Below are 57671 nucleotides of genomic sequence, written 5' to 3'. Positions count from 1 at the left end.
TACCTACATCTACCCTCCTGCTCCTTCGATGAAAATTATCGGTGATATTTTTGAATTTACATCCGAAAAGATGCCGAAATTCAATTCTATTTCTATCTCCGGATATCATATGCAGGAGGCAGGAGCTACCTGTGATATCGAACTGGCCTACACACTGGCCGATGGTTTGGAATACATACGCACCGGAATAGCAGCCGGAATGGATATAGATACTTTTGCGCCTCGCCTTTCATTTTTCTGGGCTATAGGAATGAATCACTTTATGGAAATTGCCAAAATGAGAGCCGCTCGTATGCTATGGGCCAAACTGGTAAAACAATTCAATCCTAAAAATGAAAAATCATTGACCCTTCGCACCCATTGTCAAACCAGTGGCTGGAGCCTTACCGAACAAGATCCGTTTAACAATGTAGCTCGAACATGTATTGAAGCTGCTGCCGCTGCTTTTGGAGGCACCCAATCTTTACATACCAATGCCCTGGATGAAGCCATTGCACTTCCCACGGATTTCTCGGCTCGTATTGCTCGAAATACACAAATTTACCTGCAGCAGGAAACTAAAATCACTAAAACGGTCGATCCCTGGGCAGGCAGTTACTATGTTGAAAACCTCACAAATGATATCGCCGAAAAAGCATGGAAACTAATTCAGGAAGTTGAACAACTTGGCGGGATGACCAAGGCTATCGAGGCGGGAATTCCAAAACTTCGAATTGAAGAGGCCGCAGCTCGAAAGCAGGCCAGAATTGACAGCGGACAGGACATCATTGTGGGCGTAAACAAATACAGACTCGATAAGGAAGATCCTTTACAAATCCTGGATGTGGACAATGAGAAGGTGCGTTTGTCGCAAATTGAGCGTTTAAATAGTATCAAATCGGGCAGAAATGCTGAAAAAGTAACGCAAACACTTTCAAAATTAACCCAATGTGCCAAAACAGGTGACGGAAATTTACTAGCTTTAGCTATTGAAGCGGCCAGAGAAAGAGCTACTTTGGGAGAAATAAGTGATGCCCTCGAATCGGTTTTCGGGCGGTACAAGGCACAAATCAAATCGTTTAGCGGAGTGTACAGTAAAGAAATAAAAAAAGATCCTTCTTTTGAAAAGGCGAGACAGATGGCCGACCAGTTTGCAGAATTGGAAGGGCGTCGTCCACGCATTATGATTGCCAAAATGGGCCAAGATGGTCATGATCGGGGAGCAAAAGTTGTAGCTACAGGCTACGCCGATGTGGGTTTTGATGTAGATATTGGTCCGTTATTCCAAACCCCCGCCGAAGCTGCCAAACAAGCTGTTGAAAACGACGTACATATTTTAGGAGTTTCTTCCCTCGCGGCTGGCCACAAAACACTGGTGCCTCAGGTTATTGAAGCCTTAAAAAAATACGGCCGTGATGATATTATGGTAATTGTTGGCGGTGTAATTCCCGCACAGGATTATCAGTTTCTGTTCGATGCAGGCGCCGTTGCTGTTTACGGCCCGGGTACGAAAATTAGTGAAGCGGCTATTGAAATTCTTCAAATTTTGATTGATTCGGTTTCAGAATGAAAAACTACATCATAGAAACCGAAAGACTCGGCTTGCGAAATTGGTTGCCTTCCGATGAAAAACCATTTATTGAAATGTGTAAGGACCAGGCCGTGATGCAACATTTTCCGAAGCCTTTATCTAACGTAGAAACGATTACATTAATACAACGTTTACAAAATCACTTCCACGAGCATGGCTATTGCTATTTTGCGGTAGACGAATTGGAAACAGCGGAGTTTATAGGTTTTGCCGGCATAATGAATCAAACTTGGGAGAGTGAATTTACACCCTGCGTTGATATTGGATGGCGTCTTAAAAAAACCGCCTGGGGAAAAGGATACGCAACCGAAGCAGCAAAAGCATGTTTGGAAGCAGCGTTTAATCAGTTTCAAATTAAAGAAGTCCTTGCCTTTACAACCGATACAAATACTGCGTCTGAAAATGTGATGAAAAAAATTGGCATGGAATACATAGGAACTGTGCAACATCCCATGATGGTTGGTGACCCCAGATTTAAACATTGCGTGGTCTACAAAAGTGAAGCAACCTAATTTGTTTGCTATGCGCGCATAATAATTGACTTCGATTGTCTATTTTTACATTTCAAACAAAACAACACAATGAATTATTCAGGAAAAATGTTGCGGGACGACGCTTTAAAAGGCAAAACCATAGTAGTGACAGGCGGCGGTAGCGGCTTGGGCAAATCGATGACCACTTATTTCTTAGAATTAGGTGCCAATGTCGTTATTACCTCCAGAAACATAGAAAAATTACAAGCTGTAAAGGTCGAATTAGAAGCCCAAACAGGAGGTAAAGTACTTCCGGTGCAGTGTGATGTTCGAAATTATGATGAAGTAGAAGCCATGGTAGCTGCTTCGGTAAAAGAATTTGGAAAAGTCGACGTCTTACTAAACAACGCTGCTGGAAATTTTATCTCCCCTACAGAGCGACTTTCAGCAAATGCCTTCGATACTATTATCGACATTGTACTAAAAGGAACAAAAAACTGTACGCTGGCCTTTGGAAAGCACTGGATTAATAAAAAAGAAACAAATAAAGTAGTTTTAAATATTGTAACCACCTACGCTTGGACGGGGTCTGCCTATGTGGTGCCGAGTGCCGCTGCCAAAGCAGGAGTTTTGGCTATGACACGTTCATTGGCTGTGGAATGGGCAAAATACGGGATGCGCTTTAACGCAATCGCGCCGGGACCTTTTCCTACAAAGGGAGCCTGGGACAGATTACTGCCCGGTGAGCTTAAAGAGAAATTCGATCTTGCTAAAAAAGTGCCTTTAAAGCGTGTGGGAGACCATCAGGAGCTTGCCAATCTTGCGGCCTATTTGGTGTCTGATTTTTCTGCCTACCTCAACGGAGAAGTTGTCACTATCGACGGGGGTGAATGGCTAAAGGGAGCCGGACAAATGAACCTTCTTGAAGAAGTCCCCGAACAAATGTGGGATATGCTGGAGGCCATGATCCGCTCTAAGAAAAGTAAATAGAAAACTTTGAGTGTGGTGGCGAATCCATAAAAATGGATAAGTTGCACAGCAACCATTTTTTGGGATTTGCCGTTATCCAATCAAAAAGGCAATATTTCCGCTCTAAGAAAAATAAATAGAAAACTTTGAGTGTGGTGGCGAATCCATAAAAATGGATAAGTTGCACAGCAACCATTTTTGGGGATTTGCCGTTAATCAATCAAAAAAGCAATGCTTCCGCTCTAAGAAAAGTAAATAGAAAACTTTGAGTGTGGTGGCGAATCCATAAAAATGGATAAGTTGCACTCCAACCATTTTTGGGGATTTGCCGTTAATCAATCAAAAAAGCAATGCTTCCGCTCTAAGAAAAATAAATAGAAAACTTTGAGTGTGGTGGCGAATGCACAAAAATGGATAAGTTGCACAGCAACCATTTTTTGGGATTTGCCGTTATCAAATCAAAAAGGGCAATACTTCCGTTCCAAGAAAAGTAAATAGAAAACTTTGAGTGTGGTGGCGAATCCACGAAAATGGATAGGTTGCACTGCAACCATTTTTGGGGATTTGCCGTTATCAAATCAAAAAGGCAATACTTCCGCTCGAAGAAAAGTAAATAGAAAACTTTGAGTATGGTGGCGAATCCACGAAAATGGATAGGTTGCACTGCAACCATTTTTGGGGATTTGCCGTTATCAAATCAAAAAGGCAATACTTCCGCTCTAAGAAAAATAAATAGAAAACTTTGAGTGTGGTGGCGAATCCATAAAAATGGATAAGTTGCACAGCAACCATTTTTTGGGATTTGCCGTTATCAAATCAAAAAGGCAATACTTCCGCTCTAAGAAAAGTAAATAGAAAACTTTGAGTGTGGTGGCGAATCCACGAAAATGGATAGGTTGCACAGCAACCATTTTTGGGGATTTGCCGTTAGTACTCCAAAATAAGGATAATACGCACCAAAAAAATCGTAAAACACAGGCTGTAAAACACTAAATAATTTGTTCACTTCCTGTTAACAAATTACATTTTCTATCCGCATAATAAGTTGTATTTTTATAGCTAAAATTTGTCAGAATTTAATGGGTAAAATAATTGCGATTGCAAATCAAAAAGGAGGTGTTGGCAAAACGACAACTTCAATAAATTTGGCCGCTTCCTTAGGCGTTTTAGAGAAGAAAGTTTTGTTGATAGACGCCGACCCACAAGCCAATGCCACTTCGGGGTTGGGTATTGACGTGGAAAACGTTGAAAAAGGGACCTACCAGCTGTTAGAACATACCGCTTCTGCTAAGGAGGTAATCATTTCAACAAATTCTCCCAATTTAGACCTAATTCCTGCCCATATAGATCTGGTTGCCATCGAAATAGAACTGGTGGACAAAAAGAATCGCGAGTCGATGCTTAAAAAAGCAATAATCGATTTAAAAAAGGACTACGATTTTATTTTAATTGACTGTGCTCCTTCGTTGGGTTTGTTAACTCTAAACGCTCTAACTGCAGCCGATAGCGTTATGATTCCAATTCAATGTGAATACTTTGCGCTGGAAGGTCTGGGAAAATTATTGAATACGGTGAAAAGTGTTCAAAAAATTCACAATCAGAATCTCGATATTGAAGGGCTGTTGCTAACCATGTACGATTCGCGCTTGCGATTATCCAATCAGGTGGTGGATGAAGTAAAAAAACACTTCGATGAGATGGTATTTAAAACAATCATTCAGCGAAACGTGCGTTTAAGTGAAGCCCCAAGTTACGGTGAGAGTATTATTAGTTACGATGCGGGTAGTAAAGGTGCCAATAATTACTTAAGTTTGGCACAGGAATTAATTGAGAAAAACCAATAATTTCGGGATGGCGAAAGCAACAAAAAAACAGGCTTTGGGACGCGGACTTTCGGCTTTACTGAAAGACCCTTCCAACGATATTATTACAGCAAGCGACAAGAATGCCGACAAGGTAGTGGGCAGCATCGTCGAACTGGAATTGAGTACCATCGAAGTAAATCCCTTTCAGCCCAGAACGAGTTTTAATGAAGAATCGCTTCGGGAACTAGCGTCTTCCATAAAAGAATTGGGTGTAATTCAGCCGATAACCGTTCGGAAATTAGACTTTAACAAATACCAGCTTGTTAGTGGAGAACGTCGTTTTAGAGCTTCAAAACTCATTGGCTTAGAGACCATTCCGTCCTACATTCGTATTGCCAACGATCAGGAATCGCTCGAAATGGCCTTGGTGGAGAACATTCAGCGTCAGGATTTAGATCCTATTGAAATTGCACTTTCCTATCAGCGTTTAATTGAAGAAATTGAAGTAACTCAGGAAGAATTAAGTGATCGCGTGGGTAAAAATCGTTCCACTATTGCTAATTATTTGCGCTTACTGAAGCTGGATCCCATTATTCAAACCGGGATGCGCGATGGTTTTATCTCAATGGGTCATGGAAGAGCCTTGATAAATATTGAAGATACCAACGAACAGTTAGATATCTACGAGAAAATTGTATCCGATAAACTATCGGTTCGTGACACCGAAGCATTAGTGCGTAATCACAAATCGTCTACCCAGGTAGAAGCACCTAAAAAGAAGGCATTACCCAATTATGCAAACGATGCCAAAAAAGATCTTTCGGATCTGTTTGGAAGCAAAGTGGACGTAAAAGTCTCGAATTCAGGGAAAGGACAAATGGTTATTTCATTTAAGGACAGAGAGGACTTAGCCCGTATTTTGAAGCTCATAAAAAGTGAAAAATAAGCTATTCTATATCTTTTTAATAGTACCGGCACTTACAATCTTTGCCCAAACTTCCGATTCCCTTTCGGTTAAAGAAGAAAAAATACTGGTGGTAAGAGACAGTCTCACTACAACCGAACCCTACAATCCTCTTGCCCCTTCAACCGCCGCCTTCTACTCGGCCGTTCTACCCGGTTTGGGACAAGCTTACAATAAAAAGTACTGGAAAATTCCTATTATCTATGCCGGTATTGCCACCGGAATTTATTTTTATTTGGACAACGACAAAGACTATGATCGCTTTCGGGATGCATACAAAAGAAGATTGGCGGGTTATACAGATGATGAGTTTCAGGGAATTTCTACTGACCGCTTGATCGATGCCCAAAAAACTGCACAAAAGAACAAGGATGTTAGTATTATCGTCGCCCTGGCCTTTTATTTGGTAAATGTAGTCGATGCCAATGTCGATGCCCACTTAAAGCAGTTTAATGTAAACGACGATCTATCATTACAGCCTAATTTCGATTTAAATCCGTTGAATGCACAGCCCCAATACGGACTGTCCTTAAAGTACAGTTTAAAATGAAAATAGCATTGTTAGGATACGGAAAGATGGGAAAAACCATAGAGCGACTCGCTACTGAAAAAGGGCATACTGTTGTTTACAGAAGTTCCAGCGATACAACAGAAGGAAATCTTTCTGAAGCAGAGGCTGCAATTGAGTTTTCCACCCCTGAAGTTGCTGTACAAAATATTACCAGCTGTCTTGAAAATGGTATTCCGGTGATTTCCGGAACTACAGGTTGGTTGGATGCTTACCCTAAAATGGTAAAATTATGTGAAGCCCGTAACGGAAGCTTTATCTACGCGTCCAATTTCAGCGTGGGTGTAAATCTATTTTTTAGTCTGAATGAATACGCTGCCCGGCTAATGCAACCCTGGAAGGACTATCAGGTTTCGATGGAAGAAATTCATCATACCGAAAAAAAGGACGCTCCAAGCGGAACAGCAATTACATTGGCTGAAGGAATTATAAAACATTCCAATAAAACAGGGTGGAAATTAGATAGTGCTTCAGACGAGAAAATTGTCATAACAGCGAAGCGGATATCCGATGTAAAAGGAACGCATATTGTTTCGTATGCTTCCGAAATTGATACGATTTCATTAAAACACGAGGCGCATTCACGCGACGGATTTGCAATAGGTGCGATTCTGGCTGCGGAATGGCTGCAGCATAAAAAAGGAGTGTATTCCATGAAGGACGTACTTCAGATACAATAAAACTAAATAATCATGTTCGGTGGAAATCGTTCAGAAAATATAACACTATGAGCTTTACGGGTTGGTTATTATTTATATTGATACTTCAGGTTGTACATTTTGCAGGAACCTGGAAGTTATATACCATCGCTGGTAGAAAGGCCTGGGAAGCGGCAGTACCTGTTTACAACGCGGTTATTTTGATGAAAATCATCAACAGACCCTGGTGGTGGACCATCCTGTTCTTTGTCCCAATTGTAAACCTCATTATGTTTCCTGTGGTTTGGGTAGAAACCTTGCGCAGTTTTGGACGAAACAGCACTACCGATACGGTGCTGGGGATTGTTACCCTAGGATTGTACATCTACTATATTAATTACACCCAAAACGTCACATATATTGAAAATCGGGATTTAAAACCGCGTACGTCAACGGGTGAATGGGTGAGTTCAATCTTATTTGCGGTTGTTGCTGCAACCATTGTACATACCTATTTCATGCAGCCCTTTACCATTCCAACCTCATCGTTGGAAAAAACATTGCTGGTGGGAGATTTCCTTTTTGTAAGTAAGTTTCATTATGGTGCAAGAACACCAATGACACCTATTTCCTTCCCTATGGTGCACGATACCATTCCAGTGGCCAAAGTGAAATCGTATGCACCAAAGCCGCAGATTCCTTATTTCAGATTTCCGGGATTTCAGGATATTGAGCGTAACGATATTGTGGTGTTTAGCTGGCCTGTCGACAACTTTGTGGATATTGGTCCGCCGCCAACAGGTTATGCCTACAAGCCTATCGATAAAAAATCGAATTACGTAAAACGGTGTGTGGGAATTCCGGGAGATTCGCTGGAAGTGAGAGACGGTTATGTCTATATAAACGGAAAGAAAAACGAATTGCCGGATCGAGCCAAGCTTCAGTTTGGGTATCAGTTTGCTACCACTAAACCTTTTAATCCGAAATTTGCCATCGAGCAATACAACATCACCGATTTATATCCGCTGAACAATAGTTATCAGGTTTTTCAGGCACACATGACCGATGCCGAATACGAAAAACTAAAGAATTACCCGAATCTGGATACCATTGTTAAAACAACAGCAAGAAAAGGCGAATGGAACGAAGGAACCTTCCCTCAGGATTCGAAATTTCCCTGGAACAGTGATTTCTTCGGACCTATTTACATACCAAAAGCAGGTGCCACAGTGGCTATCGATGCCGAGAGTATTCCCATGTACAAGCGAATTATCGAAGTCTATGAAGGAAGCGAGTTGGGCTTTGATAATAAAATAACCCAATCCGGGACTCAGGTACTTCTCAACGGTAATCCCTTGACCGAGTATACCTTTAAAATGGACTACTACTGGATGATGGGTGATAACCGAAGCAATTCACAGGATGCCAGAATGTGGGGATATGTCCCGTTTAACCATGTGGTTGGAAAACCGGTGTTTGTATGGATGAGCTGGGACACTAATGCCAAAGGTATCGCCAACAAAATTCGTTGGGAACGTCTCTTTACAACCGTTGGTGGCAATGGAGAACCTGTATCGTATTTCAAATACTTCCTGATTGCACTGGCAGGTTGGTTTGTTTTTAGTTTTTTCAGAAAGAAAAGAAAGGCGACGAAAAAGTGATTTTTGTTGGATGGTTAGATGGTTAGATGGTTAGATGGTTAGATGGTTAGATGGTTAGATGGTTAGATGGTTAGATGGTTAGATGGTTAGATGGTTAGATGGTTAGATGGTTAGATGGTTAGATGGTTAGATGGTTAGATGGTTAGAATATATTTAAGTTGAACATTTTGGACAACTACAAATTGAAAAAATCACCAATAAATTAAATGCACTTCGCATTTCACTAGTCGGTAAATAACACCTAACGCCTCGACGCATCAACAACTAAACGATTAAACAACTCAACAACACAACGCATCAACGACTCAACAACTCAACAACTTAACAACCTAAAAGTGCCAAACCCTGAAAAAATACTCCTACACCCCACCTACTTCCCATCTATTGAACAGATGGCGGCAATTGCACAGGCAGCGCATGTAGTTTTTGAAGTACAGGATAATTACCAGAAACAAACCTACCGCAACAGGGCGTATATCGCACATAGTAATGGTAGTTTATTGCTAAACGTTCCGGTGAAGCACAACAAAGAAGGAAGACGCCAGAAATCAGTGGAAGTACTTGCAGAAAACAATTTTCCATGGCAGTCGCATCACTGGAAATCATTACAGTCGGCATATCGAACTTCTCCTTTCTTCGAATTTTATGAAGACGATTTAGCACCGCTATTTACAAAACCTGCAAACAACTTATTGAAACACAATCTCGCGATTTTTGAACTGCTAAGGGAATTAATCGGTTTGGAAACAGAGAGCTCCAAATCTGAGACCTTTGAGGTGACACCGCAATGTAAAGATTTACGTTTCTTAGCCATTGCCAAACGTGAAGTACAATCAAAATTCACGCCCTACATACAGGTTTTGGAGGCTCAGCACGGCTTTTTACCAAATCTTTCGGTATTGGATTTATTATTTAATGAAGGCCCTAATACCCTCTCCTACTTAGAATCTCAGGTGGAATTAATTTATTAGACTTACTTTGTTTCGGAAACTGGATCCCAACTCACTTTTGCCCGAATAGGATAATGATCGGAAAAGGATTCATTAAGCGTTTCAAAAGACAAAATATCGAAACTTTCAGAAGTTAAAATATAGTCAATGCGCATGGGATAACCATCAAACTTAAAAGTGGTTCCAAGACCCGATCCTCTTTCCGTAAAAGCATCGTGCATCTTGTTGGCCATTTTCCGATAGACGTACGAAAAAGGTGTATTGTTAAAATCCCCGCTAATAATAACAGGATGAGGCGATTTTATTTTATGAGCCAGGATGGCATCCATCTGACTTTCCTGTTTTACAAATGCCCGGGACATACGTTTTCGAAGCTTGTCGGTACTTCCCTCCTGCAGATATTCAACATTCGGAAGGATTCCGAGCGATTGCAAGTGCAAATTGTAGATGCGCAGTGTATCCTCTCCTTTTACAATATCTGCGTAGATAGTATTGTTGTTGGAATCCTCAAAATCGAATGCCCCTGTACTTACGATAGGGTATTTCGAAAGAATGGCGTGTCCTAATTTATTGTTGCTATCCTTAAAATGTACGTATTGATGCGGATATGCTGAAAAATCGAAGTTGCTGCCACGGTAATATTCCTGAATGCATACAATGTCGGGATCGTTTTCCTTCAGTAATTTCGAAATGGTTTCTGAAACTCCTTTTGAGGGTTCTTTTTCATAAGCGTTAAACAATCGTACGTTATAACTTAATATGTTCAATGTATGGTTGTATTCAGACGCATCTCCTTCCGAAGAAATTTCGATAAACGGATTGAAGTGAATATACGCAATTGTCAAAACTAAAATCGACAATAAAGCCAATCGCTTCCAGCGAACCAGCCAATAGAGCGCAAATAAAATATTGACCAGCAACAAGGGAGAAACTGCCAGGCTCAGCAACGAAAGTGTAGGAAAACTTTTGGGTGGCAAATAAGGCAGTACAAAGGATATCAATAGTAAAAACACTACCAATGAGTTACCCCAAAACAACAATTTATTGAAAAACCCCAATTTTTTCGATTGCATTTTGTTAGTCTTCTTTACCTGCTTTAAATAGAAAATCTTTTTCAGCTTTAGTAAGACTATCATAACCGCTTTTCCCAATTTTATCGAGAATAGTGTCGACCTTTTTTTGGTTGTTAGTCTTTTCGGGCTTAGCATTAGAACGCCCGGAAGCCGCTGGTGTTGTTCGATGCACCTTTTTAAACGGTTTTTTTGTTCGTGGGGTAAACAAATTTTCAAACCATTCCATAACATTTTCAAACCATTTCCCAATATCGTTGCCTTTGGCAAGTTGAATGGCATAAACATAGCCAAAAACAGCACCTCCCAGATGCGCAATCAATCCACCGGCATTGCCCGAGGTTGGTAGCTGAATAAGATCCAGTAACACTACAAAAGCCCCGATATGCCATATCTTTACGGTAAAGAAAATGAGTCGGACCTCGGTATTGGGATTATAGGCCGCAATGAAAATGACAATGGCTCTTACAGCCGCTGAAGCCCCAATTAAATAACCGGTAGTAGTAGAAAACACCGGGAAGAAATTATATGCCAATACATAGTAAAGTCCTCCGCTGATAGCTCCTAACAGATAAATGGTTAAAAATCGTTTACTGTTGAAGAGATTTAGAACAAAACCTCCAAACCAATAGAGCCAAAGCATGTTCCAGAAAAGATGCCAAAACCCGAAATGCAGAAAGCTATACGTAATAAACGACCAGGGTTGTACTATTAATTCGCCGAAGGTATCCGGTAACACGAACCACTGTGCCAGTTGTTCTCTGGGAATTTCCAAAAGGAAGGCTGTTAAATTAACCAGCAGAAAAACCGCCAGATTAATAACTATCAATTTGATAACGATTCCTGCAGTTTTAAATTGATATGTAAGACTTTTTCCCTCCATTTAATTCCAACGGTGTTTATCAAAACTATTTTTCTTCCAATAATAGGCCATAATAAACCCGAATAGTGCACCTCCAATATGCGCCCAATTGGCGATGTTCTGTCCGAACAACGAAAACCCGGTAACGCCCGAGAACAAATCCAATAACAATAAAGCCGGAATAAAATACTTGGCTTTAATAGGAATTGGCAAAAAGATAAGCATGAGCTCGGCGTTGGGATACATCAATCCAAAGGCCACTAAAACACCATAAACTGCACCGGAAGCACCTACAGCGGGAGTATTGTAAGCATCATACAAACTTTGGATCGTCTCTTGGGGTACAGAATTTAGAATGGCAGTATTATATTGTCCCGAGGTAAGAATTTGGATTATTTGTCCTTCACTCATTCCCGCTTGTACCAAAGCTTCAAATCCGCTGTGAAAATGAAAATAATTTACAAGTGTGTGTATTAATGCCGCTCCAAGTCCTGCAGAAAAGTAAAAAAACAGAAATTTATTTCTCCCCCATTGCAACTCTAAAGGCGAACCAAAAGCCCATAAAGCATACATATTAAATAAAATATGCATGAACCCACCATGCATAAACATGTGAGTAATGGGTTGCCAATACTGAAAATTTGGACTTTCAAAATAATACAACGAGAAAAGGCGGTACGCAGATTCGCCAAGAAACTGCGTCCCTATGAAGAAAATTGCATTGATTACAATTAAGACTTTTATGGTTTCGGTAATCCTGCCCATTTACATAAATTTTTTATCAAAATCTGTTACATCAAATGTAACCAGAATTGGTTTGTTGTTTGGCGATACACTCGGTTCTTTACAGGCAAAAAGCTGATTTACCAAATGCTCCTGCTCTGCCCTGTTGAGTGCTGTCCCGGTTTTCACTGCCATGCTTTTGGCCATGGATTTTGCTAATAAGTCGTTCTGACTATAGCCTGCATCGGGCACTTCTTCTTTGATATCGTTAATTAATTGCTCCAAAACACTTTCGGCCTTGCTCTCAATAATACTCACGGGAATGCCGCTAATCTCCAACTGTTCCGCTTCCATTTTGGTAAATATAAAGCCTGTATGCTCCAGTTGCTCCCTAACTTTTTTTATTATTTCAATATCTTGCTTCGTAAATTGAAGTAACAACGGAAACAACAACTGCTGACTTACTGCTTCCTGTACCGTAATATTTTTCAGTAATTCTTCGTACAAAACACGTTGATGCGCCAAATGTTGATGAATCACCATCATCCCGCTTTTTATAGGACTAATAATGTATTTATTATGTAATTGAAAGGTAATCTGTCCTGTGGCTTCAGCTTCGGCTTCAAAAAGGCGGCCGGTAACTTCTTCACTTTCAAATTCGATATTATCCAGGTCTGAAGATGCAATTCCTACGTCCTGCTTCAGTCCCACATATAGCGATTCCCAGGCAGGCGACTTTTCACGTTTGTATGGAAAAGCAATATTTCCCTGTTTTGCTTCCTTCTGAAACGGATTGAAATTTCGATCTACCTCAATACTGGGTGCCACCGGCGATTTCTTGCTGTACTCGTAAGGCGTGTCGAAACCGCTATCCTTATTAAAATCGAGTACCGGTGCAATACTGAATTGCCCCAAACTATGTTTTACAGTCGCCCTAAGCATGGCGTAAATAGCATGCTCATCGTCGAATTTAATTTCGGTTTTGGTTGGGTGAATGTTAATATCGATGGATTTAGTATCTACTTCCAAAAACAGGAAGTAACCGGGTTGCATTCCATCTTTAAAGAGCCCTTCAAAAGCCGAACTTACAGCATGGTGCAAATACGGGCTTTTAATAAAACGGTCGTTCACAAAAAAGAACTGTTCTCCCCTGCCCTTCTTGGCAAATTGAGGTTTGAGTACAAAGCCTTTTACTTGTACGATTTCCGTAGATTCTTCAACGGGTACCAGCTTTTCGTTGGTTTTATTTCCGAAGATGTTTACAATGCGTTGACGCGAATTACTTAGGGGAAGATTAAATACATCACTGCCGTTGTTAAGCATAATAAAAGCAACTTGTGGATGTGCGAGTGCCACACGATGAAATTCATCAATAATATGACGCGTTTCTACAGGATTGCTCTTTAAAAAATTGCGTCTTGCAGGAATGTTGTAAAACAGATTTTTTACTGAAATGGTCGTGCCTTTAGGCACCACAGCCGCTTCTTGAGAAGTCACCTCACTACCTTCTATGGTGATTTTTGTGCCTACTTCTGAAGCTTCGGTTCTGGTTTTTAACTCTACATGGGCAATCGCAGCGATCGAAGCCAAAGCTTCACCACGAAATCCTTTTGTATGTAGGTTGAAAAGATCTTCAGCCGATTTAATTTTGGAAGTTGCATGACGTTCAAAGCACAGCCGTGCATCGGTCATGCTCATTCCGCTCCCGTTATCGGTTACCTGAACCAATGTTTTTCCGGCGTCTTTTATAAGCAATGTAACTTGGGTGGCTCCTGCATCGATAGCGTTTTCCAGCAGTTCCTTCACAACGGAAGCAGGGCGTTGAACGACCTCTCCGGCCGCTATTTGGTTGGCAACATGATCCGGTAAAAGCTGAATAATATCAGTCATTATAACTTCTGAAAAAATATAGACAAATCGAATTCAATAATGTAAAGGAATACAAACACTAAAATTGCAATGATAAGAAGCAGTCGTTTATTGGCTGTCCCATTTTTAGACTGCCGAAGCTCTTCGAATGCATTTTTAAACTTGCCTTTTAAGCCCGGATTAGCACCCACAGTCGAACGAAATTCATCGAATTTGTGCTTCATTTCGTAGGGGCTACCCTCGCCATCGTTCTTGTAGTAACGTGGGTTGTAGCTAAATTTCTTGTTTTTGCGTGTTTTTAAAATTCCCATAATTGCGTGTTTTCAAATGTACTTAAAATACGGCAGTTTTGGTAGTAGATTGCCTTCCATTCTTATAAACAATTATCGTTCCTAAATTGGATTGTTGGATTCTTGGAACGTTAGACAGTTAGAATCCATAAATTTAGGATTTGGAATTTAGAATTTGGAATTTGGAATTTGGAATTTTAAAACTTAGATTCCTTCCTCAGTTGTGCCATTTTTATGGCGGCGATTGCAGCCTCGGTGCCTTTGTTACCGTGTTTGCCTCCGCTTCGGTCAATAGCCTGTTGCAGATTATTATCGGTCAATACACAAAAGATTACAGGAATATTCCCTTGCACATTCAGGTCTTTAATCCCTTGAGCTACGGCTTCACACACATAATCGAAATGCTTGGTTTCGCCTTGTATTACGCTTCCTATGGCAATAATCGCGTCCAGCATATCATAACTGTACTGCATACGTTTGCACCCGTAGATAAGTTCGAAACTTCCGGGTACATTCCATCGCACAATATTATCGTTGATGGCGCCGCAATCTTTTAACGCATCGAAAGCACCTTGAAACATGCCTTCGGTGATGTTATGATTCCACTCTGAAACAACAATCCCAAACCGAAAATCTTTCGCGTTTGGGATTGTAGCTTTATCGTAGACCGATAAATTGTTATTTTCGGTTGCCATTATTTTTGCATTGCTTCGGCTTGCCCAACATAGAGTTGTGCTTTGGTTGCTTCGGGAGACGTGGCATATTCATCCTCAATTCTTTTGAAATGCTTCAAAGCTACATCTGTCTTATTCAAGTTCATAGCTACAATACCGGCTTTCAACAAAAAACGCGGAGCTGTAACATCATTATCACTCTGGGCCACTGCCTTTTCGTAATATCCTAATGCATCTTCATTCTGACCTAATTGTACAAAAGCATCACCAATTGCTCCTTTAGCCAAAGGTCCCAACATCACATCGTCACTTTTAAAATCGTCCAAATGATTGATGGCATTTTGGTATTCACCTAAATTTATATATGCCATTCCGGCGTAGTAATTGGCCAGATTTCCTGCCTTAGTACCACCGTAATTATCGATTACATCAAGAAAACCGTATTTTCCTTCACCGCCTTTTAATGACAAGTTGTACAAAGAATCCTTGGCAGGAGCGGTTAATGCCTGCTCAAAATACTGCTGCGCCTGGAACATTTCGTTCATGGCTTCGCTTTCTTTAGGCTCTTGAATAAACTGTTGGTATCCTAAATAGCCCAACACACAAACAGCGACAGCACCAATAAAAATTAGAATGTACTTCTGATTCTTCTCTACCCAAGCTTCGGTTCTGGAAGCTCCTTCATCCAAGGTGTTAAATACCTCGGCCGTTGTACTGTTCTCTTCTAATTGTGATTGCTTTTCAGCTTTCGTTTTAGGTTTACCACCTCGTTTCTTGTAGGTTGCCATAGTTTTGTTTATTGAAGCGCAAAAATAAAATATTTATTAGAATTTAAAAGGGAAAAGATTCCTTATTTTTCAATAATTTGCGGAGACTAAATCCGATTTTTTTCTGAAATGATTCAAATCGGGTAAATAATTTCAAGTGCTTCATTATCATGTTTTTACAATCTCTTACGCTTCTTAACTACAAAAATTTCGAATCTGAAGCTTTTACCTTCGACCCCAAAATAAACTGTTTTGTGGGCTTTAACGGCGTAGGAAAGACAAATGTACTGGACGCAATCTATCATTTATCATTCGGAAAAAGCTATTTCAACCCTATTACAAGTCAGAATATTAAGCACGGTGAAGAATTCTTTGTAATTGATGGTATTTACGACAAATCTGAAAGGGAAGAAAAAGTTGTGGTAAGTGCCAAACGCGGACAAAAAAAGATAATTAAGCGGAATGGCAAGCCCTACGAAAAATTCAGCGAACACATTGGATTTTTACCACTGGTTATTATCTCGCCGGCAGATCGCGACCTTATAATTGAAGGCAGTGAAACCCGAAGAAAATTCATAGACGGTGTCATTTCGCAAGGAGATGCTACCTATTTACAGACACTTATTAGTTACAACAAGGTCTTGTTACAGCGCAATTCACTTTTAAAATATTTTGCGCAAAACAATACTTTTACCAAGGATACTCTCGAAATTTACAACGAACAACTAAGTGCATATGGCACTATAATTTTTAACAAACGCACTGCCTTTTTGAAAGAGTTTTTGCCCATCTTTTTGCAGCGCTACCAATCGATTAGCGATGGAAACGAAGCTGTTAACTTGGTGTATAGCAGTCAGTTGCTGGAGAAAGAATTATCGATCTTACTAAAAGAAAATCTCGCAAAAGACAAAGCCACTCAGTATAGCAATTTTGGAATTCATAAAGACGATTTGCATTTTGAAATTGAAGGCCATCCCATCAAAAAGTTCGGGTCGCAGGGACAGCAAAAATCGTATCTCATTGCATTAAAATTGGCGCAATTCGATTTTATAAAAGCACAAAGTAATGTAACTCCTATTTTGCTGTTGGATGACATTTTTGACAAGTTGGACGAAAATAGGGTGATGCAGTTAATCGCTTTGGTAGACAATGAAAATTTCGGGCAGTTATTTATAAGTGATACGCATGCCGATCGTACCGAGGAAGTGGTTAAAAAAGTGCATCAAACGTATAAGATGTTTCAGCTTTAGTTGGTGAGCGGTGAGCAATAAGCAATAAGCAATAAGCAATAAGCAATAATTTAACCTATATATCTATTTTACAATACTATATGAAATCATTTTTTTACTTCCTAATACTATTTTTAGTGTGCGGTTCCTGTGCAAAACAAGATCCCAATGAGCAAATACAATACCTTGACGGCTACTGGGAGATAAAAAGTGTTACACAGCCGGATGGCACCAAGAAGGATTTCGGGATAAGTACGCTTATCGACTTTATGGAGGTGACGGGAGACAGTGGTGTTCGGAAAAAGGTAGCCCCGCGATTGGATGGGAGTTTTGCCGCAAATGCTTCGGCCGAGAAATTCAGTTTAAAAATTGAGGATGACAGCCTGCGATTGTATTACACAACTCCGTATGACAGTTGGAAAGAAACAGTTTTAATAGCAAAGGATAGTATGTTGCGCATTAAAAATTCAGAAGATAAAATATATACCTACGACCGATTTAAATCTTTTACCTTTAGCAAAGAGTAACACGAGCGATTATGGCAAAGCGAGACGGAGAAAATACAATAGGAGATGTGCTTAAAAACTTTGTGGCTTCCAATAAGCTTCAAAAAGGGTTGGATAAAATTTCAGCAAAAGAGGCATGGGCTAAGGTATTGGGCGAGCCCATTGGTAAGTATACCACCGAGGTGCTATTGGATAGAGACACGCTCTACGTACAATTAAGTTCTTCGGTATTACGTGAAGAATTAACCTACGGAAAGGAAAAAATAATACGCTTATTAAATGAAGAATTGGGCAAAGATCTTATCAAAAAGCTAATTCTGAGGTAATGAACTCGTCTTGACTTTTTCCATTTGGCTAAAAAATTGCTCTTTTAAGCCTGCTTTTTATCTTTTTTTCCTTCCGTAGCTCTGCTATGCAACTCAAAAAAACCTTCAATCAGACTCAAAATAGCCAATTTTCACTTCAATCAAAAAAGTCAAGATGAGTTCAATAAAAAAACCATCCGTTTTCACAGATGGTTTTCAATTAATACATATATCTTTTACTAAAACATTTCTCTTCCGGAAAAATGAAAAGCGCCTTCGATAGCTGCATTTTCATCGCTGTCACTTCCGTGTACAGCATTTTCGCCAATAGAGGCTGCATATAATTTACGAATGGTACCTTCAGCTGCATCTGCAGGATTAGTTGCACCGATCAAGGTACGGAAATCATTTACAGCATTGTCTTTTTCAAGAATTGCGGCAACAATAGGACCTCTTGTCATGTATTCTACCAATTCCCCGAAAAAAGGACGCTCCTTATGCACTGCGTAAAATGCTTTAGCATCGGCAGTTGTCATTTGGGTTAATTTCAAGGCAACGATTCTAAAACCTGCCGAATTTATTTTTTCAAGAATGGCTCCAATGTGTCCTTTTTCAACACTATCAGGCTTTAACATGGTAAACGTTCTATCTGTTCTCATAGTTTTTTAAAATTTTGTGCAAAAGTAGACATTTGAGAATCAAAAACAAGGAATTAACCTTAGTTTAATCTTGAAGCTCCTTGTTTCAAATATTTGGCCGGCTCTTTCAAAAATGTGAATTAGTTGTATCTTCGCTCCCTATGGATAAAGAAACTACTGCTGTCGTTAAGCAACTCTTAAAATCTAAGAAAAAGATTGTGGTTGTGGGTCATAAAAACCCCGACGGCGATGCAGTGGGAAGTTGTTTAGGGATGTCTTTTTTTCTGAACCAATTGGGACATAAATCGATTGTCGTAATGCCCAACGATTTTCCCGATTTTCTGAAATGGCTTCCGGGTTGTGAGGATATCGTAATTCATGAAAAGGATACAGATGTAAGTATCGGGCTTATTAACGAAGCCGATTTAATTTTCACCCTGGATTTTAACAGCCTCAGCCGTGTAGGCGAATTACAACAGCTTTTGGAAGATTGCGATGCTAAATTCGTGATGGTAGATCACCATCAGGCTCCGGACGATTATGCAGTTGTCACCTATAGTGATGTTGCCATGAGTTCAACTTCCGAAATGGTGTATCATTTTATGGATGCCCTGGGCGAATTGGACGCCTTGTGTGTTGAAGTAGCTACACATCTGTACACCGGAATTATGACAGATACCGGTTCTTTCAGGTTTCCCTCTACTACTGCGACTACCCACAGAGTGATTGCACATTTAATGGAAATTGGAGCCAACAACGCCGAAATTCACCAGCAAGTATACGACACAAACAGTGCCGACAGGATGAAACTTTTGGGAGTTGCGCTAAAAAACCTGAATATTATTCCCGAATACCATACCGCCTATATAACACTTTCACAAAAGGAACTGGATGCCTGTAATTTTAGAAAAGGAGATACCGAGGGCTTTGTAAATTATGCGCTTTCGATTGCCGGAATAAAATTTGCCGTCATTTTTATTGAAAACAAGCAGGAGAGTATCGTAAAAATGTCCTTTCGAAGCAAAGGAGATTTTTCGGTGAACGACTTCGCCCGAAATCATTACAATGGCGGCGGTCATATAAACGCAGCGGGAGGAAGAAGTTTAGCATCCTTATCGAAAACAGTTACTGAATTTATTAGTATCTTGCACGGCTATAAAGAAGAATTGGCAAATGCTTCGTAACCTACATTATATTATCATTGTCACCCTGTGCTTTGCAGCCTGTAAAGGCCCTGAAGCGAGGAAACCTCTTCAGAGAAATTCCGGAAGTTTTATCAAGGAATCTGCTGTTCGAAATAAGAAGATTTTCGAAAAAGAAGAAGCGCAAATAACCGAAATTATGGAAGCCAATCCCAATGTAGATTATATCGCTTCAGAAAGTGGTTTTTGGTATTTCTACAACGTGAAAGATACCATAGCATCAGAGTTACCGGAGTTTGGCGACGAAGTTACTTTTAATTTCGATGTTAAAGATTTAAACGGAAACACGATTATTTCAGAATCCGAAATCGGACTTCAGGTCTATAAGGTCGACCAAACCAATCAGGAGTTAATTTCGGGATTACGCGATGGTATAAAGCTTATGAAGGAAGGTGAACAAATCACATTCTTATTTCCTTCCTATAAAGCCTATGGCTATTATGGCATTGAAGATAAACTGGGAACCAATGTCCCAATTCAGAGTACAGTAACTTTAAAATCAATTGAACAAACACAAGAAAATTAAGTAAAACATGAAAAAATTAACATTACTATTTTTAGTACTATCCATGTCTTTTGCTGCGTGCCAAGACAAATACCCCGACTTGGAAGACGGTGTATACGCCGAATTTATTACAAACAAAGGTACTTTTGTAGCAAAATTATACAACGAGCAAACTCCTTTAACGGTTGCAAATTTTGTAGCTCTTGCCGAAGGAACAAATACCATGGTAGATTCTACATTTAAAGGGAAAAAGTTTTATAACGGACTTACTTTCCACCGGGTTATGAAGGATTTTATGATTCAGGGTGGAGATCCTAAGGCCGATGGAACCGGAAATCCGGGATATATTTTCCCTGATGAAATTGTAGACACGTTAAAACACGACCGAAAAGGTATTCTATCCATGGCTAACGGAGGCCCGGATATGAACGGGAGTCAGTTTTTTATTACCCTGAAAGAAACTCCTTGGCTTGATGGCAGACACTCTGTTTTTGGTGAAATTGTTATCGGGCAAGAAGTTGTCGATTCAATTGGGTCGGTTGAAGTAGCCAAACCCAGTAACAAGCCTGTCGAAGTTGTAACCATTCAGGAAGTAAATATTATCAATAGAGGAAACGTGAAATTGACTTCTTTTACGGAAGCAATGGAAAATATTGAAAAAGAGAAAGCCGAAGAGGAAGCTCGTATAGCTGAAATTGGTGCTGCTCAAGCCAAAGTTTTTGCTCCATTATTGGAACAAGCTGAAACTTTACCTTCAGGATTAAAAGTGTACTGGAACCACAAAGGAAAAGGTATGAAGCCTGCCGATGGTGCTAAAGTTTTAATAAACTATGCCGGGTTTTTTACTGATGGAAGATTATTTGATACCAACCGTCTTGAAGTTGCCGAACAATTTGACGTGGTAGACGAAGCCAGAAAGGCTGCCGATCAGTACATTCCTGTTGCAACGACTTATAGCGCGAATGCACGATTAGTTGCCGGATTTAGAGAAGCATTATTATTGCTCAGTGTAGGTGATAAAGTAACTGTGCTTGTTCCTTCACATTTGGGTTATGGCGCAGGTGGTAATCCGCCGGTTATTCCGCCAAATAGTGATTTAATCTTCGAATTGGAATTAACAGAGGTAGCTCCTCAATAGTAAAATAGTATATATAAAAAAAGCCGCTTAAGTTTTTAAGCGGCTTTTTTAATGGTTTACTTTTTCGGAATGCTTTTTAGAATTTCCAAAACAAAATCCCAGTACTTTTGCGTAGAAGGTATATTGGCACGTTCATCGGGTGAATGAGCTCCTTTTATAGTTGGCCCAAAAGAAATCATATCCATTCCAGGGTAATTCTGTCCCAAAATACCACATTCAAGTCCGGCGTGACAGGCAGCAACATGTGCCTTTTCACCGTGCATTTTGGTATATAAATTGTCCAAGACTTTTAAAATAGGGCTTTCCATATTAGGTGCCCACCCCGGATATGCTCCTTCGAAATTTACTTCACAGCCTCCAAGTTCGAAAGCAGCTTTTAACGTATTTGCCATATCTGCCTTGGACGACTCAACCGATGATCTGGTAAGACATTCTATTTTTAACGCCCCGTCTTTCACAGTAACTTTCGAGATATTGTTAGAGGTTTCCACCAAATCTTCAATGGCGGGACTCATTCTATACACTCCGTTATGTGCCGTATGCATAATATTGAGGAAGGTTGTTTGATCTGCTGAATTCATTACTTTCCGTGGAACTTCAGCAATTTTTTCGAAAGAAATGGTCAAGTCCTTTTCAAGCAGTTTGTATTCGTCAACAATCTCCGTTTTTATTGTATTTATTTCAGAAATAAAATCCTTTTCCTTTTCTGAAGGAACCGCAACTATTGCTTCACTTTCACGTGGAATTGCATTCCGAAGACTTCCTCCTGTCAATTCTGCCAGATGCATCGATTTATTTGCAGCGTATAATAACCGGTTCATAAGCTTGTTGCCGTTACCCAGGCCTTTAATTATGTCCATCCCACTATGACCACCTTGCAAACCTTTGAGTGTAATTTTATACCCCTGTGCATTCGCCGGGGCTTCAACTTCAGAATAGTTTCGGGCAGCAGAAACATCGATCCCGCCGGCACATCCTACTCCAATTTCATCGTCTTCTTCGGTATCGAGATTCAGTAAAATATCTCCTCGTAAAATTCCACCTTTAAGCCCCATGGCCCCGGTCATTCCGGTTTCTTCATCGATGGTAAAAAGTGCTTCCAAAGCAGGGTGCACAATGGTGTCACTTTCGAGAATTGCCATGATGGTAGCAACCCCCAAACCGTTATCGGCGCCCAATGTGGTACCTTTGGCACGAACCCAGTCTCCGTCTACATACATTTCAATTCCTTGAGTATCGAAGTCGAATTTTGTGTCACTGTTTTTTTGATGCACCATATCGAGATGTGACTGCATTATTATTGCTTTTCGATCTTCCATCCCTGAAGTAGCAGGTTTACGAATGATCACGTTGCCTACTTCGTCTTCAATTGTTTCCAGTCCCAGCTTTTTTCCAAAATCCTTCATAAAGGCAATCACTCTTTCTTCTTTTTTTGAAGGCCGTGGGACAGCATTCAGGTCGGCAAACTTATTCCAAATTACTTTTGGCTCCAGGTTTCTAATAGCTTCGTTCATGTATCGTATTTAAGTATAAATGTGAATTAATTTCAGCGGAAACAAAATTACTGATTTAAGACTGCTATAAAAATAATGTTGTAAAAGATTTCTTTGTAAGTTTGAAATATGCAAAGAAGAACGCGCCTCATCCTCACCTTTTTGTTACCTGTTCAAATTATTGTATTGCAAATTCTGAAAAATTTCCCCGAATTTGTTGAAACCTATTACAGCCGTGGTTTGTACCCTGTACTTTCCAAAATGTCGCGATACCTCTTTGGCTGGATTCCCTTTTCATTAGGTGATGTATTTTATCTGCTCATTGCTATTTTAGCATTGCGATGGGTATTTAAAAACTACAACCGTCTTTGGAAAGAACCGGTTTGGTTTTTTATGGATATTACGGCTACCCTATCTATTGTTTATTTTGTATTTAATATACTGTGGGGACTTAACTACTACAGAATTCCATTACATACTTCGCTTGACCTGGCAAGTGATTACACCACCGAAGAATTAATTTCGACCACCGAACGCCTCATTGCGAAATCGAATGAGATGCATCGGCAACTTGGATATGCCGACACGGTAAAAATAGAGCTGCCTTATACTCAAAAAGAGATGTTTCAAAAATCGATTGATGGCTACCAAAAGCTGGAAAACGAATTTCCAAATCTGGCATATTCCCCCAGAAGCATCAAAAAAAGTGGTTGGAGTTTGGGGCTCACCTATATGGGTTATAGCGGTTACTACAATCCTTTTTCGGGAGAAGCACAGGTAAATAATCTTATAAAAACCTATAAGTTTCCTGTGGTGAGTTGTCATGAAGAAGCCCACCAAATTGGCTATGCTCGAGAAAATGAAGCCAATTTTATAGCTACCTTGGCAACACTGCACAACGATGATCCGTATATTCAATACGCCGGTTACATTTTTGCTTTACGTTATTGTATCAATGAACTGGCGCGGCGTGATCTTGAAAAATACGAAGAAACTCTAACTACCATCAACCCGGGAATTCTGGAGAGTTATAAAGAAATGCGCGATTTCTGGGCGAGCTATGCCAATCCGTTTGAAACCTTTTCAAAACTATTTTGGGATCAGTTTTTAAAGGCCAACAATCAATCCAACGGTATAATGAGCTATAGTTATATGGTGGCATTGGTGGTAAACTACTTTGAGGACAAACCATTTTAATGTTAAAATTCTTAAGAAGATGTTAAAAGCAATCATTCGACAGCCTCAAACTAATTTACATTCCTATATTTAAAATTCTTTATGTAACTCCAACCAAATGAAAAAAACCACCAGTATTCTCTTGCTACTCTTTTGCGTTCAATTTGTCATGGCACAGGATTATTTTCCGAAAAATGACGGCGTAAAAGAAGAAAACAACAACTACACAGCCTTTACCAATGCAACCCTATATATCACCCCTACACAGATGGTGAAAAACGGTACGTTGCTCATTCAAAACGGAAAGGTCGTCGCTGCCGGAAAGTCGGTTACAATTCCTCAAAATTCGGTGATAGTTGATTTGAACGGAAAACACATTTATCCGTCATTCATCGACCCGTATACCGGTTTTGGTGTTGATAAACCGAAGCGTGCTGAAGGCGACGGACGTTCCCCTCAATACGAAGCCACTCGGGAAGGTTTTTACTGGAACGACCATATTATGCCCGAAAATGATGCCATCAATGTCTTTAAATACGATAAAAAAGATGCCGATGAATTCAGAAAGGCAGGATTTGGCGTTGTAAACACCCACATAATGGACGGAATTGCTCGCGGAACGGGTGTTCTTGTGGCTTTAAATGACGACGGAAGTGATGCCAGCCGAATACTTGAAGATACTTCAGGACAGTATTTTTCCTTTTCAAAAAGTGTTGCGAGCAGACAATCCTATCCCGGTTCTCTTATGGGATCCATGGCGTTATTGCGCCAAATGTATTACGATACCGACTGGTACGCGAAAGGAAATGCAACCACCAAGGACCGCTCTTTGGAAGCGCTTATCGAAAATAAATCGCTTACCTCCTTCTTTGAAGCAGGAAGTAAGGACAATAATTTGCGGGCCGATAAAATTGGAGATCTTTTTAACATAAACTATGTGATTGTAGGTGGGGGTGATGAATATGAGATGATCGATAAAATTAAGGCCAGTAATGCCAGATACATTATTCCTATTAATTTCCCGGATGCTTTTGATGTGAGCAATCCCTATATGGCGAATTATCTCTCGCTGGAAGACATGCGCGCTTGGAATCAGGAGCCTATGAATCCGAAAACACTTTCGGACAATGGCGTTACCTTTTCGCTTACTACGTTTAAGTTAAAGAAGCCATCAGAATTTAGTGATAAGCTGAAAAAAGCCTTCGATTACGGTTTTGACAAAACAAGGGCGCTTGAAGCCTTGACCACTGTTCCGGCGCAATTACTTGGTAAAAGCGACAAAATTGGGTCGTTGCAAACAGGCAGATACGCCAACTTTTTAATTACATCGGGCGATATTTTTGATTCCAAAACTACCCTTTATGAAAACTGGGTACAGGGTAACAAACACATCATAAACGATAAAGATCAGAAGGACATCAGAGGTAGTTACAATCTTTCGGCAGGTGGAAAAAATTATGAAATGAATCTTAGCGGTGAGATTTCTAAGCCAAAAATTGAAGTGAAAATAGGTGATACTAAATACCCTTCAAAAATTGAATACAATACCAATTGGATTACTTTCTCCTTTACCGATGAGGCTTCCAAAGAAGTATATCGCGGCACCGGTGTGGTTCCAGCGGAAGGCACAAACATTTCAGGAAAATTAATTCTTCCCAATGGTGCCGAAACATCCTATATGGCAACTCGAAAGGGGGATGCTCCTGCAGATGAAGCAGACAAAAAAGAGGATTCAGAAAATAAAGCTCCCGAAATTCTTCCTGTTACCTATCCGAATATCGGTTACGGATTCGCAGTAAAACCGAGACAACAAGATATGTTGTTTAAAAATGCAACTGTCTGGACGAGCGAAGACGCAGGTGTTTTAACAAATACCGATGTGCTGGTGAAAAACGGAAAGATTACGAAAATTGGTAAAAATCTTTCAGCGGGCGGGGCAACAGTTATCGATGCCACCGGAAAACATCTTACTGCAGGAGTTATCGATGAGCACTCACATATTGCGGCGCTTACCATCAATGAAGGGGGACACAATTCTTCAGCAGAAGTTAGTATTGAAGATGTAGTAGATCCCGAAGACATAGATATCTATCGAAATCTTGCCGGAGGCGTTACCTCTATTCAAATTTTACACGGCTCGGCAAACCCAATTGGCGGTCGCTCTGCGATTATCAAACTGAAATGGGGTGAAGATGCCGATGGATTGATTTACGACAACAGTCCGAAGTTTATAAAATTCGCGTTGGGTGAAAACGTGAAGCAATCCAATTGGAGTAGTTTCAGCCGCTTCCCGCAAACCCGAATGGGTGTGGAACAACTGTATGTAAATTATTTCAACAGAGCCAAAGAATACGATACCAAAAAGAAAAGCGGGCAACCGTTTCGATACGATGAAGAAATGGAGGTTTTGGCTGAAATTCTAAATGGTGAGCGCTATATAAGCTGTCATTCTTACGTACAGAGCGAAATTAACATGCTTATGAAAGTTGCCGAACGTTTTAATTTCAAAGTAAATACGTTTACCCATATTCTGGAAGGTTATAAAGTAGCCGATAAAATGGCAGCTCACGGCGTTGGTGGTTCTACCTTCAGCGACTGGTGGGCGTATAAGTTTGAAGTAAACGATGCTATTCCATACAATGCTGCGATTATGGCGAGCGAAGGAGTTACAGTGGCCATTAACAGTGATGATTCCGAAATGTCCCGAAGACTCAACCAAGAGGCTGCAAAAAGCGTGAAATACGGAGGAATGACCGAAGAAGAAGCCTGGAAAATGGTGACCATTAATCCTGCAAAACTATTGCATTTGGACAATCGTGTGGGAAGTATTAAGGAAGGAAAGGATGCAGATTTGGTGTTGTGGACAGACCACCCGCTTTCGGTATATGCCAGGGCAGAAAAAACCATTATTGAAGGAAAAGTATACTTCGATTTAGAGCAAGACAAGGCAAAAAGACTTGCCATTGATGCCGAACGCAGCAAGCTTATCAATATGATGTTAAGTGAAAAAAACGGGGGTGGAAAAACCAAACCTCCTAAAAAAGAGGATAAAATTAAATTTGAATGTGAAACCATAAACTAAGGCGACATGAAAAAAGTACAACACTATTTAGCAATTGCCGTATTGAGTTTAGGTTTCGCAGGAATAGCGCAACAAACTCCGGCACCGGATCAAACTGAAGCCATAACGATTACAGGAGCTACTGCCCATGTGGGTGACGGAACTGTGATAGATAACAGTGTTTTGGTATTTGAAAATGGGAAAATAACAGCAATTGGAGATGCCAATACCCCTACCAAAGGCAAGATTATCAATGCGCAGGGAAAACATGTATATCCCGGATTTATAGCTCCCGCCAAATCGTTAGGTTTGGTTGAAGTGGATGCGGTACGCGCCAGTGATGATCAGGATGAGTTGGGAGATTACATTCCAAATATCCGAAGTATTATCGCTTATAACGCCGAAAGCAAGGTGGTAGAAAGCATGCGCCCTAACGGAATATTGCTGGGACAGATAGCTCCGCAAGGTGGAACCATATCGGGAACCTCATCGATTGTACAATTTGATGCCTGGAACTGGGAAGATGCAGCCGTAAAAATTGACGACGGAGTGCATGTTAACTGGCCCAATAGTTTCCGTCGCGGACGCTGGTGGATGGGTGAAGATCGTGGTTGGAGCCCCAATAAAGACTATGATAAGGACATTGATGCGATAAAGGCATTTTTGGCCAATGCCAAAGCCTACGGAAAAGTAGCTGCAACAAGTGAGAATGAAGGTTTTAAAAACTCTCAAGGACTGTTTAATGGGAGTCAGAAGTTATACGTGTATGCCCATGGTGAAAAAGAAATGATAGACGCGGTGACTACTGCAAAGGAGAGCGGCATTCAGCATGTCGTAATTGTAGGCGGATATCAGGCTAACAAGATTATTCCGTTCTTAAAACAACACAATGTTGCGGTTTTAGTACGTCATACCCATAATTTACCGTTTATGGACGATGACGACTACGATTTCCCGTATAGATTACCAAAATTATTGGTGGATGGCGGACTTTTGGTTGCATTGCAGAATTCGGATGCTTCAAATTTCCAGACCAGAAATATGCCATTCTATGCAGGGCAATTAGTAGCACAGGGTATGGATAAAGAAGCTGCGTTGCAGCTTATCACGGCAAATCCGGCCAAAATTTTAGGAATAGATGCTAATTACGGAACACTGGCAACAGGGAAAAGTGCTACTTTATTTATAAGTGAAGGCGATGCTTTAGACATGCGAACCAATATACTTACTCACGCCTTTATAGACGGCAGGGATGTATCGCTGGAAACGCACCAAACCGAACTTTGGAAAAGGTATATGGAAAAATACAGTAGAAAATAAAGTGTATTTAATTGAATAAGAAAAGCAGCTCCTGGAGCTGCTTTTTTTTTAACGCTCTACTACGATTGCAGCTTCGGGTTTTGCAAATACCGAAGGTTCCAAAACAGTTTCTGTTGCGATAATTTTTTCAAATTTAACGTCGTTACGTTTCTTAGCAGGTAGGTTATTTTCAACGGTATACCAAGTGAGTTTTTTAGGAAGTAACAAGCCGTTAACTTCCTGCCAGTCGCTGTATTTTATAAAATGCCAGTCGTTACTTTTTTCCTTTTCGGTGTAGGTAACCGTGTAGCCCAGCCATTCCATTTGTGAAGTCTCGGGATCGAGATACACTATGTATTCATCTTCCGGAGAGTCTCCAACACCGTTGTCGTATGAAATTTTTACTGCGTTATAGGTCTTTCCATCCAGTTCGGCTGATTCTAATTGAGTATAGTTTATTCCGTCATCTCCCAGTACAAAAGGCATGGCGTAGAAATAAAACATCAGGTTGTGATAAAATCGGGCGTTACCTTCATAAGACCCTTTCTCGTTTTCAAGCAACCACACCTGTGATCCATCATAGCCAATCGTCCAGTTTTTTGTTTCAATTTTTGTACGTCGGTCCTTGAGCGAAACAGAATGTGTTTCGGTCCCGTTTTTTCCGTCCATTTCGAAACACAGATTCTCCATCCCATTCCATTTGTTAATACCACCATGAGCTTGAAATAATTTTTGAATTCCCTCAGGATAGGTTATCGGAGGTGCGACCGCTTCTATTTCAGTATTTTCAACAACTTCAGTGTTTTTTTCCTCAGTGGTATTTTTACAAGCTGAAAAAAACAAGACGATAATAAAAATTGGAAGAATGTATTTCATGGTTCATTGGTTTTAATTCATATAAAAATAGAAAAGCTTCCGGTTTAGTCGGAATCTTTTGTGAAACCTTTATGATATAAGCTGTTTATTGCAATAAAAAAACAAAGTAAGAGTTTCAATTGGTGCAGTTAAAAAATATCTTTGCAAGATGGACAAACAAATTTCAAGCCTTCAAAATCCGCTGGTAAAGCAGGTGTTGCAACTTTCGGAAAAGTCCCGGGAGCGTAAAAAAACGGGGCTTTTTGTTATTGAAGGTTTACGGGAAATACAACTGGCATTAAAAGGCGGTTATTTTCTGAAAACAGTTTTGTTTTGCAGTGACATCATCTCGGAAGAGGAAGTATATGTAATCAAGGAACATTCCAATTCGAAAGCTCAGTTTATTGAAATTTCTATTGAAGTCTATCAAAAACTAGCCTATCGCACCACTACCGAAGGTATTCTGGCGATTGCCGAAGTCAAAGAATTATCACTAAAAACCTTACTACTAACAAATAAAACACCCTTACTACTTATCGCCGAAGCTCCCGAAAAACCGGGAAACATTGGAGCTTTGCTTCGAACCGCCGATGCCGCTAATCTGGACGCGGTGATCATCGCCAACCCGAAAACCGATTTGTACAATCCCAATATTATACGCAGCAGTGTAGGCACTGTTTTTACCACCAAAATTGTTGCGGGAACTACGTTAGAAATTATTGCGTTTTTAAAAGAAAGGAACATTACTATTTACTGTGCAGCCTTGCAGGCTTCTGTGCCGTATACAACTTGCGATTTTACAAAAGCAACTGCGATTGTGGTTGGAACCGAATCCACGGGCTTGTCGAAAGAATGGACACAAAACAGCAATCAGAATATTATTATTCCCATGCAGGGGGAAATAGATTCGATGAATGTTTCAGTAGCGGCGGGAATCCTTATATTTGAAGCGAAACGACAAAGAGGTTCCAATTAATGATTAATAATTATTGATGAATGATGAATGATGTATGATGAATGATGAATGATGAATGATGAATGATGAATGATGTAAAAGAAAATATTATTGCTGTTAAAACATACTCGTTTGCTATAAGAATAGTAAAATTAAATAGAGAACTAGTAGCCAAAAAAGAGTATATACTTTCGAAGCAAGTTTTAAAGTCAGGAACTTCTATTGGTGCAAATGTTGAGGAAGCCATTGGAGGAATATCAAAAAAAGATTTTAGAGCTAAAATGTCTATTTCTTATAAAGAAGCACGAGAAACTCATTATTGGTTAAAACTATTGAAAGATACAAGCTACATAACTGAAGAAGAATTTACTGAACTTAATAAAGAACTTACTAGTATCCTTAAAATTTTATATAAAATTATAGAATCCTCAAAATAATTTAAAAATCAATCATTGCTCATTACTAATTATTCATGAATTCCATCACACTTTTTTACACCCTTATAGGAATATTACTGGTTAATTTTATAGTCGATAAGGTTCTGGATTATATTAATGCCAAACATTTTAACGATCCCATTCCTCCCGAATTGGAAGATGTTTACGAGGCTTCCGAATATGAAAAATCACAACGTTATAAAAAAGAGAATGCGCGTTTTGGGGCTTTGACAGCCTCTATTTCATTGATGGCAACCTTGGCATTCTTCTTTTTTGACGGCTTTGCGTTGGTTGATGACTGGGCGCGTTCTTTTTCTGAAAATCCCATTGTAATCACCTTGCTTTTTTTCGGAATAATTATGTTTGCCAGTGATATCTTAGGAACACCTTTTAGTTACTATCACACCTTTGTGATTGAAGAGAAATACGGTTTTAATAAAACTACTCGTAAAACATTTTTTCTGGACAAAATAAAGGGATGGGTGATGATGGCTTTAATCGGTGGGGTTTTATTGGCTGTTATTATTTGGTTTTATCAAACCGCCGGAAGCAATTTTTGGCTCTATGCCTGGGGAATTGTAACGGTATTTTCGGTATTTATGAATTTATTTTACGCCCGACTCATCGTTCCCATTTTCAACAAGCAAACTCCCTTGGAAGCAGGTTCGCTTCGTTCCAATATTGAAGCCTACGCTTCGAAAGTTGGATTTAATCTGAATAAAATATTCGTCATTGACGGTTCCAAACGCAGTACCAAAGCAAACGCCTACTTTTCGGGCTTCGGAAGTGAAAAAAGAGTCACCTTATACGATACACTCATCAACGATTTGGAGGAAGATGAAATCGTTGCAGTGTTAGCCCACGAGGTAGGGCATTATAAAAAACACCATATTATAATCAATCTGTTTGCTTCAATCATTACCACTGGCTTTACTTTTTGGGTATTATCATTGCTGGTGGGCAATCCGTTGCTTTCGGAAGCGCTAAATGTTGCGACGCCGTCATTTCATATTGGTCTAATTGCCTTCGGAATATTATTTACACCTATTTCAGAATTAACCGGTCTCCTTATGAATTATCTTTCCCGCAAGTTTGAATATCAGGCCGATAATTATGCCAAAAATACCTATCGTTGGGAACCTCTTATTTCAGGTCTAAAAAAGCTTTCAAAAAACAGTCTGAGTAATCTTACACCGCATCCTGCCTATGTATTTGTACATTATTCGCATCCCACACTATTGCAGCGCTTTCGCAATTTAAAAAATAGTTAGATTATTAGTATTTTAGAGTTTGGGAAGATTCGGTGCCTGGATTTTAACGATCAATGTACCGGCATAGTGCTGCTGGCCTAAATTATATTGAAAACCCGCATGAAAAATCTTCTGTTTTGCTTATATATCCATTCTAGGCATAGGCATATTACTCCAAATATTTACCGATTATATGTTGATGAAACAACCCTAAGCACCTATTACCAAAATACTAATGATCTAATAATCCAATCATCCAATAATCATTCATCTTAAATTATTCATTGCAAATTCCTTTTCGAAGTTGTACTTTTAGACGATGACAGAAGAGGTTTTAGCAGCAGAAAAAAAAGAACTCGCACGGCAGTACAAAGAGCTTTTAAAGGTAAGTTATCGCACGCTTTCGGCCGATGACAAAAAGCTTATTAGAAGTGCTTTCGATGTTGCCGTGGACGCACATAAAGAACAGCGTCGTAAAAGTGGCGAGGCCTATATATTCCATCCTATTGCAGTAGCGAAAATTGTCGCTTCAGAAATAGGTCTGGACGCAACTTCTATTGCCGCTGCCCTGCTTCATGACGTGGTGGAAGACACTGCATACACGCTGGCCGCTATCGAACAGATGTTTGGTGAAACCGTCGCACGAATCGTCGACGGACTTACAAAAATCTCCAACATGCCGTACGACAAAGATGCGTCGCTACAGGCTGAGAATTTCAGAAAAATGTTACTCACCCTCAATGAGGACATAAGGGTGATCATTATAAAAATTGCCGATCGATTGCACAATATGCAGACAATGGATTCCATGCCTGCCGAAAAGCAAGCTAAGATAGCCTCCGAGACACTCTATATTTATGCGCCGATGGCACACCGCATCGGGTTGTACAATATCAAGACCGAGCTGGAAGATCTGGGGTTAAAATACACCGAACCCGAAGTATACGATGATATTTTAAGCAAAATAAAGGAAAGCAAAGAAGAACAGGATGAATACATAGAGGTCTTTTCTAAAATCATTAAAGATTCTTTGGATGCCGAAAAACTGGAATACACCATAAAGGGACGGCCCAAATCCATCTTTTCGATTCGTCGAAAGATGATGGCTCAAAATGTTAGTTTCGACGAAGTCTACGATAAATTTGCGGTGCGTATCATTTATAAGAGCGACACTCCCGAAGGTGAAAAATTTATTGCCTGGAAAATTTATTCCATCGTTACAGATCACTTCCGCCCTAACCCAATACGTTTACGGGACTGGATTTCATCCCCGAAATCCACAGGATATGAAGCACTTCACATTACGGTAATGGGCCCTAAGGGGCGTTGGGTAGAAGTGCAAATTCGCAGCGAGCGAATGAACGAAATAGCCGAAAAAGGGTACGCTGCACACTACAAATACAAGAACGACGAGAAAGATGATGGCGGATTAGAGGATTGGTTAAACAAATTACAAGACACTCTGGAGAACGCTGAAATCAGTGCCGTGGATTTTGTAGAAGAATTCAAATTAAATCTCTATGCCAAAGAAATTTTTGTGTTTTCTCCCAAAGGCGATTTGTATTCACTTCCCAAAGGCTCAACCGCTCTGGATTTTGCCTTCCATATTCATACCGAAGTTGGATTACATACCCGTGGAGCAAAGGTAAACAGTAAACTGGTTCCTTTAAGTCACGAATTAAAAAGCGGGGATCAGGTAGAAATTATTACTTCCGAAAAAGCCCAACCTACTGCCAACTGGCTGGATTACGCCAGCACCGGACGCGCACGTTCAAAAATTAAATCTTCACTGAAAGACGAGCAGAAACAAATTGCCGATGAGGGCAAGGTAATTTTAACCCGTAAACTGAAATCACTAAAAATAACACTGGATGAAAAAACAGTCAACCAGCTGGTGGTGTTTTTTAAAGTGAAGACCAGTCTGGATCTTTTTTACAGGGTGGGTGCAGGAATTATTGACAATGCAAAACTGAAAGATTTTGCCGCCTCCCGAAGCAATGCCTTTGTGAGTTTCTTTAAAAACAGAATGCGTAAACCGGGAAATCCTGAAGAGGTTTTTAAAGAGGAAATTACTCAAAAATACGATCAGCTTGTCTTTGGAAAAGAAGAAGAAAAACTGGACTATAAAATGTCTAACTGCTGCAATCCAATTCCGGGGGATGATGTTTTTGGTTTTGTTACTGTAAACGAAGGGATAAAAGTTCATAAGAAAAACTGTCCCAATGCCTTACAGCTACGAAGCAATTACAGTTACCGCATCATGCCGGCAAAATGGATTGATTCTACGCAAAGCGACTTTAAAGCCGAATTGTCCATAACAGGAATCGACACCATCGGACTCGTAAACGCTGTGACTAAAATAGTTTCGAACAACCTGCATATTAATATGAAAAGTGTTCATTTTGATAGTAATGACGGGGTGTTTACAGGAAAAATAGTGGTGATAGTAAAAAACAAGTCGATTCTTGATAACCTGGTGGAAAACATTAAAAAAATAAACGGAATTGATAAAGTTACACGCTCATAATTGAGTAACTTTGCGCCTTTGGTATGAGTTCAAAAACAAATCAACATAATCAGGCAGTTGTAAAAAACGTCTTTACGGGCTTTTTGGAAGATAAAGGGCACCGTAAGACGCCGGAACGCTATGCGATTCTGCAGGAGATTTATGACCACGACGATCATTTCGACATTGAGTCTTTGTATATCAATATGAAGAACAAGAACTATCGTGTGAGCCGGGCTACGTTGTACAATACTATCGAACTTTTATTGGAATGCGGTTTGGTAAGAAAACACCAATTCGGGCAAAATCAGGCACATTACGAAAAATCGTATTTCGACAGGCAGCATGACCATGTGATTCTGTCTGATGGGGAAGTAATTGAATTTTGCGACCCCCGCATACAATCTATTAAAAAAACCATCGAAGAAGTTTTCGATATAGAAATTACGAAGCATTCGTTGTATTTCTACGGAAACAAAAAAACTCCCGATACTGTTCGGGGCAATTCAGACTAAATTATGGCAGTAGACTTACTACTTGGACTACAATGGGGTGACGAAGGAAAAGGAAAAATCGTCGACGTTCTTACAAAAAACTATGATATTATCGCTCGCTTTCAGGGTGGGCCAAACGCAGGACACACCCTCGAGTTCGACGGTATAAAACACGTTTTGCACACCATCCCAAGTGGAATTTTTCATGACAAAGCTGTCAATCTGGTTGGAAACGGTGTGGTGATCGACCCGGTAATTTTTAAGAAAGAACTGGATAACCTTGCCAAATTCAACATAGATTTCAAAAACAAATTATTAATCTCACGTAAGGCACATCTTATTTTGCCAACCCACCGGTTGCTGGATGCGGCATCTGAAGCTTCTAAGGGGAAGGCGAAGATTGGTTCCACCCTCAAGGGTATCGGACCAACCTATATGGATAAAACCGGTAGAAACGGAATACGTGTAGGAGATTTGGAGTTAAAGAACTGGGAGGAAAAATACCGTGCTTTGGCAAACAAGCACGAAGCAATGATCGATTTTTACAATGTAGATTTACAGTATAATTTAGCCGAACTGGAGGCGGATTTCTTCGCAGCGGTTGAAGTTTTGAAAACCTTGCAATTTATAGACAGCGAAGAATATTTACATCAGGCACAGAAAGCTGAGAAAACAATTCTCGCTGAAGGCGCTCAGGGTTCTTTGTTGGATATCGATTTTGGAACCTATCCCTTTGTAACTTCCTCAAACACTACAGCTGCCGGTGCATGTACCGGATTAGGAGTTGCTCCCGGAAAAATTAACGAGGTCTTCGGAATTTTTAAAGCATACACTACCCGTGTGGGTAGCGGCCCCTTCCCTACCGAATTGTTCGATCAATACGGGGAAACCATGGGACGTGTAGGAAACGAGTTTGGCGCCACTACAGGTCGTCCACGACGTTGTGGTTGGTTGGATCTGGTTGCGTTAAAATATGCTGTTCAGGTGAATGGTGTAACACAACTTATCATGATGAAGGGCGATGTGTTAAGTGGATTCGATACTTTAAAAATTTGTACAGCATACAACTATAAGGGGGAAAAAATCACACATTTCCCGTTTAATATCGAAGCCGAAAATGTCACTCCCATCTACACCGAGATGAAGGGCTGGAAGGAAGATTTAACCAAAATGACCGAAGCGTCGCAAATGCCGAAAGCACTGAACGACTACATCGATTATCTGGAAAAAGAGCTGGAAATACCCATTAAAATAGTATCGGTGGGACCGGATAGAACTCAAACCATACATAGGTAATATACCTTTCTTTGGTAGTTGACGTTGTAACACTAAATGGAATGCTATATTGAAATTATCAAAGAACATATTTTTTATAGTGTTTCTCTTCTTCGGAATAACACTTTTTGCCCAGGACGGTAATGGTACTACCAAGGTTTCGGTGCAGTCCGGTTATCTTGAAAAAAAACCTGAATTCCCCGATGCAGTTATCTACACCAAAGACGAAACAGGACAGGTTTACATAGTGCATGAAGGCGTTGAAATGTGGTGCGATCAGGCCTTTGTTTACTTAAAGGACAATTTCGTAAAAGCCTACGGGACTGTTCGTATCGCCCAAGGCGACACGGTTTCCATGAATAGCAAATATGCCGAATACAACGGAAACACCCAATTTGCCTTTGCCAGTGGTGACGTTGTTCTAACCGAACCCAAAACTACGCTACGAACCGACACCCTCTACTTTGACCGCATCAAGCAACAAGCTTTTTATCGAACGGGCGGAACCGTAAGGGATACCGCGAGTACCCTAACCAGTAGAATTGGCCGCTACTATGCCGAAACAAAAAAATATCAATTTTTGTCGGGCGTAAAAATCGTCAACCCAAAATATACAGTAAACAGTGAGCAACTCGATTTCTATTCGGAAACAGGAGGCGCTTATTTATACGGTAAATCTACTATTGTAAGCGAAACCAGTACTGTCTATTGTGAACGCGGATATTATGATACCCGAAACGACACGGGGTATTTTGTAAAAAATTCGCGTGTAGATTACAACAATCGGATACTCTATGGCGATAGTATTTATTTTGACCGAAACAAGAGTTTTGCATCGGCCACCAATAATATAAAAGTCCTGGACACCTTAAACAAGAGTATTATTCGAGGGCATTACGCCGAAGTATTTCGTGCCAAAGATTCGGTTTTTATCACAAAACGAGCGGTAGCGGTGACGCTTCGGGACAATGATTCGATTTACGTACATGCAGATACGCTTCAGGTTACCGGAAAGCCTGAAAATAGGATTATCAAAGGGTATTACAGAGCCCGAATGTTTAAACAAGGTCTTCCGGGCGAAGATCCTACCAGTGGGAAATGTGATTCCATTTATTTAAATCAGAAAAAGGGAATTACCAAATTATTGCGCAACCCTGTTTTATGGAGTGGTGAAAATCAGATGACCGGCGATACTATTCATATTTTATCCAACACCAAAACCGAAAAACTGGACACTTTAAAAGTATTCAATAATGCGTTTCTTGTGCAAAGAGACAGTGCAGGATACAATCAGGTTTCGGGAGAACGCCTTATTGGATTGTTCACAAACAACGAGTTGGACACAGTAAATATCATAAAAAACGCACAGGTAATTTACTATCCAAGGAACGACAAAAACGAATTGATTGGGATTAATAATACCACTTCAAGCTCCATTCAGTTGTATTTGGAAGCCCAGCAGATTTCGGGTATCAAATTTATTAAGCAGGCGAAAGGGAAAATTTATCCGTTGTCCAAATTTCCGGAAAATGCACGATTACTACCCGGTTTTATCTGGCGTGGAGAAGAGCGATTGCTGAAAGTAAACGATTTATTTAAAGGAAAGGAACCTCCGGTATTACCAAAAATTAAGGGAATTCCGTTACCGAAAGATGAAGGTGAATTTTTTGAGGACATTCCCGAAGACAAGCTGGAGATTCCCGAAGCGTCCAAATTAAAACCCAAGGATTTTCAGAATAACCCCGACGACCCCAAACCCATGACCGAAGAATCTGAACTGGAAGAGGGAATTCCGAAAAAAGACAGCACCGGAACTAAAAAGCCTTCCGTAAAAAAAGATCAATAGTGAAAAACGACTTTTTTACATATCAGGCACAAACCACACCCCATCCTTTAGCCATGGAAATCTCGCATGCAAAGGGCAGCTATATTTACGATTCCGAAGGCAAAAAGCATCTCGATTTTGTAGCCGGAGTATCGGCCTGTACGTTGGGGCATTGTCATCCCAGGGTTGTGGAGGCTGTTAAAAAGCAGTTGGAAGCCTATCTGCACGTTATGGTTTATGGAGAATACATTCAGGAACCTGCCGTTGCATTGTCAAAATTATTGGCTGAAAAACTGCCGTCTCCCTTAGAAACTACCTATTTGGTGAATAGCGGTACAGAAGCCATTGAAGGCGCTTTAAAACTAGCCCGAAGAGTGACCGGAAGATCAGAAATTTTATACGCCATTGATGCGTACCATGGAAATACCATGGGCTCCATGAGCGTAATGGGAAACGAAGAGCGTAGAAAACCATTTGAACCCTTGCTGCCTCATTGTCATCCTGTAACATTTAACAACGAAGCGGATCTTGAGAAAATTACCTCAAAAACCGCTGCCATTATTTTGGAGACCATACAGGGTGGCGCCGGTTTTATACTTCCCACGAACGATTATCTTAAGAAGGTAAAAGCAAAGTGTGAGTCCGTAGGAGCCTTACTTATTCTGGATGAAATTCAGCCGGGGTTTGGTCGTACCGGTAAATTATTTGGTTTTGAACACTACGAAGTGGTTCCCGATATTTTGGTGATGGGCAAAGGAATGGGTGGCGGACTCCCAATTGGGGCCTTTACCGCTTCAAAAGCGCATATGGATTTGCTGAAAGACAATCCGAAATTAGGTCATATCACCACCTTTGGTGGCAATCCCGTGATTGCTTCGGCCGCATTGGCTACACTGAAAGAGCTTTTAGAAACAAACCTAATAACTGAAACACTTCAGAAAGAAAAAGTCTTCAGAAAACTATTGCAACACCCACTAATTTCAGAAGTAAGAGGAAAAGGCTTGATGCTTGCCATACTGCTGGAATCTGCCGAAATCGCATCCGAAGTAATTCTCACCTGTAAGGAACGCGGTTTGATCCTCTTCTGGTTGTTGTTTGAACCCAAAGCCATTCGTATAACACCCCCGCTTACCATTAGCATTGCAGAAATTGAGGAAGGATGTGCCATATTGACGGAGGTACTTGACAGTATTCAAAAAAAGGGAAAATGATTTACACAACTGAATTTCAGTAAAATAAACTCTAAAAAATCTGTTAATAAGCCTGTTAACAACAATAACGGCATAACTATTGAATTCTTTCTTACATTACTATCTTTAAAATAGAAGAAACAGTTAAACCGCTGCGTATGCAATTGAGCCCTAACGAGCATAACAACTTCTCACTTACCCGATTTGAATCCATGCTAAAGACAAATAGTATACTCTTCTTCGACTCCGAAGAGTTCGAAGAGATTATTCACTATTATTTGGAAAATGGAAAGATTGCCCTTGCCAAAAAGGCAACCAAACTGGGACTTGAACAACATCCTACCTCAACGAATTTAAAATTGTTTCGGGTAGAGATGTACATTTTTGAGAATCAGCTGGACACTGCCGAAGCCATATTGGACGAATTGTATGTTTTAGAGCAGTCTAACGAAGAAATCTACATTCAGAAAGCAAATATCTTTTCCCGCCGTGACAAACACAAGGAGGCCATACTTTTATTAGAACAGGCTCTGGAAATCACCAATGACGAAGCCGATGTACTATCTCTTATGGGGATGGAGTATTTGTTTATGGAGGATTTCGAGAATGCCAAGTTCTATTTTATGAAGTGCCTGGAGCAGGACGAAGAAGATTACTCTGCTTTATATAATATTATTTACTGTTTCGATTATCTGGAACAACACGAGGCGGCAATCGATTATTTAAACGATTTCCTGAATAAAAATCCGTATTGCGAAGTTGCATGGCATCAGGTTGGAAAGCAGTATTATATGCTTAAGGAGTACAAAAAAGCACTGGCTGCCTTCGATTTTGCCATAATAAGTGATGATAGTTTTATAGGCGCCTACTTGGAAAAAGGAAAGGTGCTGGAACGCCTGAAGCAATACAACGAAGCTATTGAAAGCTATACCATTACGCTTGGTTTGGACGATCCAACTTCCTTTGCCTTGCTGCGTATTGGCAAATGCTACGAAAAGTTGAAAGACAGTGAAATGGCGCTTCAATTCTATACCAAATGTGTAGAAGAAGATGCCTTATTGGATAAAGGTTGGATTGCGATTACCGATTTCTATTTTAAGAAGAAGAACTACCAAAAAGCCTTTTATTACATAGACAAGGCAATTAATATTGACAGTGAAAATGTGTTGTATTGGAAGCGCTATGCCAAAATAAGCAATCGTTTGAGTCTCTTTGAAGAAGCCGAACACGGATTTAGAAGATCTATTGAGTTGGGCAACTACGAATTGGATACCTGGCTTTCCCGAACAGATATATTAATTCGTTTGGGCGAATACGAAGCGGCTGTAAAAAACTTGTTACAGGCAATGGAATTCTATCCCGAAAATGCCGAAGTAGAATTTAGGCTGTCAGGGCTGTTTTATTTTCTGAATGAAGACAATAAAGGAGAGTTTCATTTGAAAAACGGACTTACACACGACCCGGAATTTATAATCATTATCGAAGAGTTATTTCCTTCGGTTTACGAACAAAAAAGGGTGAAAGAAATAATAAAAATTCACCAAAATCCTTCACTTTAAATTACGTATTTTTGGGCATAGATTTTCAAAGTATGCCATCACGTAATTTCTCCCAATATCTTATTATTACATTAAAAGGCTTGGCAATGGGTGCCGCAGATGCGGTTCCCGGAGTATCCGGAGGAACTATTGCTTTTATTTCGGGAATTTACGAAGAGCTGGTCACCACTATTAGTAATGTAAATTTAAGTCTGTTCACCACTTTGCGCAAGCAAGGGTTCAATGCCTTTTGGAAACAAGTCAATGGCAACTTTTTAGTTGCCTTGCTAACGGGGATTCTTATAAGTTTTGTTTCGTTTATGCGATTGGCAAAATATCTTATAGAAAACCATCCCATCCTAATCTGGGCTTTCTTTTTCGGATTAATTATAGCGAGTATTTATTATGTGGGAAAGCAAATAGCCTATTGGAATCTTAAAGTTTTCATTGCGCTTGTATTGGGAACGCTGGGAGCATATTTTATTACTACGCTTCCGTCTTTAGGGTCCAATGAAAATGCACTCTATCTTTTCTTTGCCGGCGCCATTGCAATTTGCGCCATGATTCTTCCCGGAATATCGGGATCGTTTATTCTTGTGATATTGGGAGCCTATAAAACACTAAGCGATGCCATAGTCGATTTAGACATTAAGCGTTTGCTAATTTTTGTGGCAGGAGCAGTAATAGGTTTGCTAAGCTTTAGCAGAGTATTAAAATGGCTTTTTAATAATTATAAAAACACCACCTTGGCATTGCTTACCGGTTTTATAGTGGGTTCTTTAAATAAGGTATGGCCATGGAAAGAGACGCTTACTGTTTTTTCAAAAGAAGAGAGCCAAATATTGGATTTTGGTACGGTTTCGGATATCGGCACACTTTCTATCATGCAAAAAAACAATCAGGATTTTGAAACGTATAAAACAGCTTACGAAAAAAGTGTGAGTCCGTTTCATTATTCAGAAATTAATAACGCTATCGATCCCCAAATAGCCTATGCCCTACTCTTTGCCGTTATAGGCTTTTTAACTATTTTTATGTTAGAACGTATTGCCGTAACCAAAACGCCCAGCTAAATGTACCAAGAACGTTCCTTTGCAGATAAAGTGTGGTTGGTCCTAAAAGGACTTGCCATGGGAGCGGCAAATAAAGTACCCGGAGTTTCCGGAGGTGTCGTTGCATTTGTTGCGGGATTTTACGAAGAATTTATTTATTCACTTCAGAAAATAAACCGCAAGGCATTTGCTCTTCTTATAAACGGCCGATTTAAAAGTTTTATCCAATATATCAACGGACGATTTCTGGGGCTTCTCATTCTTGGGATGGTGATAAGTTATTTTAGTGTCTCTAAAGTCCTGGATTACCTAATTGATCATTATGAACTCTATGTTTGGAGCGCATTTTTTGGAATGATAATGGGGTCTATTTATTTCATCGCCAAGGATTTTGGCGAGTGGAACCGAAAATACGTTTTGTATTTGCTTTGCGGAATTATTGCAGGTGTTGGTATTAGTTTTTTGGAACCCGCCAAGGAGAATAGCAACCTGCTTTTCGTTTTTTTCTGCGGAATCATTGGAGTTTCCGGAATGACACTTCCCGGACTATCAGGGTCTTTTATATTAATTCTGTTTGGGAATTATGTACTGCTACTGGTGGATTCGGTGAATGCATTATTCGATACCATGGCCGATATATTTCAATTCGATTTTAGCTTTATCGACAATACAGAGCGGGTCGAACTGCTTAAGGTGCTTGCCGTATTTTCGTTAGGTTCACTTGCCGGTCTGGTTTCCCTATCACATTTGTTGGGCTATGTGCTAAAACGGTTCAAAAAAGCAACCTATGCAGTAATTATTGGCTTTATTGCCGGTTCATTGGGCGTGGTGTGGCCCTGGAAGCTGAAAAGATTAGAGACCGACAGCCTTGGCAATGTTAAAATTGATGCCAATGGGAGAGAAATAATTACCGGCTATGACCGCTATTTACCTTCAGAATTCTCAACCGAAACTTATTTGGCTATTTTTTTTATAATTTTAGGCATTCTCATTGTGTTAAGTTTAGACTGGTATCACAAAACACAAACACCACAGCATGGCTAAATACGGACTTGTAGGAAGAAATATAGGCTACTCTTTTTCCAAAACTTTTTTTTCAGTAAAATTTGAAAAAGAAAAAAGACAAGATACATACCATAATTTTGACATTCAAAGCATCGAAGAATTGCCAAAAATTTTTGAGCAAAATGCAGATTTAAAAGGCTTAAATGTAACCATCCCTTACAAAGAGTCTGTACTTCCCTATATGGATAGAGTTGACAAGGAGGCACTAAAAATAGGAGCGGTGAACACTATTAAATTGCATAGGGACGGCAGACTTGTTGGATACAACACAGACCATTACGGTTTTGCGAAAGCCCTTGCCAATTTGTTTCCTATTCATAAGAAAACAGCCTTAATATTAGGAAACGGCGGTGCCGCCAAAGCAATTGCCTACGTGTTGGATACCATGGATTTTGACTATAAAGTTGTTACAAGAGATAAGACCGATAAAACCATCACCTACAAAGACCTCACAAGGGAGGTTATTTCATCTCACTTCCTAATTATTAACTGCACGCCCTTAGGCACCTTCCCCAACGTACACGAATGTCCGAACATTCCATATCACTATCTTACAGACAAACACCTCCTTTTCGATTTAATTTATAACCCCAGAGAAACCGAGTTTTTAAAAAAAGGCTTTGCAAAGGGAGCCAGGGTAAGCAATGGCATCAAGATGCTGGAGTTTCAAGCGAAAAAAGCATGGAAAATCTGGAAATCATAATTTTTCTTTAAATATTCCCAAAAAAACACCCCAAACTTTGCCATTTGACGAGTAGTTAGTATCTTGACCGACCAAGAATAACGAACCTAAACATTGAAAGAGATGTCCGACAAAAAAGAGCCTAAAGAAAAAGAAATCCCCAACAACGAATCGCAGGTAGATGAAACTGCAAAAGTGGCTTCCAAAAATGAAGAAACTACTGCAGCTGCAGAGAGCGATGTTTCCGAAAAAGAAGAAACCAATGAAGCTACTGAAAGTGGTGATGCGGAAGTAGTAAAAACTAGTGAGGCTGAGGAAACTGAGGGGTCGGAATTAGATGCGACTGTTGAAGCAACTGAAAGTGATGCTATTGCTTCAGAAGAAAAAGAAGACACCACCCCCACCGAAGTTTCAGAAGAAGTGGAAAATACTACAGTGGAAGCAGAAGCTACCACTCCTAAAGTCGGAAAAGAAGCAGAGACCGAAGAAGAACACGAAGAGGAAGAGGAAGTTTCATCCTCCGATGACGATGAAGATGATGAGAAGGACGATGAAGATAAGGACTACCACGCACTTACTAAAAAGGAATTAATTTCAGAATTTGAAAAATTACTGAAAAACAAACCTGCGCACGAGATTAAGAATGAGGTGGAAGAGATTAAAACCGAATTCAATGCAAAATTTACGGAGGAGCTGGAACAGAAAAAAGAAGAATTCTTAGCAGAAGGCGGCAATATAATCGACTTTCATTACACCACACCCTTAAAAAAAGAATTCAATTCGATCTACTTCGATTACAAGGAAAAGCGTAATAATTATTATAAAAATTTAAAGAAAGATCTTCAGGCCAACCTTAACAGAAGACAGGAATTAATAGAAGAATTAAAAGGTTTACTCAACGCCGAAGAAAACATAAATACCACTTACAAACACTTTAAGGATATTCAGGAACGATGGCATTTAGCCGGACCTATTCCACGGGATAAATACAATATTGTCTGGAATACCTATCACCATCATGTTGAGAACTTTTACGACTTCCTGCATCTTAACCGGGAGTTCAGGGATCTGGATTTCAAACACAATTTGGAGCAAAAATTGAAACTCATTGGTAGAGCTGAAGAGTTGGCACAGGAAGAGGATGTGAATAAAGCCTTCCGGGAGTTGCAAATGCTTCATAAAATGTGGAAGGAAGAAATTGGTCCTGTTGCAAAAGAATACCGCGAAGAAGTATGGGATAAGTTTAGTGCCTCCACAAAAGTAATTCACGACAAACGTCACGAGCTCCTGAAAGATATGGAGCAACAGTTTGAAACCAATTATGAAAAGAAAAAAGAGCTGATCGCACAAATAAATCAGGTGACAGCCGAAACAAAGGCGAGTCATCAGGCATGGCAAAACGCCATTAAAAAAATACAGGAATTAAGAGATACCTACTTTGGGTTGGGAAAAGTACCGCGTGCCAAAAACAAGGAAATATGGGGGCTTTTTAAGGACGCTACAAGAACCTTCAACCACGAAAAAAATTCATTTTATAAAAATCAGAAAAAGGATCAATACCAGAATTTAGAGAAAAAACTGGAACTCATTAAAATAGCTGAAGAGAATAAAGACAGTGACGATTTTGACGTAGTTACGCCTTTAATGAAGAAAATTCAGAACGATTGGAAGCAAATAGGACACGTACCACGGAAGGATAGCGACAAAATCTGGAAGCAATTTAAAGGTGCCTGCAACCATTATTTCAATCAGTTGCACGCTCAAAAAAATGAAGCCAATAAAGAAGAGCTCGAAAATTATGAAGCTAAATCGAAATTGTTGGAAACTGTTGAGTCTTTAGAGCTTAGCGGAGAGCACAAAGCCGATTTAAAAACGATTAAGGGACAAATTGCGGCTTGGAAAGAATTAGGGCGCGTACCTTATAACAAGCGCAATATAGAACGCAAGTTCAACAAAGTTCTTGATGGTTTGTTTGGAAAGCTTAATTTGGATAAAAAAGAAACCGAGCTTATTAAATTTGAAAACAAACTCAATTCGATGGTTTCTCAGGAAGACGAAAGAAAACTTCAGAATGAGCATTTTTTTATCTCCAAAAAGATTGGCGAAACCAAAGACGAGATCCGACAGTTGGAAAACAATTTGGGCTTCTTTCAGGATGCGAAGAGTGATAATCCTTTGGTAAAGGAAGTGCATAAAAATATTGCAAATCACAAGGAGCAATTGGAAGTTTGGAAGGCAAAGCTTTCAAAAATTAAATCCCTTCAATAAAAAAACCTATGGTACCCTGTATACTGTGCCATAGTCTTCAAACAAAACTACTACTGTATCGGCAGGAAGTTGCATATTATTTATGTAACTCCTGTGGTTCGGTGTATAAGGACCCTGCCGGATTTTTAGACAGGGAAGCTGAAAAAGAACGCTATTTATTGCACGAAAACGATGTAAACGATCATGACTATCAGTATTTTGTAAATCCAATAGTAGAAGAGGTTGTAAAACACTTCCCCGAAAAGAGTACAGGTTTAGATTTTGGCGCGGGAACGGGACCTGTAATTGCCAAATTACTTTCAGAAAAAGGATATACTATTTCTCTTTACGACCCCTTTTTTCATCCAAATACTTCGGTATTACACAAAACGTATGATTTTATTGTATGCTGTGAAGTAATCGAGCATTTTCACAATCCGGAAAAAGAATTTGAATTGCTGCATAAAATGCTGGAACCGGAGGGAAAGCTTTTTTGTATGACCGAATTACTTCCGAAGGAAAAGTCGTTCGCAACATGGTATTATAAAGACGATCCCACACATGTTCTATTTTATTCGGAAGAAAATTTAAAATGGATACAGGAGCATTTCGGCTTTAAGAAAGTTGAAATTGAAGGTAGATTGGTTGTTTTTTCGAAATAGCGTTTAGACCTTCTGAAGGCTCAACTTCTTTTTCTTACATTCAAATAAAACGGCTTTAAATTTAGAAGCTCTAATAAGCTCAATTTCTTCTTCTGTAATATCAAAACTTATGTGAGTCATAAATCGGCCGGAAACATTCGAATGATCCGAAATTATTTCCTGAGTATCCGATTTCAAAATAAAATCTTGCTCCTCACCCAAGAAAGACAAAGTTGCTCCGTCAAAGGTTTTGAAATTAGTGCCACTCACTAAGATTGTCTCTAAAAACAAATACCCGTTAAGCTCCTGAAGCCCCACATATAACTGTCCTTCCTCTGATTCAGCGATTTTATCTCCTTCAACATTTATTATTTTGTCTTCGGTAAATGTATCGACATGCAATCGTTCCATTGCTTTAATGCTTCCGAGCGCTGCCAATATTTTATCTATCTTTTTGAACATATCTTATATTTAATCCCTATTCACTAACTCTTAATCCCTAAATCACCAATCACCAATCACTAATCACTAATCACTAATCACCAATCACTAATCACTAATCACTAATCTATAAGCTCTTCGCTTCCTCCCAATACACATCCATCTCGGCCAGCGTCATGTCTTTCATAGATTTTCCCATCTCTTTCGCCTTGCCTTCCAGATATTGAAATCGTTTGATAAATTTTTTATTGGTACGTTCCAACGCATTTTCGGGATCTACTTTTAAAAAGCGTGCATAATTAATCATTGAAAATAAGACATCTCCAAATTCGGCTTCAATTGTAGCTTTATTACCTTCGTTTACTTCGTGTTGTAATTCTTGAAGTTCTTCTTTCAGCTTTTCAAAAACCTGCTGTGGTTCTTCCCAATCGAATCCTACTCCTGCTACCTTATCCTGAATTCTATTCGCTTTTACGAGCGCAGGCAGGGAAGCAGGCACACCTTCAAGCACACTCTTTTTACCTTCCTTCAGCTTTAAATTTTCCCAGTTCTGTTTTACCTCCTCTTCATCTGCGACGATAACATCACCGTAAATATGCGGATGACGGGAAATTAGTTTTTCGCAAATATCGTTTGCAACGTCTGCCATATCGAAATCCTTAGTTTCACTTCCTATTTTGGCGTAAAAAACAATATGCAACAAGAGATCACCCAGTTCTTTCTTCACTTCCTGCAAATCATTTTCAAGAATAGCATCCCCCAGTTCGTAGGTTTCCTCAATGGTGAGATGCCTAAGTGTTTCCATGGTCTGCTTTTTATCCCACGGACAACGTTCCCGTAACTCGTCCATTATGGTTAGGAGTCGGTCGAAAGCTTTTAATTGGTCTTCTCTGGAATTCATTTCACAAATCTAGTATAAAAGGGTTAACATTTCGACTTCGCTCAATGCAAATCATTTGATGTCGACATGTATAAGATCAATATTGATCCTATTTCATTCCAATTGATAAGGTTTTCACAAACAAAAAACCCACAAATCTTTAGGGAAATGTGGGTTGTTTATTTATGTAAAATTATTTTACGTCTTTCTTGCTGAAGTGTTCTTGGAAGACCCACCTTTTTTGGAAGAGGATGCCTTAGACATATCTCCTTTTGGCAGCGCTGCTTTTGAAGTAGGATTCTTTTTTAACTCTTTTATTTTTGCAGTCTCCTCTTTAGACTCTTCGGTTTCTTCGGCTTCAGAAAAATCTGTAATTCCGCTTTTATGCAACAAGTTGTACCACTGCACTACTTTCTTAATATCACTTGGATACACACGATCTTCGTCGTAATCGGGCAGAATTTTCAAAAAATATTCTTCCAGTTGATCTGCCGCAGATTTATGACTTATAGCCTCGCCTCCTTCTTCTTTTTCAGCAATTTTACTGAATACCTCACGCAAAGGAACTTCTTCGGTAAGGGTATAGATAGCAATTTCAGAAAGCAAACTCACGTTGTGACGCGTACTCACACTAATTTTCTTACCATCCACTAAGGATTCTGCTAAAAAACCACCACGGGTTTGTGTCTTTAATTGGTACAATCCCGGCTTTCCGGCAATAGATAATATTTTTTCTAAACTCATAAGTTTGTTTCCTTTTGAAGAATGCAAATATCTTTGGATAAATCTATATTTCCAAAGGTTTAACGTTTCTTTTTAGCCATTGGAAAACGCATACGATAACTCACGTCAATATTTCCTTTTGAAATGTTGGCTAATTTTCCTTTTATTAAACGCTTTTTTAAAGCAGATAGTTTGTCGGTAAATAAAATTCCTTCAATGTGATCATACTCATGTTGAATAATTCTAGCAACAATGCCGTCGAAGGTTTCGGTGTGTTTTTTAAACTTTTCATCGTAGTATTCCATAGTAATTTTAGGCTGACGGAATACATCTTCGTTTACATCGGGAATGCTTAAACAACCTTCATTAAAAATCCATTCGTCACCGCTTTCCTCTATAATTTTGGCATTGATAAACACGCGTTTGAAATCGGATACAAACTCCCGTTCTGCTTCCGACAATGTTTCATCATCATCAAAAGGAGTTGCATCCACAATAAAAAGTCGGATAGGCGCTCCAATTTGAGGTGCTGCAAGGCCTATTCCACGGGCGCCATACATGGTATCGAACATATTCTCAATAAGCACATCCAACTTGGGATATTCTGAAGTTATCTCTTCGCCTTTTTTTCGTAACACGGGATCTCCGTAGGCCAAAATGGGTAAAATCATTGTAAACTTTAAGGGTTAAGGGTTAAAGGTTTCATCAATATGTCATTTTCGATTCAAATAAGCTTGCAGTAAAATAGTTGCACTAATTTCGTCCAGCAACGCCTTATTTTGACGTTGTTTCTTTTTCAAGCCGCTGTCTATCATGGTCTGAAACGCCATTTTGCTAGTAAAGCGTTCATCTACACGCTCTGTGAGCTGATTTGGAAATACTGCTGAAAACTGAACCAAAAATTTCTGAATGTCCGCCTCCACCTCACTTGGAGTTCCGTCTCTTTGTTTCGGCTCCCCTATTAAAACCATATCGACATTTTCTGAGGTCAAATATTTGTTCAAAAAGGGCATCAAATCCTTGGTCTCCACCGTTGTCAATCCCGAAGCAATTAGTTGCAACTCGTCTGTTACAGCAATGCCTGTGCGTTTCGTTCCGTAATCTATGGCAAGTATGCGTCCCATTCAGTTTGCAAAAATAAGTGTTTAGATAATAGTATGCTAAATACTATTCAGTTTTCATTTTGACACCTATCTTTGTGATTAGTTCAAAAACCAGTTCAGAAAGAAGATTCAAGACTTTTAAAAATTGTTATCTTCCTTGTTCTTAATTCCATTAGTCCGAAAATAAATGACTCAACTACAACAACTTATAGAAAAAGCATGGGAGGATCGTTCCCTATTACAAAACCCCGAAATAATTGCCGCCATCAGAGAAGTGGTGCGTTTGTGTGACGAAGGCGAATTACGCTGTGCACAACCAACAGCAAACGGCTGGCAGGTAAATGAATGGGTTAAAAAAGCAGTAGTGTTGTATTTTCCCATTCAGAAAATGGAAACCATGGAAGTGGGAATATTTGAATACCACGATAAAATTCCTCTGAAACGGGACTATGCCGCCAAGGGTATCCGTGTGGTACCTCATGCCGTGGCAAGACACGGGGCCTACATTTCGAAAGGGGTAATTTTAATGCCAAGTTATGTAAACATTGGAGCCTATGTTGATGAAGGGACTATGGTGGACACCTGGGCTACTGTGGGAAGCTGTGCGCAAATTGGCAAGAACGTACATTTGAGCGGCGGAGTGGGAATTGGAGGCGTTTTAGAGCCTTTACAAGCTGCTCCTGTAATTATTGAAGACAATGCCTTTATTGGTTCGCGCTCTATTGTAGTGGAAGGTGTGCGGGTTGAAACTGAAGCTGTTTTAGGCGCAAATGTGGTACTGACCGCCTCTACCAAGATCATTGATGTTACAGGCAGTACACCCAAAGAAATGAAAGGGATTGTTCCGGCGCGATCGGTAGTGATTCCAGGAAGCTATACCAAACAATTCCCTGCCGGTGAGTATCAGGTTTCCTGTGCTCTTATTATTGGTCAGCGTAAGGAAAGTACCAACAAAAAAACATCTCTAAACGACGCTTTGCGGGAATATGATGTAGCGGTGTAGCTGGAGACTTTATGCTATAGGCTATAGGCCGTAAGCTCCTGGCTCTTAGTTTTTGGTTCTAAAATTTCATACTTTACAATAGCAATTCTTTCAGCTTTTAACTTTTAACTGTAAACTTTAAACCCTCCCTTGAAAATTCTCGTAATACAACATAAAATGATTGGCGATGTACTTACTACTTCGCTGCTTTTTGAGGCATTGCGATCACATTTTCCGGAAGCTCAGTTAGATTACCTTATCAATAGCAACACCCAGCCTGTTATTGCCTACAATCCGTTTATTGACAAATTATGGTTGTTTTCAAAAGAAATGGAAGCCTCCAAATCGTTGTACAAATCCTTCAGAAAAAGTATAAAAGACGAAAAATACGATGTGGTAATCGATGTCTATGCCAAATTGAGGAGCGCATTTTTAGCCAAACATTCCGGAGCCAAAAAACGCATTTCATATAGAAAATGGTATACCAAACATTTATATACCCATACGTTTACACCCAGAACAATTTCAGTTCTGGACGAAGGTCTGGCCATTGAAAACCGAATTATGCTTCTGGAACCATTAATTGACAAAATTAAAAGCATTCCAAAACCTACTATTTATCTTACTTCCGAAGAATTGTATAAGGGAAAAGAAATACTGAAACATTCCGATATTGAATTTGAGAAACCATTGTATATGGTAGGTATTACCGGGAGTAGTGATCAAAAAACCTATCCATTACCATATATGGCAACCTTATTGGATGCATTGGTCCATGAAACCGACGGACAATTACTTTTTAATTACATCCCGGATCAACAAAATGAAGCCGATATGCTTTATAGTATGTGTTCAGAAAAAACACAACAACATATTTTTAAAGAAGTTTACGGCAATGATCTTCGGGAATTTTTAGGCCTGACGGCTCATTGCGACGCGCTTATTGGAAATGAAGGTGGCGCGGTTAACATGGCAAAGGCACTTAACATCCCGACGTTTTCAATTTTTGCGCCTTGGATTCTCAAGGAAGCCTGGAACAGTTATGAGGCTTCAGGTAAAAACATGTCGGTACACCTTAAAGATTTTTTCCCAAAAATCTATACAAAACACCCAAAAAAGTACAAGAATCAGGCTGCAAATTTATACAAACAACTCTCTCCTGACTATATTATTCCGGAGCTTAAAAATTTTCTCTCAAATTTTTCCAGCTAATTTTTTACTATTCCAAAGGGTGTGTAGACAGCTTTTTCCCGTTTTGTAATTTTTCGAATCGCCGCATTTTTTTCCAACATCTCGGGCTGAACATAGCCTCTTGCATGATCTAAATGTACACAGATGGCAGTATAACGCAGTTGCTTTGCTTTTAGCCCCAAATTAAACATGCGTTCTCCCAATTCACGGTCTTCACCGCCATATTGCATCCGCTCATCGAAGCCGTTCACCTTTACTATATCTGCTTTCCAGCCTGATGAATTATGACCGTTCCAGGTTGCTTCGGTGGGAGTAATCCAGTTGAGAAATTTTTCCTTTGGGCCTCTGCTGGTGAGTTTGTTATTTTTAAAGGAAGATTTTAAACCGTTACGCCTAAGCCATTCAATATCAAAACAATTGCCGTTTTCAATATCTTCTCGGGTAATCTTTTCTGAAATATCCATAGGCAACTTAAAATACCCGCCCGAAAGAAAATAACCGCTTTCTCTGTGGTCAAGATGCTTTTCTACAAAATCCATCCGTGGAATACAATCTCCATCACTGAAAAGTAAATAATCACTGATAGTAGCCGCGATTGCCTTATTTAGGATTTTTGTTTTCTGAAATCCGTTGTCCTCATGCCATACATGAAGTACACTTAGCATGGATTTAGTCTTAAAAGTATCAATGAGGGTTTTTGTTTCATCCGTAGAACCGTCATCGGCTATAATTAGCTCGAAATTGGTTTCGGTTTGGTTCTCATAACCCCACAATACTTTTTGCAACCATTCCGGCTGATTGTAGGTACTGATGATTACGGAAAGTTTGGGCGCTGCCATTGTACAAAAATAACTATTTTTACACATGAATTCTACCACATGCCAAAACTTAGCGCATTACTAATTGTCTATAACGAAATAAAACATCTTCCGCAGGTAATAAATAATTTATCTTTCGCCGATGAAATTATTGTGGTCGATTCGTTTAGTACAGACGGAACATTTGAAACGCTTCAACAAGATAAACGAGTTGTAGTTTTTCAAAAAAAATTCGAGGATTATGCCTCCCAACGGAATTTTGCAATTTCTAAAGCTAACAATAAATGGATATTGTTTCTGGATGCAGATGAACGTATAACGGAAGCTCTCAAAGAGGAAATTCTACAAATAATCCAAACTGATACTCCCAAATCAGCCTATTATTTTTATCGCCAGTTTATGTATAAGAATAAACCTCTAAGGTTTAGTGGACTTCAAACAGACAAAATCTATAGGTTATTTCAAAAAAACAAAGCACATTATAATCCGTCAAAACTAGTGCATGAAAACCTTGAAGTAATAGGTGAAAAAGGGGTTTTGAAGCACAAATTACTGCACTACTTCTACGATGATTACAACACTTACAAAGGAAAAATGATTGCGTATGGAAAATTAAAAGGTAAAGAACTGTTTCAACAAGGGGAAAGGTATTCAGTTGCCAAACGATATCTAAAAGCTTGGTATAAGTTTCTTACTCATTATATTATTCGTTTAGGAATTTTGGACGGAAAAAAAGGGTTAATCATAAGCAAGCTCAATGCACTCAGTGTTTCTGAACGTTATAAAGAACTTAAACGTTTACAGTCACTTTCTCCAAAATAGAAACTTCTTTTTCAGCCGTATTTTTCGGTAGAATTTATACTGAAATGTACTCACCAAATCCCACATAAGAGTGAAAATTTTGTTGTAATCTTCTCCCGAAAGCTTTGCGTATTCATCGCTCATTATTTGAACCATTTCTTTCTTCGGACTTATACGCTCGAAGTTTTTGATGCGCTCTTCAAAGCTAAGGGGTTTAAATTCCATTCGATTTAAATCGACCAAATAGAAGTCGTATTGGTGGCCTTTCTTTACTATAAGTGTATTTCCCGGCGAATGGTCTTTAAACAAAATGTTTTTGGAATGCAGTTTCCATGTAAATGCAGTAAACTGTCGTAAAATATTTTCATGATCGGGGTAATTCGGATTCTCGACCAATTCTCTGTAGGTAAGATCGTATTCGAGATGCTCACTTAGATAATAACTGTCTTTCAACCCAATAAAATCTGTGTGCTCAAAATAGGCAATGGGCTGTGGCGTTAAAATTCCCTTTTCTAACAATGCATTCGCGTAAAGATAGGAGCGCTCAGCTTTCGACTTTCGAAAATACTTATAGGCGATTTTGTTAATGAGGTTTGGTTTCTTAAACGATTTTACATTGATGATTTTATCCTGGAAATCGAATAGTTTGATGTTATTTCGATCTCCATCTCCAAGAACTCTCCCTTCTGTGTTAAAATTTGTAATAATTGCGGTAATAGTGGTGATGCTATTCGCAAACGAGGCATTAACCACGCCTTCTAAAATACTATTGGATTGGATACTTACTTTTTTCAAAAACAGAAAACTTAAATCTTTCGTTGCAAAAATACATTTATTAATTCGTTTCTAATTTATTCAAAAAAGATACCTTTATAACTTAGCAAAACAGGCCGGTTTGAAAGAAATTTTCCTCGAAACACACAATATAAAAAACCCTTATACAGGCTTTGGACAGTTTAATTTTTATTTGCTGAAGGGTTTGTACAACTGCGATGATCCCGATATAAAATTTACAGTTCACACCCAGAAAAAAGATTTTTTGAAGAAAGAATTCGGGAAATTTTTTAAGTATAAGTTTTATATGGGAATGCGCAGATATCCCGCGCTACGGATTCGGAAACGCTACGATGTTTGGCATTCGGTGAATCAGAATACCAAGGTTGAACCTCATCGCGATATTCCGTATGTGCTTACCATACACGATGTCAATTTTATTGAAGAGATTTCGAACGATTTAACGCATCCTCGAAACCTTCGGTTTATCGAAAAATTAGAAAGAGCCCATGCTATTACTTATATTTCGGAATACGCCAAAACTTCCACGCACGAACATTTTAAGGTGCCCAATGTCCCCGAATATGTTATTTACAACGGTAATCCTTCCGAAGCAGCCCTCGATGTAAGCAGGTTTAGCCCTGCTCACAAACCTAATGGCAAATACCTTTTTACCATTGGTGATTTTTGGGAACGCAAGAATTTTCATTTACTGGTTGAAATGATGCCTTTTTTAGCCGATTTCGAATTAATTATTGCAGGAAACAACGACCGTTCCTATGCCGAAAAAGTGCGAGAAACAATAGCGAAGCTGGATTTGGAAAAGAGTGTGACGCTGGCCGGACGGATAAGTGACGAAGAAAAACAATATCATTTGGCAAACGCAACAGCCTTTGTATTTCCGTCGCTTCGTGAAGGATTTGGTTTACCCCCCATTGAAGCCATGCGTTTTGGGATACCGGTATTTTTGGCAAATGCTACCTCCCTCCCTGAAATTGGAGGAGATGCAGCCTTTTACTGGAAGAATTTTAATCCGAAGGATATGGCAGCCGAAGTAATTTCCGGCTTACAGCAAGTAGCTGAAAACAAAGAAGCACATACAAAAAAACTGCTGCAACAAGCAGCCAAATTCAACTGGAATACTGCAGCAGAACAATATTTAGAAGTTTATAAATCATTGTTATGATTGAAGAAATTAACAACGCACTCGGCGTATTAAAAAAAGGCGGGCTTATCCTCTACCCTACAGATACGGTGTGGGGAATTGGCTGTGATGCAACCAACGCCGAAGCGGTCGAAAAAGTTTTTCAGCTAAAAAAGCGCTCAGAAAGTAAGGCCCTTATCTGCTTAGTAAACGATTTTAATATGTTGGAGCAATATGTCCAGAATGTTCCCGAAGTGGCTTACGATATTTTAAAATATGCCAACAAACCCACAACCATCATTTACGACAACCCTATTCGCATTGCCGAAAACCTTGTGGCTGAAGACAACTCATTGGCGATTCGTGTGGTGAAAAATGATTTCTGTGAGCAACTTATTCGAAAGTTGAGACGCCCCATTGTTTCTACTTCAGCAAATATAAGCGGGGAGCCTGCCCCTTCCGGTTTCGAAGAAATAAGCAAACAGATTTTGGAGGGCGTAGACTATATCGTAAATTTGCAACCTCATAAAAAATCTGTCAAACCTTCGGCAATTATAAAGCTAAAGAATGATGGGACAGTTCAAATAATTCGAGAATAACACATGCAAAAATCCGCTAATTTTAAAAACGCACTTTCACAACCCGTTTTTAAAACGATTTCACAGGCATCTTCTAATTTACAATTGGAGTGTTATGTAATTGGAGGATTTGTTAGAGATTATATTCTTAGGCGTGGGGAAGCCAAAGACATCGATATTGTTGCAGTAGGCAGTGGTATTGATTTGGCACAGGAAGTCTCTCGTTTACTTCCCGGAAAACCCAGGGTTTCCATTTTTAAAAATTACGGTACCGCAATGCTTAAGAGCGGTGCAGTTGAAATAGAATTTGTAGGCGCCAGAAAAGAATCCTACCGGGAAGACAGTAGAAATCCGTCGGTGGAGAACGGTACGCTGGAAGACGATCAAAACAGACGGGATTTTACCATCAATGCCTTGGCAATAAGTCTCCAGGAAGACAATTTTGGAACATTGCTTGATCCTTTTAATGGAATACAAGACCTTGAAAATAAAATAATAAGAACCCCGCTTGATCCCGATGTGACCTACAGTGATGATCCGCTACGTATGTTACGTGCCATCCGGTTTGCCACGCAGTTGAATTTTATGATTGAGCGCGAATCCCTGGATGCCATTACCCGAAATGCAAATAGAATTCAAATAATTTCCGAAGAACGCATTGTAGTTGAAATTAATAAGATTTTACTGACTGAAGTTCCGTCAAAGGGGTTTGCATTGTTACACAAGACCGGCCTTTTACCCTTTATTTTTCCCGAATTGGTTGCCTTGGAAGGTATTGAAGAGATAGAAGGGCAGCGTCATAAAGACAACTTTTGGCATACCTTGGAAGTGGTGGATAATATTTCAGGAACCACAGATGATCTCTGGCTTCGGTGGGCAGCGTTGTTACACGATATTGGAAAAGCACCGACAAAGCGATTCGACAAAAAAATTGGCTGGACCTTTCACGGCCATGAATTTGTGGGTTCAAAAATGGTGTATAAAATATTTAAAAGGTTGAAACTGCCATTGAATGAAAAAATGAAATTTGTTCAGAAAATGGTATTGATGAGCTCGCGACCTATCGTTTTGGCTACCGAAGTGACAGACAGCGCTGTACGCCGACTTATTTTTGATGCAGGAGAAAATGTAGAGGATCTCATGACCCTTTGTGAAGCAGATATCACCACAAAAAACCCTAAAAAATTTAAAAAGTATCAAAACAATTTTAAATTAGTACGTGATAAAATTGTGGAAGTTGAAGAACGCGATCACATTCGTAATTTTCAACCTCCTGTGAGTGGTGAAGAAATTATGAAAACATTCGGATTACAACCATCCCGTGAAATTGGGATTATAAAAGACGCTATTAAGGAAGCTATTTTGGAAGGGGAAATACCAAACGAATATGAGGCAGCCAAAAAGTTTATGTTCGCAAAAGGAGCCGAATTAAATTTAACCCCTATTGAATAATGTATCGTAAATCGGTTAAAATTGCATTAGTATTTGTTTCTCTGGTTATCATTGCTGGTGCGATGGTACGCATGACAGGCTCCGGAATGGGCTGCCCGGATTGGCCAAAATGTTTCGGTTATTACATTCCGCCTACCGAAGCTTCCCAATTGGAATGGCAGCCCGAAAAATCGTTTAAAAAAGGGCAGGTAATTATAAAGGATAAAACCCTTCAGGTTGCAGCCAGTGATTTCACCACCGAAGATTACTTTAATTCCAATAATTGGGAACTCTACACAAAGCACGATTATGCAATTTTTAATGTCTGGCACACCTGGATAGAATATATAAACCGCCTATTTGGAGCACTTTCAGGGATTGCTATTTT

Annotated in this window: 56 protein-coding genes (2 of these 56 running past the window's edge); 39 read left to right on the top strand and 17 right to left on the bottom strand. The window is 39.6% G+C overall.

Annotated features, from left to right (window positions below):
• The 9 genes from scpA to ATE92_RS09690 all read left to right on the top strand — a co-directional run.
• Positions 1-1549: the 3' portion of a methylmalonyl-CoA mutase gene (scpA, locus tag ATE92_RS09735; RefSeq protein WP_100803524.1), read on the top strand. The gene continues 587 nt to the left of window position 1, outside the view; 1549 of the gene's 2136 nt are visible here — the last part of the coding sequence; the start codon falls outside the window, past its left edge; it ends in the stop codon at positions 1547-1549.
• Positions 1546-2082 (top strand): GNAT family N-acetyltransferase, encoded by a 537-nt coding sequence (locus ATE92_RS09730; protein WP_100803523.1) that lies wholly within the window; start codon positions 1546-1548, stop codon positions 2080-2082. Before scpA ends, ATE92_RS09730 begins: the two co-directional genes overlap by 4 nt.
• A 69-nt stretch (positions 2083-2151) precedes the next feature.
• Positions 2152-3033: an SDR family oxidoreductase gene (locus ATE92_RS09725; RefSeq protein ID WP_100803522.1), complete on the top strand. Its 882-nt coding sequence runs from the start codon at positions 2152-2154 to the stop codon at positions 3031-3033.
• A gap of 1058 nt (positions 3034-4091) precedes the next feature.
• The gene (locus tag ATE92_RS09715) at positions 4092-4856 is read left to right on the top strand and encodes a ParA family protein (RefSeq protein ID WP_100803520.1); all 765 of its coding nucleotides are present in this window, start codon (positions 4092-4094) and stop codon (positions 4854-4856) included.
• Between the two features lie 7 nt (positions 4857-4863).
• Positions 4864-5763, top strand: a complete 900-nt coding sequence (locus ATE92_RS09710; RefSeq protein WP_100804409.1) for a ParB/RepB/Spo0J family partition protein — start codon at positions 4864-4866, stop codon at positions 5761-5763.
• Positions 5753-6331, top strand: a complete 579-nt coding sequence (locus tag ATE92_RS09705; protein WP_100803519.1) for a DUF5683 domain-containing protein — start codon at positions 5753-5755, stop codon at positions 6329-6331. The genes ATE92_RS09710 and ATE92_RS09705 overlap by 11 nt, the downstream gene beginning before the upstream one ends.
• A complete protein-coding gene (gene dapB, locus ATE92_RS09700; protein ID WP_100803518.1) occupies positions 6328-7029 on the top strand; it encodes a 4-hydroxy-tetrahydrodipicolinate reductase in 702 nt (233 codons plus the stop codon). The genes ATE92_RS09705 and dapB overlap by 4 nt, the downstream gene beginning before the upstream one ends.
• Before the next feature lie 47 nt (positions 7030-7076).
• A complete protein-coding gene (gene lepB / locus ATE92_RS09695; protein WP_100803517.1) occupies positions 7077-8648 on the top strand; it encodes a signal peptidase I in 1572 nt (523 codons plus the stop codon).
• Positions 8649-8983: 335 nt separating this feature from the next.
• Positions 8984-9619 carry a WbqC family protein gene (locus ATE92_RS09690; protein WP_232729146.1) on the top strand — a complete coding sequence of 212 codons (636 nt, stop codon included), beginning with the start codon at positions 8984-8986 and terminating at the stop codon, positions 9617-9619.
• Positions 9620-9621: 2 nt separating this feature from the next.
• Here the strand turns inward: ATE92_RS09690 and ATE92_RS09685 are convergent, their stop codons facing one another.
• The 7 genes from ATE92_RS09685 to ATE92_RS09655 all read right to left on the bottom strand — a co-directional run bounded on the left by ATE92_RS09685 (position 9622) and on the right by ATE92_RS09655 (position 15874).
• Entirely contained in the window at positions 9622-10671 is a 1050-nt protein-coding gene (locus ATE92_RS09685) for an endonuclease/exonuclease/phosphatase family protein (protein ID WP_100803515.1), read from the bottom strand.
• Positions 10672-10675: 4 nt separating this feature from the next.
• A complete protein-coding gene (locus ATE92_RS09680) occupies positions 10676-11551 on the bottom strand; it encodes a rhomboid family intramembrane serine protease (RefSeq protein ID WP_100803514.1) in 876 nt (291 codons plus the stop codon).
• Complete coding sequence (locus ATE92_RS09675; protein ID WP_100803513.1) at positions 11552-12295, bottom strand: rhomboid family intramembrane serine protease; 744 nt, start codon at positions 12293-12295, stop codon at positions 11552-11554.
• Positions 12296-14143 carry a DNA mismatch repair endonuclease MutL gene (gene mutL, locus ATE92_RS09670; RefSeq protein WP_100803512.1) on the bottom strand — a complete coding sequence of 616 codons (1848 nt, stop codon included), beginning with the start codon at positions 14141-14143 and terminating at the stop codon, positions 12296-12298.
• Entirely contained in the window at positions 14143-14433 is a 291-nt protein-coding gene (locus ATE92_RS09665) for a riboflavin synthase subunit beta (RefSeq protein WP_100803511.1), read from the bottom strand. Before ATE92_RS09665 ends, mutL begins: the two co-directional genes overlap by 1 nt.
• A 176-nt stretch (positions 14434-14609) precedes the next feature.
• Positions 14610-15107 (bottom strand): 6,7-dimethyl-8-ribityllumazine synthase, encoded by a 498-nt coding sequence (gene ribH / locus ATE92_RS09660; protein WP_100803510.1) that lies wholly within the window; start codon positions 15105-15107, stop codon positions 14610-14612.
• Entirely contained in the window at positions 15107-15874 is a 768-nt protein-coding gene (locus ATE92_RS09655; protein WP_100803509.1) for a tetratricopeptide repeat protein, read from the bottom strand. The genes ribH and ATE92_RS09655 overlap by 1 nt, the downstream gene beginning before the upstream one ends.
• Before the next feature lie 149 nt (positions 15875-16023).
• On the opposite strand from ATE92_RS09655, the gene ATE92_RS09650 reads away from it, so the two are divergent.
• The 3 genes from ATE92_RS09650 (at position 16024) to ATE92_RS09640 (ending at position 17914) form a co-directional block, all read left to right on the top strand.
• Positions 16024-17103, top strand: a complete 1080-nt coding sequence (locus ATE92_RS09650; RefSeq protein WP_100803508.1) for a DNA replication/repair protein RecF — start codon at positions 16024-16026, stop codon at positions 17101-17103.
• Between the two features lie 80 nt (positions 17104-17183).
• Positions 17184-17609, top strand: coding sequence for a lipocalin family protein (locus tag ATE92_RS09645; RefSeq protein WP_100803507.1), 426 nt, complete (start codon positions 17184-17186; stop codon positions 17607-17609).
• An 11-nt stretch (positions 17610-17620) separates the two neighbouring features.
• Positions 17621-17914: a DUF721 domain-containing protein gene (locus ATE92_RS09640; protein WP_100803506.1), complete on the top strand. Its 294-nt coding sequence runs from the start codon at positions 17621-17623 to the stop codon at positions 17912-17914.
• Positions 17915-18132: 218 nt separating this feature from the next.
• On the opposite strand, the gene ATE92_RS09635 is transcribed toward ATE92_RS09640, so the two are convergent.
• Positions 18133-18552 carry a nucleoside-diphosphate kinase gene (locus ATE92_RS09635; protein WP_100803505.1) on the bottom strand — a complete coding sequence of 140 codons (420 nt, stop codon included), beginning with the start codon at positions 18550-18552 and terminating at the stop codon, positions 18133-18135.
• 140 nt (positions 18553-18692) lie between these two features.
• Here ATE92_RS09635 and ATE92_RS09630 point away from each other — a divergent pair, with 140 nt between their 5' ends.
• Genes ATE92_RS09630 through ATE92_RS09620 form a run of 3 tightly spaced genes read left to right on the top strand, consistent with a single transcriptional unit; the run spans position 18693 to position 21376 of the window.
• Positions 18693-19715 carry a bifunctional oligoribonuclease/PAP phosphatase NrnA gene (locus ATE92_RS09630; protein ID WP_100803504.1) on the top strand — a complete coding sequence of 341 codons (1023 nt, stop codon included), beginning with the start codon at positions 18693-18695 and terminating at the stop codon, positions 19713-19715.
• Positions 19705-20259, top strand: coding sequence for a gliding motility-associated peptidyl-prolyl isomerase GldI (gene gldI / locus ATE92_RS09625; protein ID WP_100803503.1), 555 nt, complete (start codon positions 19705-19707; stop codon positions 20257-20259). Before ATE92_RS09630 ends, gldI begins: the two co-directional genes overlap by 11 nt.
• A gap of 7 nt (positions 20260-20266) precedes the next feature.
• Positions 20267-21376: a peptidylprolyl isomerase gene (locus ATE92_RS09620; protein WP_100803502.1), complete on the top strand. Its 1110-nt coding sequence runs from the start codon at positions 20267-20269 to the stop codon at positions 21374-21376.
• Positions 21377-21432: 56 nt separating this feature from the next.
• Here the strand turns inward: ATE92_RS09620 and ATE92_RS09615 are convergent, their stop codons facing one another.
• Positions 21433-22890: an aminoacyl-histidine dipeptidase gene (locus tag ATE92_RS09615; protein ID WP_100803501.1), complete on the bottom strand. Its 1458-nt coding sequence runs from the start codon at positions 22888-22890 to the stop codon at positions 21433-21435.
• 108 nt (positions 22891-22998) lie between these two features.
• Here ATE92_RS09615 and ATE92_RS09610 point away from each other — a divergent pair, with 108 nt between their 5' ends.
• The 3 genes from ATE92_RS09610 to ATE92_RS09600 all read left to right on the top strand — a co-directional run bounded on the left by ATE92_RS09610 (position 22999) and on the right by ATE92_RS09600 (position 28426).
• Entirely contained in the window at positions 22999-24066 is a 1068-nt protein-coding gene (locus ATE92_RS09610; protein ID WP_100803500.1) for a DUF3810 domain-containing protein, read from the top strand.
• A gap of 97 nt (positions 24067-24163) precedes the next feature.
• On the top strand, positions 24164-27127 hold the full coding sequence (locus ATE92_RS09605; protein WP_232729145.1) for an amidohydrolase family protein: 2964 nt from the start codon (positions 24164-24166) through the stop codon (positions 27125-27127).
• Positions 27128-27133: 6 nt separating this feature from the next.
• Entirely contained in the window at positions 27134-28426 is a 1293-nt protein-coding gene (locus ATE92_RS09600; RefSeq protein ID WP_100803499.1) for an amidohydrolase family protein, read from the top strand.
• 48 nt (positions 28427-28474) lie between these two features.
• On the opposite strand, the gene ATE92_RS09595 is transcribed toward ATE92_RS09600, so the two are convergent.
• On the bottom strand, positions 28475-29281 hold the full coding sequence (locus ATE92_RS09595; RefSeq protein WP_100803498.1) for a DUF6503 family protein: 807 nt from the start codon (positions 29279-29281) through the stop codon (positions 28475-28477).
• Positions 29282-29429: 148 nt separating this feature from the next.
• Between ATE92_RS09595 and ATE92_RS09590 the strand changes: the two genes are divergently transcribed.
• From ATE92_RS09590 to ATE92_RS09525, 14 genes are all read left to right on the top strand, one after another.
• Positions 29430-30236, top strand: coding sequence for an RNA methyltransferase (locus ATE92_RS09590; protein WP_100803497.1), 807 nt, complete (start codon positions 29430-29432; stop codon positions 30234-30236).
• Positions 30237-30301: 65 nt separating this feature from the next.
• Complete coding sequence (locus tag ATE92_RS09585) at positions 30302-30652, top strand: four helix bundle protein (RefSeq protein WP_198515642.1); 351 nt, start codon at positions 30302-30304, stop codon at positions 30650-30652.
• 35 nt (positions 30653-30687) lie between these two features.
• Positions 30688-31923 carry a M48 family metallopeptidase gene (locus ATE92_RS09580; RefSeq protein ID WP_100803495.1) on the top strand — a complete coding sequence of 412 codons (1236 nt, stop codon included), beginning with the start codon at positions 30688-30690 and terminating at the stop codon, positions 31921-31923.
• Between the two features lie 298 nt (positions 31924-32221).
• A complete protein-coding gene (locus ATE92_RS09575) occupies positions 32222-34429 on the top strand; it encodes a bifunctional (p)ppGpp synthetase/guanosine-3',5'-bis(diphosphate) 3'-pyrophosphohydrolase (protein WP_100803494.1) in 2208 nt (735 codons plus the stop codon).
• A gap of 23 nt (positions 34430-34452) precedes the next feature.
• Positions 34453-34923: a Fur family transcriptional regulator gene (locus tag ATE92_RS09570; protein WP_100803493.1), complete on the top strand. Its 471-nt coding sequence runs from the start codon at positions 34453-34455 to the stop codon at positions 34921-34923.
• A 3-nt stretch (positions 34924-34926) separates the two neighbouring features.
• Complete coding sequence (locus ATE92_RS09565; RefSeq protein WP_100803492.1) at positions 34927-36198, top strand: adenylosuccinate synthase; 1272 nt, start codon at positions 34927-34929, stop codon at positions 36196-36198.
• Between the two features lie 79 nt (positions 36199-36277).
• Positions 36278-38023 carry an OstA-like protein gene (locus tag ATE92_RS09560; RefSeq protein WP_232729144.1) on the top strand — a complete coding sequence of 582 codons (1746 nt, stop codon included), beginning with the start codon at positions 36278-36280 and terminating at the stop codon, positions 38021-38023.
• Positions 38023-39213: an aspartate aminotransferase family protein gene (locus tag ATE92_RS09555; protein ID WP_100803490.1), complete on the top strand. Its 1191-nt coding sequence runs from the start codon at positions 38023-38025 to the stop codon at positions 39211-39213. Before ATE92_RS09560 ends, ATE92_RS09555 begins: the two co-directional genes overlap by 1 nt.
• A 137-nt stretch (positions 39214-39350) precedes the next feature.
• Positions 39351-40751, top strand: coding sequence for a tetratricopeptide repeat protein (locus ATE92_RS09550; RefSeq protein WP_100803489.1), 1401 nt, complete (start codon positions 39351-39353; stop codon positions 40749-40751).
• 32 nt (positions 40752-40783) lie between these two features.
• Complete coding sequence (locus ATE92_RS09545; protein WP_100803488.1) at positions 40784-41803, top strand: DUF368 domain-containing protein; 1020 nt, start codon at positions 40784-40786, stop codon at positions 41801-41803.
• Positions 41804-42826: a DUF368 domain-containing protein gene (locus ATE92_RS09540; RefSeq protein WP_100803487.1), complete on the top strand. Its 1023-nt coding sequence runs from the start codon at positions 41804-41806 to the stop codon at positions 42824-42826.
• A complete protein-coding gene (locus tag ATE92_RS09535; protein WP_100803486.1) occupies positions 42819-43550 on the top strand; it encodes a shikimate dehydrogenase in 732 nt (243 codons plus the stop codon). The genes ATE92_RS09540 and ATE92_RS09535 overlap by 8 nt, the downstream gene beginning before the upstream one ends.
• A 102-nt stretch (positions 43551-43652) precedes the next feature.
• Positions 43653-45797: a DUF349 domain-containing protein gene (locus tag ATE92_RS09530; protein WP_100803485.1), complete on the top strand. Its 2145-nt coding sequence runs from the start codon at positions 43653-43655 to the stop codon at positions 45795-45797.
• 8 nt (positions 45798-45805) lie between these two features.
• Entirely contained in the window at positions 45806-46438 is a 633-nt protein-coding gene (locus tag ATE92_RS09525; protein ID WP_100803484.1) for a class I SAM-dependent methyltransferase, read from the top strand.
• 3 nt (positions 46439-46441) lie between these two features.
• Here the strand turns inward: ATE92_RS09525 and ATE92_RS09520 are convergent, their stop codons facing one another.
• From ATE92_RS09520 to ruvX, 5 genes are all read right to left on the bottom strand, one after another.
• Positions 46442-46879 (bottom strand): hypothetical protein, encoded by a 438-nt coding sequence (locus tag ATE92_RS09520; protein WP_100803483.1) that lies wholly within the window; start codon positions 46877-46879, stop codon positions 46442-46444.
• Between the two features lie 106 nt (positions 46880-46985).
• Positions 46986-47759 carry a nucleoside triphosphate pyrophosphohydrolase gene (gene mazG, locus ATE92_RS09515; protein WP_100803482.1) on the bottom strand — a complete coding sequence of 258 codons (774 nt, stop codon included), beginning with the start codon at positions 47757-47759 and terminating at the stop codon, positions 46986-46988.
• 177 nt (positions 47760-47936) lie between these two features.
• Positions 47937-48482, bottom strand: coding sequence for a DUF5606 domain-containing protein (locus ATE92_RS09510; protein WP_100804407.1), 546 nt, complete (start codon positions 48480-48482; stop codon positions 47937-47939).
• 59 nt (positions 48483-48541) lie between these two features.
• Entirely contained in the window at positions 48542-49132 is a 591-nt protein-coding gene (gene def, locus ATE92_RS09505) for a peptide deformylase (RefSeq protein WP_100803481.1), read from the bottom strand.
• A 42-nt stretch (positions 49133-49174) separates the two neighbouring features.
• A complete protein-coding gene (gene ruvX / locus ATE92_RS09500; RefSeq protein WP_100803480.1) occupies positions 49175-49585 on the bottom strand; it encodes a Holliday junction resolvase RuvX in 411 nt (136 codons plus the stop codon).
• Positions 49586-49751: 166 nt separating this feature from the next.
• On the opposite strand from ruvX, the gene ATE92_RS09495 reads away from it, so the two are divergent.
• Together ATE92_RS09495 and ATE92_RS09490 are read left to right on the top strand one after the other, a co-directional pair.
• A complete protein-coding gene (locus ATE92_RS09495) occupies positions 49752-50567 on the top strand; it encodes a 2,3,4,5-tetrahydropyridine-2,6-dicarboxylate N-succinyltransferase (protein ID WP_100803479.1) in 816 nt (271 codons plus the stop codon).
• Between the two features lie 129 nt (positions 50568-50696).
• Positions 50697-51758, top strand: coding sequence for a glycosyltransferase family 9 protein (locus ATE92_RS09490; RefSeq protein ID WP_100803478.1), 1062 nt, complete (start codon positions 50697-50699; stop codon positions 51756-51758).
• Here the strand turns inward: ATE92_RS09490 and ATE92_RS09485 are convergent.
• A complete protein-coding gene (locus tag ATE92_RS09485) occupies positions 51755-52576 on the bottom strand; it encodes a glycosyltransferase family 2 protein (RefSeq protein ID WP_100803477.1) in 822 nt (273 codons plus the stop codon). The genes ATE92_RS09490 and ATE92_RS09485 overlap by 4 nt on opposite strands.
• A gap of 39 nt (positions 52577-52615) precedes the next feature.
• On the opposite strand from ATE92_RS09485, the gene ATE92_RS09480 reads away from it, so the two are divergent.
• Positions 52616-53377: a glycosyltransferase family 2 protein gene (locus tag ATE92_RS09480; protein WP_100803476.1), complete on the top strand. Its 762-nt coding sequence runs from the start codon at positions 52616-52618 to the stop codon at positions 53375-53377.
• Here the strand turns inward: ATE92_RS09480 and ATE92_RS09475 are convergent.
• Entirely contained in the window at positions 53360-54151 is a 792-nt protein-coding gene (locus tag ATE92_RS09475) for a lipopolysaccharide kinase InaA family protein (protein WP_369819706.1), read from the bottom strand. The two genes, ATE92_RS09480 and ATE92_RS09475, sit on opposite strands and share 18 nt — an antisense overlap.
• A gap of 100 nt (positions 54152-54251) precedes the next feature.
• Between ATE92_RS09475 and ATE92_RS09470 the strand changes: the two genes are divergently transcribed.
• The 4 genes in view from ATE92_RS09470 to ATE92_RS09455 are tightly spaced (at most 3 nt apart) and all read left to right on the top strand, a layout consistent with a single transcriptional unit that may run on beyond the window.
• Entirely contained in the window at positions 54252-55316 is a 1065-nt protein-coding gene (locus tag ATE92_RS09470; RefSeq protein ID WP_100803475.1) for a glycosyltransferase family 1 protein, read from the top strand.
• Positions 55313-55873: an L-threonylcarbamoyladenylate synthase gene (locus ATE92_RS09465; RefSeq protein ID WP_100803474.1), complete on the top strand. Its 561-nt coding sequence runs from the start codon at positions 55313-55315 to the stop codon at positions 55871-55873. Before ATE92_RS09470 ends, ATE92_RS09465 begins: the two co-directional genes overlap by 4 nt.
• A gap of 3 nt (positions 55874-55876) precedes the next feature.
• Positions 55877-57304: a CCA tRNA nucleotidyltransferase gene (locus ATE92_RS09460; RefSeq protein WP_100803473.1), complete on the top strand. Its 1428-nt coding sequence runs from the start codon at positions 55877-55879 to the stop codon at positions 57302-57304.
• Positions 57304-57671 carry the 5' portion of a heme A synthase gene (locus tag ATE92_RS09455; protein ID WP_100803472.1) on the top strand. 658 nt of this gene lie beyond the right edge of the window, so the window shows 368 of its 1026 coding nt (coding positions 1-368); the start codon lies at positions 57304-57306; the stop codon falls past the right edge of the window. Before ATE92_RS09460 ends, ATE92_RS09455 begins: the two co-directional genes overlap by 1 nt.

It is taken from the genome of Ulvibacter sp. MAR_2010_11 (assembly GCF_002813135.1).
Classification (GTDB): domain Bacteria; phylum Bacteroidota; class Bacteroidia; order Flavobacteriales; family Flavobacteriaceae; genus Altibacter.
The sequence above is the reverse complement of the archived record's forward strand: the minus strand, read 5'-3'. Positions and strand labels throughout refer to the sequence as shown.

Coding starts and splice junctions, on each gene's coding strand:
- ATE92_RS09590 (WP_100803497.1), top strand. CDS start 29,430: ATGGACAAACAAATTTCAAGCCTTCAAAATCCGCTGGTAAAGCAGGTG.
- ATE92_RS09510 (WP_100804407.1), bottom strand. CDS start 48,482: ATGAGTTTAGAAAAAATATTATCTATTGCCGGAAAGCCGGGATTGTAC.
- ATE92_RS09715 (WP_100803520.1), top strand. CDS start 4,092: ATGGGTAAAATAATTGCGATTGCAAATCAAAAAGGAGGTGTTGGCAAA.
- ATE92_RS09495 (WP_100803479.1), top strand. CDS start 49,752: ATGACTCAACTACAACAACTTATAGAAAAAGCATGGGAGGATCGTTCC.
- ATE92_RS09630 (WP_100803504.1), top strand. CDS start 18,693: ATGGATAAAGAAACTACTGCTGTCGTTAAGCAACTCTTAAAATCTAAG.
- ruvX (WP_100803480.1), bottom strand. CDS start 49,585: ATGGGACGCATACTTGCCATAGATTACGGAACGAAACGCACAGGCATT.
- ATE92_RS09645 (WP_100803507.1), top strand. CDS start 17,184: ATGAAATCATTTTTTTACTTCCTAATACTATTTTTAGTGTGCGGTTCC.
- ATE92_RS09600 (WP_100803499.1), top strand. CDS start 27,134: ATGAAAAAAGTACAACACTATTTAGCAATTGCCGTATTGAGTTTAGGT.
- ATE92_RS09530 (WP_100803485.1), top strand. CDS start 43,653: ATGTCCGACAAAAAAGAGCCTAAAGAAAAAGAAATCCCCAACAACGAA.
- ATE92_RS09525 (WP_100803484.1), top strand. CDS start 45,806: ATGGTACCCTGTATACTGTGCCATAGTCTTCAAACAAAACTACTACTG.
- lepB (WP_100803517.1), top strand. CDS start 7,077: ATGAGCTTTACGGGTTGGTTATTATTTATATTGATACTTCAGGTTGTA.
- ATE92_RS09460 (WP_100803473.1), top strand. CDS start 55,877: ATGCAAAAATCCGCTAATTTTAAAAACGCACTTTCACAACCCGTTTTT.
- ATE92_RS09595 (WP_100803498.1), bottom strand. CDS start 29,281: ATGAAATACATTCTTCCAATTTTTATTATCGTCTTGTTTTTTTCAGCT.
- ATE92_RS09675 (WP_100803513.1), bottom strand. CDS start 12,295: ATGGGCAGGATTACCGAAACCATAAAAGTCTTAATTGTAATCAATGCA.
- ATE92_RS09545 (WP_100803488.1), top strand. CDS start 40,784: ATGCCATCACGTAATTTCTCCCAATATCTTATTATTACATTAAAAGGC.
- ATE92_RS09655 (WP_100803509.1), bottom strand. CDS start 15,874: ATGGCAACCTACAAGAAACGAGGTGGTAAACCTAAAACGAAAGCTGAA.
- ATE92_RS09485 (WP_100803477.1), bottom strand. CDS start 52,576: ATGGCAGCGCCCAAACTTTCCGTAATCATCAGTACCTACAATCAGCCG.
- ATE92_RS09685 (WP_100803515.1), bottom strand. CDS start 10,671: ATGCAATCGAAAAAATTGGGGTTTTTCAATAAATTGTTGTTTTGGGGT.
- ATE92_RS09465 (WP_100803474.1), top strand. CDS start 55,313: ATGATTGAAGAAATTAACAACGCACTCGGCGTATTAAAAAAAGGCGGG.
- ATE92_RS09575 (WP_100803494.1), top strand. CDS start 32,222: ATGACAGAAGAGGTTTTAGCAGCAGAAAAAAAAGAACTCGCACGGCAG.
- ATE92_RS09640 (WP_100803506.1), top strand. CDS start 17,621: ATGGCAAAGCGAGACGGAGAAAATACAATAGGAGATGTGCTTAAAAAC.
- ATE92_RS09730 (WP_100803523.1), top strand. CDS start 1,546: ATGAAAAACTACATCATAGAAACCGAAAGACTCGGCTTGCGAAATTGG.
- ATE92_RS09635 (WP_100803505.1), bottom strand. CDS start 18,552: ATGAGAACAGATAGAACGTTTACCATGTTAAAGCCTGATAGTGTTGAA.
- ATE92_RS09565 (WP_100803492.1), top strand. CDS start 34,927: ATGGCAGTAGACTTACTACTTGGACTACAATGGGGTGACGAAGGAAAA.
- ATE92_RS09580 (WP_100803495.1), top strand. CDS start 30,688: ATGAATTCCATCACACTTTTTTACACCCTTATAGGAATATTACTGGTT.
- ATE92_RS09520 (WP_100803483.1), bottom strand. CDS start 46,879: ATGTTCAAAAAGATAGATAAAATATTGGCAGCGCTCGGAAGCATTAAA.
- ATE92_RS09610 (WP_100803500.1), top strand. CDS start 22,999: ATGCAAAGAAGAACGCGCCTCATCCTCACCTTTTTGTTACCTGTTCAA.
- ATE92_RS09480 (WP_100803476.1), top strand. CDS start 52,616: ATGCCAAAACTTAGCGCATTACTAATTGTCTATAACGAAATAAAACAT.
- ATE92_RS09605 (WP_232729145.1), top strand. CDS start 24,164: ATGAAAAAAACCACCAGTATTCTCTTGCTACTCTTTTGCGTTCAATTT.
- def (WP_100803481.1), bottom strand. CDS start 49,132: ATGATTTTACCCATTTTGGCCTACGGAGATCCCGTGTTACGAAAAAAA.
- ATE92_RS09665 (WP_100803511.1), bottom strand. CDS start 14,433: ATGGGAATTTTAAAAACACGCAAAAACAAGAAATTTAGCTACAACCCA.
- ATE92_RS09570 (WP_100803493.1), top strand. CDS start 34,453: ATGAGTTCAAAAACAAATCAACATAATCAGGCAGTTGTAAAAAACGTC.
- ATE92_RS09620 (WP_100803502.1), top strand. CDS start 20,267: ATGAAAAAATTAACATTACTATTTTTAGTACTATCCATGTCTTTTGCT.
- ATE92_RS09680 (WP_100803514.1), bottom strand. CDS start 11,551: ATGGAGGGAAAAAGTCTTACATATCAATTTAAAACTGCAGGAATCGTT.
- ATE92_RS09710 (WP_100804409.1), top strand. CDS start 4,864: ATGGCGAAAGCAACAAAAAAACAGGCTTTGGGACGCGGACTTTCGGCT.
- dapB (WP_100803518.1), top strand. CDS start 6,328: ATGAAAATAGCATTGTTAGGATACGGAAAGATGGGAAAAACCATAGAG.
- ATE92_RS09585 (WP_198515642.1), top strand. CDS start 30,302: ATGAATGATGTAAAAGAAAATATTATTGCTGTTAAAACATACTCGTTT.
- mutL (WP_100803512.1), bottom strand. CDS start 14,143: ATGACTGATATTATTCAGCTTTTACCGGATCATGTTGCCAACCAAATA.
- ATE92_RS09650 (WP_100803508.1), top strand. CDS start 16,024: ATGTTTTTACAATCTCTTACGCTTCTTAACTACAAAAATTTCGAATCT.
- gldI (WP_100803503.1), top strand. CDS start 19,705: ATGCTTCGTAACCTACATTATATTATCATTGTCACCCTGTGCTTTGCA.
- ATE92_RS09540 (WP_100803487.1), top strand. CDS start 41,804: ATGTACCAAGAACGTTCCTTTGCAGATAAAGTGTGGTTGGTCCTAAAA.
- ATE92_RS09535 (WP_100803486.1), top strand. CDS start 42,819: ATGGCTAAATACGGACTTGTAGGAAGAAATATAGGCTACTCTTTTTCC.
- ATE92_RS09615 (WP_100803501.1), bottom strand. CDS start 22,890: ATGAACGAAGCTATTAGAAACCTGGAGCCAAAAGTAATTTGGAATAAG.
- ATE92_RS09550 (WP_100803489.1), top strand. CDS start 39,351: ATGCAATTGAGCCCTAACGAGCATAACAACTTCTCACTTACCCGATTT.
- ATE92_RS09725 (WP_100803522.1), top strand. CDS start 2,152: ATGAATTATTCAGGAAAAATGTTGCGGGACGACGCTTTAAAAGGCAAA.
- ribH (WP_100803510.1), bottom strand. CDS start 15,107: ATGGCAACCGAAAATAACAATTTATCGGTCTACGATAAAGCTACAATC.
- mazG (WP_100803482.1), bottom strand. CDS start 47,759: ATGAATTCCAGAGAAGACCAATTAAAAGCTTTCGACCGACTCCTAACC.